Annotated in this window: 34 protein-coding genes (2 of these 34 only partly in view); 6 read left to right on the forward strand and 28 right to left on the reverse strand. The window is 43.0% G+C overall.

The features are described 5' to 3' along the window. The 4 genes from MHI55_RS18750 to MHI55_RS18765 form a co-directional block, all read left to right on the forward strand. Nucleotides 1-313: the 3' end of an MFS transporter gene (locus tag MHI55_RS18750; RefSeq protein ID WP_340386579.1), read on the forward strand. The gene continues 896 nt to the left of window position 1, outside the view; 313 of the gene's 1,209 nt are visible here — the last part of the coding sequence; the start codon falls outside the window, past its left edge; it ends in the stop codon at nucleotides 311-313. Between the two features lie 89 nt (nucleotides 314-402). Further along, nucleotides 403-1,641, forward strand: coding sequence for an aspartate aminotransferase family protein (locus MHI55_RS18755; protein WP_339186863.1), 1,239 nt, complete (start codon nucleotides 403-405; stop codon nucleotides 1,639-1,641). Nucleotides 1,642-1,917: 276 nt separating this feature from the next. After that, nucleotides 1,918-2,967 (forward strand): alcohol dehydrogenase catalytic domain-containing protein, encoded by a 1,050-nt coding sequence (locus MHI55_RS18760; RefSeq protein WP_340386580.1) that lies wholly within the window; start codon nucleotides 1,918-1,920, stop codon nucleotides 2,965-2,967. A 71-nt stretch (nucleotides 2,968-3,038) separates the two neighbouring features. Then, the gene (locus MHI55_RS18765; protein WP_076328496.1) at nucleotides 3,039-3,776 is read left to right on the forward strand and encodes an HAD family phosphatase; all 738 of its coding nucleotides are present in this window, start codon (nucleotides 3,039-3,041) and stop codon (nucleotides 3,774-3,776) included. Between the two features lie 143 nt (nucleotides 3,777-3,919). On the opposite strand, the gene MHI55_RS18770 is transcribed toward MHI55_RS18765, so the two are convergent. From MHI55_RS18770 to MHI55_RS18810, 9 genes are all read right to left on the reverse strand, one after another. Beyond that, on the reverse strand, nucleotides 3,920-4,102 hold the full coding sequence (locus tag MHI55_RS18770; RefSeq protein ID WP_036613510.1) for a YjfB family protein: 183 nt from the start codon (nucleotides 4,100-4,102) through the stop codon (nucleotides 3,920-3,922). A gap of 109 nt (nucleotides 4,103-4,211) precedes the next feature. Further along, nucleotides 4,212-4,610 carry a hypothetical protein gene (locus MHI55_RS18775; protein WP_339186861.1) on the reverse strand — a complete coding sequence of 133 codons (399 nt, stop codon included), beginning with the start codon at nucleotides 4,608-4,610 and terminating at the stop codon, nucleotides 4,212-4,214. A 528-nt stretch (nucleotides 4,611-5,138) separates the two neighbouring features. Continuing rightward, complete coding sequence (locus MHI55_RS18780) at nucleotides 5,139-14,960, reverse strand: amino acid adenylation domain-containing protein (protein WP_340386581.1); 9,822 nt, start codon at nucleotides 14,958-14,960, stop codon at nucleotides 5,139-5,141. Between the two features lie 35 nt (nucleotides 14,961-14,995). After that, the gene (locus MHI55_RS18785; protein WP_340386582.1) at nucleotides 14,996-26,944 is read right to left on the reverse strand and encodes an amino acid adenylation domain-containing protein; all 11,949 of its coding nucleotides are present in this window, start codon (nucleotides 26,942-26,944) and stop codon (nucleotides 14,996-14,998) included. Between the two features lie 272 nt (nucleotides 26,945-27,216). Continuing rightward, entirely contained in the window at nucleotides 27,217-28,422 is a 1,206-nt protein-coding gene (fabD, locus tag MHI55_RS18790; RefSeq protein ID WP_340386583.1) for an ACP S-malonyltransferase, read from the reverse strand. 364 nt (nucleotides 28,423-28,786) lie between these two features. After that, nucleotides 28,787-30,052 (reverse strand): YncE family protein, encoded by a 1,266-nt coding sequence (locus MHI55_RS18795; protein ID WP_339186858.1) that lies wholly within the window; start codon nucleotides 30,050-30,052, stop codon nucleotides 28,787-28,789. Between the two features lie 176 nt (nucleotides 30,053-30,228). Next, entirely contained in the window at nucleotides 30,229-31,086 is an 858-nt protein-coding gene (locus tag MHI55_RS18800; RefSeq protein ID WP_339186857.1) for a Cof-type HAD-IIB family hydrolase, read from the reverse strand. A 74-nt stretch (nucleotides 31,087-31,160) separates the two neighbouring features. Next, entirely contained in the window at nucleotides 31,161-31,619 is a 459-nt protein-coding gene (locus tag MHI55_RS18805) for an SMI1/KNR4 family protein (protein WP_339186856.1), read from the reverse strand. 57 nt (nucleotides 31,620-31,676) lie between these two features. Further along, the gene (locus MHI55_RS18810; RefSeq protein ID WP_340386584.1) at nucleotides 31,677-32,198 is read right to left on the reverse strand and encodes a GNAT family N-acetyltransferase; all 522 of its coding nucleotides are present in this window, start codon (nucleotides 32,196-32,198) and stop codon (nucleotides 31,677-31,679) included. A 221-nt stretch (nucleotides 32,199-32,419) separates the two neighbouring features. Here MHI55_RS18810 and MHI55_RS18815 point away from each other — a divergent pair, with 221 nt between their 5' ends. After that, on the forward strand, nucleotides 32,420-33,577 hold the full coding sequence (locus MHI55_RS18815; protein ID WP_339186854.1) for a S8 family peptidase: 1,158 nt from the start codon (nucleotides 32,420-32,422) through the stop codon (nucleotides 33,575-33,577). A gap of 123 nt (nucleotides 33,578-33,700) precedes the next feature. Here MHI55_RS18815 and MHI55_RS18820 read toward each other — a convergent pair whose 3' ends face one another. The 11 genes from MHI55_RS18820 to MHI55_RS18870 all read right to left on the reverse strand — a co-directional run bounded on the left by MHI55_RS18820 (nucleotide 33,701) and on the right by MHI55_RS18870 (nucleotide 47,599). Next, nucleotides 33,701-34,099, reverse strand: a complete 399-nt coding sequence (locus MHI55_RS18820; RefSeq protein ID WP_339177236.1) for a RidA family protein — start codon at nucleotides 34,097-34,099, stop codon at nucleotides 33,701-33,703. Between the two features lie 313 nt (nucleotides 34,100-34,412). Beyond that, nucleotides 34,413-35,855: a 6-phospho-beta-glucosidase gene (locus MHI55_RS18825; RefSeq protein WP_339186853.1), complete on the reverse strand. Its 1,443-nt coding sequence runs from the start codon at nucleotides 35,853-35,855 to the stop codon at nucleotides 34,413-34,415. A gap of 34 nt (nucleotides 35,856-35,889) precedes the next feature. Next, nucleotides 35,890-37,803 (reverse strand): beta-glucoside-specific PTS transporter subunit IIABC, encoded by a 1,914-nt coding sequence (locus MHI55_RS18830; RefSeq protein WP_127547573.1) that lies wholly within the window; start codon nucleotides 37,801-37,803, stop codon nucleotides 35,890-35,892. Nucleotides 37,804-38,248: 445 nt separating this feature from the next. After that, entirely contained in the window at nucleotides 38,249-40,186 is a 1,938-nt protein-coding gene (locus MHI55_RS18835) for a beta-glucoside-specific PTS transporter subunit IIABC (protein WP_339186852.1), read from the reverse strand. 167 nt (nucleotides 40,187-40,353) lie between these two features. Beyond that, on the reverse strand, nucleotides 40,354-41,193 hold the full coding sequence (locus MHI55_RS18840) for a PRD domain-containing protein (RefSeq protein ID WP_036613486.1): 840 nt from the start codon (nucleotides 41,191-41,193) through the stop codon (nucleotides 40,354-40,356). Between the two features lie 224 nt (nucleotides 41,194-41,417). Continuing rightward, nucleotides 41,418-41,723, reverse strand: coding sequence for a hypothetical protein (locus tag MHI55_RS18845; protein WP_339186851.1), 306 nt, complete (start codon nucleotides 41,721-41,723; stop codon nucleotides 41,418-41,420). 57 nt (nucleotides 41,724-41,780) lie between these two features. Then, entirely contained in the window at nucleotides 41,781-42,341 is a 561-nt protein-coding gene (locus MHI55_RS18850) for an AAA family ATPase (protein WP_340386585.1), read from the reverse strand. Nucleotides 42,342-42,507: 166 nt separating this feature from the next. Then, nucleotides 42,508-43,665 carry an acyltransferase gene (locus MHI55_RS18855; protein WP_340386586.1) on the reverse strand — a complete coding sequence of 386 codons (1,158 nt, stop codon included), beginning with the start codon at nucleotides 43,663-43,665 and terminating at the stop codon, nucleotides 42,508-42,510. Nucleotides 43,666-43,736: 71 nt separating this feature from the next. Then, on the reverse strand, nucleotides 43,737-44,276 hold the full coding sequence (locus MHI55_RS18860; RefSeq protein WP_340386588.1) for a GNAT family N-acetyltransferase: 540 nt from the start codon (nucleotides 44,274-44,276) through the stop codon (nucleotides 43,737-43,739). Then, a complete protein-coding gene (locus MHI55_RS18865; protein ID WP_340386590.1) occupies nucleotides 44,242-44,730 on the reverse strand; it encodes a putative immunity protein in 489 nt (162 codons plus the stop codon). Before MHI55_RS18865 ends, MHI55_RS18860 begins: the two co-directional genes overlap by 35 nt. 115 nt (nucleotides 44,731-44,845) lie before the next feature. Next, nucleotides 44,846-47,599 carry a family 78 glycoside hydrolase catalytic domain gene (locus MHI55_RS18870; RefSeq protein ID WP_340386592.1) on the reverse strand — a complete coding sequence of 918 codons (2,754 nt, stop codon included), beginning with the start codon at nucleotides 47,597-47,599 and terminating at the stop codon, nucleotides 44,846-44,848. Between the two features lie 101 nt (nucleotides 47,600-47,700). Between MHI55_RS18870 and MHI55_RS18875 the strand changes: the two genes are divergently transcribed. After that, nucleotides 47,701-48,570, forward strand: coding sequence for an AraC family transcriptional regulator (locus MHI55_RS18875; protein ID WP_340386594.1), 870 nt, complete (start codon nucleotides 47,701-47,703; stop codon nucleotides 48,568-48,570). A 24-nt stretch (nucleotides 48,571-48,594) separates the two neighbouring features. On the opposite strand, the gene MHI55_RS18880 is transcribed toward MHI55_RS18875, so the two are convergent. The 8 genes from MHI55_RS18880 to zwf form a co-directional block, all read right to left on the reverse strand. Then, nucleotides 48,595-49,161, reverse strand: coding sequence for a hypothetical protein (locus MHI55_RS18880; protein WP_253501119.1), 567 nt, complete (start codon nucleotides 49,159-49,161; stop codon nucleotides 48,595-48,597). A gap of 168 nt (nucleotides 49,162-49,329) precedes the next feature. Continuing rightward, nucleotides 49,330-50,793, reverse strand: coding sequence for a 6-phospho-beta-glucosidase (gene ascB / locus MHI55_RS18885; protein ID WP_150365525.1), 1,464 nt, complete (start codon nucleotides 50,791-50,793; stop codon nucleotides 49,330-49,332). Between the two features lie 49 nt (nucleotides 50,794-50,842). Continuing rightward, a complete protein-coding gene (locus tag MHI55_RS18890; protein ID WP_340386596.1) occupies nucleotides 50,843-52,762 on the reverse strand; it encodes a beta-glucoside-specific PTS transporter subunit IIABC in 1,920 nt (639 codons plus the stop codon). 132 nt (nucleotides 52,763-52,894) lie between these two features. Continuing rightward, nucleotides 52,895-53,749 (reverse strand): PRD domain-containing protein, encoded by an 855-nt coding sequence (locus tag MHI55_RS18895; RefSeq protein ID WP_036613466.1) that lies wholly within the window; start codon nucleotides 53,747-53,749, stop codon nucleotides 52,895-52,897. 336 nt (nucleotides 53,750-54,085) lie between these two features. Then, nucleotides 54,086-55,186 (reverse strand): metallophosphoesterase, encoded by a 1,101-nt coding sequence (locus tag MHI55_RS18900; RefSeq protein WP_340386598.1) that lies wholly within the window; start codon nucleotides 55,184-55,186, stop codon nucleotides 54,086-54,088. Between the two features lie 246 nt (nucleotides 55,187-55,432). Then, nucleotides 55,433-56,851 (reverse strand): NADP-dependent phosphogluconate dehydrogenase, encoded by a 1,419-nt coding sequence (gene gndA / locus MHI55_RS18905; protein WP_036613463.1) that lies wholly within the window; start codon nucleotides 56,849-56,851, stop codon nucleotides 55,433-55,435. Nucleotides 56,852-56,911: 60 nt separating this feature from the next. Next, entirely contained in the window at nucleotides 56,912-57,577 is a 666-nt protein-coding gene (gene fsa / locus MHI55_RS18910; protein WP_036613461.1) for a fructose-6-phosphate aldolase, read from the reverse strand. 36 nt (nucleotides 57,578-57,613) lie between these two features. After that, on the reverse strand, nucleotides 57,614-57,671 hold the final stretch of the coding sequence (gene zwf / locus MHI55_RS18915; RefSeq protein ID WP_036613459.1) for a glucose-6-phosphate dehydrogenase. 1,466 nt of this gene lie beyond the right edge of the window; the window shows 58 of its 1,524 coding nt (coding positions 1,467-1,524); the start codon falls outside the window, past its right edge; the stop codon is at nucleotides 57,614-57,616.

Below are 57,671 nucleotides of genomic sequence, written 5' to 3' on the forward strand. Positions count from 1 at the left end.
GTATATACTCATTTTCGGAACCGGTCTGTTCATGTCGGGGCTGTTCTGTATCGCACTGGTCTACGCAAATGTTCTGATTCCCGGTATGACCGAGCGGACAACCAGTATCCTAATCGCTTCGGGTGGTATTGGAGGTGCCATCTTGCAGTATTTGACTGGATGGAGTATGAGTACATGGCCTGTCGTGAATACAATCTGGATTTTGGCCGGATTCTGTCTGATCTTGCTGCTCACATTGATGGTCTCTCATCTATGGACTGTAAAAAATAATGCAGTACGTACTGCTCTCGCACAACATAGCAAGGAAATGTAAACATCGTTTCTTAAGGGAGGTGATGCCCGCATCATCCGGATTGTTGAGCTTCGTTCGAGCTAGTACACCATTATATTGGAGGAAATCGTATGCAAACTTTAACCAACAACCGCTTCATAGCCGGAAAAGGGATTAAGTTGATTGACGATTCAGGTGTTGAATACCTGGATGGCGTGTCGGGCACGTTCAATCTGTCACTAGGCTATAATCACCCACATGTTGTCAGCAAAATTCAGGAACAAGTCGGCAATCTGACGCATATGTCTTCCTCCTTCACCGAACCGTACGTAAATGAAGTACTTGATCACTTAATCGAATATGCTCCAAACGACATTAATGCCGGATGGATGCGGGATATCACTGGTTCAACTGCCAACGAATGTGCAACCAAAATTGCACAGAAGTATACCGAATCAACAGACATCATCAGCCTGTATCTATCCCATCATGGGCAGACCCAATTTGCCACCGGGATTTCGGGGAATGCCTTTAGGCGGAAACGCTTCCCCAATTCGGCTGTGGCTAATGCTGTCCATGTACCTGCCCCATACTGTTATCGCTGCCCATTCAAATCCTCAAATGGAGACTGCGACTATCAATGTGTTGAAGCTATATCTGATGCGATAGAATATGCAAGTTCCGGCTCAGTCGCCTGCATGATTATCGAACCCATTCTCGGGAATGGCGGCAATATCATCCCTCCCGCCGGATATTTCAAACGTCTGCGTAAACTGTGTGATGAGTACAATATTATTCTTATTGCCGACGAAGTACAGACAGGCATCGGTCGTACCGGAACCATGTTCGCTAGCGAACTGTTTGATATCCAGCCTGATATGATTACCCTTGCAAAAGGTCTTGGTGGGATCGGCGTACCTGTTGCTGCGGTACTAATGCAATCCCGGCTGAACGTGCTCGAAAAGCACGAACATTCCTTCACCTCAGGAAGCAATCTGATCTCCGTAACTGCTGCCAAATCCACCTTGGAAGTGGTATCCGAACCCGGGTTTCTGGATGCGGTGAAACGCAAAGGTGAAATTTTGGGTGAGTTGCTGCATGAATTGGCTATGAAATACCCAAGTATCGGTGAAGCTCGTGGTGTTGGGTTAATGTGGGGGTTGGAGATTGTAGGTGACGGTAATGAACCGGATACACTCAAAACCAATGCCATTGTTGACCGTGCTTTTACAGATGAGCATCTAATCTTGAGAAGTTCAAGATATGGATTTGGCAACGTTGTTAAGGTCCGGCCTTCCCTTACCACAACCGAAGACGAACTGGTTGAGATTGTAGAGCGGCTGGATTCAGTGCTCGCCAGCGTTAATTAAAACATTTCAATGCAACTGTTCGAAGTGGTCGTTTCGGTTACGAATCGTTCTTATGATCGCTGTTATCCACGGATTTTCTTGATTTCCCTTTCCCAAGGGAAAAATCCATTGATAGCATATGCTTCCGAAGCAGCTTTCTTTCAGAAAGCTTTGAGGCGAACGCTTCGCTTCTCCAGAATCGATTTCGTCCCCTTCACTACTTTCGTATCTTGTCAGAAACTGTTTTCAGATGAATCGCTATATTTATATTTTTTATAATTATAAGGAGGTTATATCATGCTTGCATTGGTATACAAATCGGCTTGGGATGTGGCGCTTGAGGAACGGCCTGTCCCGGAAATTACAAGAGATAATCAGGTGTTGGTTCGTATTCGGGCGACAGGTGTATGTGGTACCGATCTCGGTATTGTCAGCGGCAAATATCATGCAGTTCCTTCTGTCATTCTCGGTCATGAGTCTGCCGGGGAAGTCATTGATGTTGGCTCTGCGGTAACGACATTACAACCGGGCGACCGTGTTGTGATCGATCCTACCTACTATTGCGGACAGTGTGACCTGTGCAGAACAGGCAGACAAAATCATTGCACACACAAGTCTGTTACCGAGACAGGTGTGAGTGCTGACGGAACATTTACAGATTATTATGTGACCGAGGATCGTTTTTTGTACAAATTGAAGGATCATGTGAGCTATGAAGAAGCAACTTTGACGGAACCACTCAGCTGTATGCTGACCGGGATTAATCAGATTCATTTACTGCCGAATTTCAGAACAATCATCCTAGGTGCAGGCCCGATTGGCATCCTGTACAGCTACGCGCTCGCTTCCAAAGGAGTTACCGGCTGTCTGGTCGATATCTCCGAAGAACGCTTAGCCATTGCCGGTTCCATTGCACCTGATCGCTGGGAAGTTCATTCATCCTTCGAAAATGCCATAGAATCACTGTCACCCGCAACCCATCAGGTCGATATGATTGTGGATACAACGGGCGTTGTGGGCACACAAGTGCTATCCCAGCTCGCCAGCGGCGGTTACCTGATGCTGGTTGGTCTGAGAGATGGAAACACATCATTCAATCCCAAGGAAGTTGTGGACCGCAGTCTGAAAATTATTGGTTCCATCGATTCTCTGGGGACATTCGCTACCGCACATTATATGATTGAACAAGGGATTATTCCGGCAAAAAAAATCATCACCCACTCCTTCCCGTTGGAGGATTACGAAGAGGCATTCCGCACACTTGGCTGCGATATTCAGGGACGCACACTTCAAGCCTCTTCACATGCCATTAAAGTTGTGCTGCAATCCAGCAGTTCCAGTTTCTGAAGTGGAACGTTAACCATGAATGGATTACATTAGAGATATATGTATACACAATCCTGGAGGAGGAATACAACATGGCAGCGAACAAAGAATCTAACGGACTGGGAGCCCCCAATGATGACATCATTCAAGCGGTCATTTTTGACATGGATGGTGTACTGATTGACAGCGAACCGATTTATTTCGAGATTGAGCGTAGCTCTTTTACCCATTTTGGAGCAAGGGTGACTGATGAAGAACATCATAACTATGTAGGAGTTACGCTGGAATCCATGTGGCAACAAGTATTGGACAAACATCAGCTGACAGCTACGCTGGAAGAAATATTTGCTTATCATCAGCATAATGTGATGCAAACGATGCTCGCCCATCCCAATTTGACGGCAATGCCTTCCGTGGAACGCTGGTTACGCTGGCTACATGAGCAACACGTACCCATAGCCGTAGCTTCTTCCTCTCCACGTGCACTGATTGATTTGATCATGGACAAAACCGGACTTGGACAATACTTTGAGATTCGAATGACAGGTGAGGAAGTTACGAACGGCAAGCCGGCACCAGATATTTTCCTGACCACCGCTGAGATGATTGGTGCATCCCCTTCAAATTGTCTGGTGATCGAGGACTCTCGCAATGGTGTTCAGGCCGCCAAAAGTGCAGGCATGCGTTGCATCGGATATCGTAATCCGGGATCAGGCAATCAGGACTTGTCCAAAGCCGATCTTCAGATTTCCAGTTACGATGAGTTATGGACATTGAAGAATACACTGCCCTTTGAAGGCAGATTGCCAAGCTTGTCAAAGTTTCGCTGAGAAGATTGTAATAAAAAGATCATAATTTCGGAATGTATTTAGAAAAAAAACAACCCAAACGGCTTCAATTCATTCGAATTGGAGCTGTTTGGGTTTTGCTTGCTGCAATGGGTGTTACATAAGAACACATGCTGTAATTTCAACTAAACCGAAAGATCGAGACTTCTACCCAGATTGGGATGAGGAGCAGGCATTGACTTCAACATTTCCGCCATCTGCTGGCCTTGCTGCTGTGCCATGTCTTTTGTAATCGACATCACTTGCAAGCTTGCCGACTGCACTACTGAAGCTTGGCTCATCGCCATTGATAATGCTGCAATATCCATGTTCTGCACTCCTTTCGCTTTCTGATTACATAGATGTACTTATTATATATCGGTCAGAAGGGAGGAATTGTTAAAAGGTCGATCAAAATGTATACGGAATCCATTCCATTCATTCATACCCTCCCTCAGCTTCAGGCAATTCTTTATAGGCTTCTTTCGTTTCAACGATCTGTTGAATGAACTTCCGCAGTTTCAACAGCTGATCTGCCTCGCTTGTGACATCACAATGTTGATCCGACCACGTAAGAGACTTCATTTCTCCATCTATAGTAATTTTCCAGTTATCTTCATTATAAGGTATTTTCGAACAGTTTGAACCGGTAAAGACGACATCCTCCATCCCCATCACGTTCATCTCATACATCTTTTTATAGATGCTGCGCATCTCTTCTGTGGTTAAGGTAATATCTGCCGTGGCCGTTCCTTTATTAATGAGGTCCTTAACAACCTGATCCTCATAACTGTTTATTTCATTTTTGGTCACTTCACCATATCCAAAACGAACCATGAAATTAAAATCCCCAGGCATTTCTTGGGGCATAGAATTAGCGATAGGAGGCTGATTTGTTTTCCAACTGCAACCGCTGGTGATACACAATATTATGATGAAAATTATACATAATCGTTTCATCTCCACACCCCTTAAGTATGTTCTCCATACCTCCTAGACGGGAATAACCTCATTTTGTTGTTTAGCCGGGGGCTTATCCAAACAAACAGAGCAATAAAAAGGGGCGTCCCATAAGTCATGAGCATGACTGAGGACACCCCTTATTAAGGTTATTTTATTCTAATGAACCTGGCACACGCTATTCGCTCTGATTTGCACAGGTCTGTGGTGTAACGAATCACAGAGACGTTATTTCGTCGATTGGGTCGAATTTTCGGTTCTGACACCCTGGTATGATGAAATAACGTTACTGAGGTTCGTTAAAGTTTGCCGTTCACATCGAATCTACTTCTTAAGACGCGTCAGATTCGTTAGCGCTTTGAGTGAGGAGGAAACTCACTTTTGGATCGGCCCATTACTTGTGCATTAATAACTGTTCGACGTACTCAATGCAAGTTCGTTGATTTTAACTTCCGGGTTACTTACCACCTGTTGAATCATGGAAATAAAGTGTTTTTGAATCTGTTCAACGGTAGATGGGTCATACACATTGGCATTATACATCAATATGATCTTCATATTTTCATGAGGCTTGACGATCAAAGTAAAATCAAAACTATTATGTTCTGTACCCCCAACATTCATAATCTCAAGCGGTGATTCACCTTTCTGACCCAGACTCTCCATTCGGTTCTCTACCGGGAAGTTCTGATATACAACAACATGGTTAATCAGAGATTGTTTTTGCTTGGTCAGATTTTGAATATCATATAACGAATACGTATCATATGCATGTGACTCCACAGCTTGTGCCTGATTCCTTTTCATTAGAGATATAAATGACTCATCGACCTGAGCCTGGATACGAACAGGAATCGCATTAATAAATAATCCAATCATGCTTTCGATCCCAGGAATGACAGGTGGTCTGCCCGATACCACACTTCCGAATACAACATCGTTGCTTTCATTGTATTGCTGCAACAATACACCCCAGACCGTCTGCACTAACGTATGGAGAGTAACATGCTGCTGTTCCGCAATCTGTTTCATTTGCTCGATTAGTACATCATCCAAATAACAGTTTAACGTTCTGGAATCCTGTCTTTCATGTTTCGGTTTGATTTTTTCTCCAGGCAATTTCGTTTGTCCTTCATAACCCTTCAGGTAATGAGTCCAATACGTTATTGCACCTTGATGATCTTGCTGTTCCAGCCATTCAATGAATTGACTATAAGGTGTTAATAGAGTCAATTGAGGCTTTCTATTCTCCCGAATCGCAAAGTAATTCTCGAATATTTCCTTGCTTACCAGAGACATACACCAGCCGTCCATCAAAATATGGTGAAAACTCCATATGACGCGGTATTCCTCATGGTTTGTTCGTAAAACAGACATACGTATTAGCGAATCTCGTTGTAAGTCAAATCCTCTTGCCTTGTCCTGCTCGATATACTCGTCAACATACGATTTACGTTGCAGCTCACTTGTGCCAGCTACAACTTCATAGTTAAATTCAAATTTCTTCTCTTGATACACGATTTGAAGAGGGATGTCCACGAAATCACTGTAAAAATTAGTTCTTAATATCGCATGCCTTTGCATTAATTGATCCAAACTTTGCGCAAAAGAGGTAACATCCAAATCTCCACGCATATCAAACATGATTTGTACAAAGTAAGCGCCCGAAATCGGATTCCGTTCACTTTCGTACAACATTTCCTTCTGTAATGGTGTAAGTGGGTACACATTTTCAATTTGGCCGATGTGCCCAGTTTGTTCCACAATTTGATCCAATTGATCAATGGTTAATGACTTGCATGAAATATCACTTGGCGTCAGCTCGGTTTGTTCCTTCGTTACACAATGTTCAACGACTCTATTAAGACCTTCCTTATAGAGAAAAGCCAATTGCTCCATCGTTTCCCGGCGATATTGTTTTGAACTATAGTTAATGGACAGCGACAACCGACCCTCTGTAACGATGCCATTGATATTCAGCACAAAAGGTCTCTTGTTGTTTTCACTTACGGATGGCCCGCTGGAAAAAGGCGAGAATTTAATGCCATCTTGGCCCGAATCCTGATTCACCTGTCCCATATAGTTGAAACTAATTTCGGGATTTTTCGCTAACTTGAATCCTTCATTTCCATGTGACAAATACCTCGAAATCCCGTAACCAATGCCCTTGGTTGGAATCTGGCGCAGTCCTTCCTTGACGGCCTTAATCTTCCTTGATAAGTCAGCCCCGGACTCCATCGTAATCATAACGGGGTACATGCTCGTAAACCATCCCACTGTACGCGTAATGTCCAGCTCTGGCAGGATGTCTTCTCTACCATGCCCTTCCAGATTTACGAGGATTTCTCCCATGCCTGTCCAATCATGAACAGCCATTCCTAATGCGGTTAGCAATATATCATTAATTTCCGTATGGTACGCATGATGTGTTTGCTTTAATAATTGCTCGGTTTCCGCTGCGGTCCAATGAATGGTGATCGTTTCACTATCTTTGCCAATCGTCTCATCACAATCCATATCTTTTGGCAGCGGGCTTAGCTGGGCCTGCTCCACACGACTCCAGTATGGATTCTCTTGCTTCATCGCCGGGCTGTCTGCAAACGTAGACAATTGTTCTGCCCATTGTTTAAACGAGGTCGTTTTTTGAGGAAGCCGGATTTCTTCGCCTCTTAAGAACTGGTCTTGCCCTGTCTGAATATCTTCATATAAAATACGCCATGAAACCCCGTCTACCAACAAATGATGAATGGCAATAAGCAGGTGATCCCCTTCAGCACATTGGAACAACCCAAGTTTGATCAAAGGTCCGTGAGACAGATCCATACCACTCTGAATTTCTTTTGCTTTATTTTCAATGAACGATGCTGGATCTGCTTCAGTTTTGAGGTCAACGATTTCAAGGCTGTATAATCCATCTTCGTCTGCCCCTCGATTCCACGCTTCATATCCGCCCTCAGGCGCTTGTCGATAAAGGATGCGGAGAGCATCATGCTGTTTCACGATCTTATCCATGATGCTGTGAATGAAGCGGACATCAAACCCTTTTTCACGAAAGAACATCATTTCCTGATTGTAATGATGTGCGTCTACCATATTTTGATCAAAGAACCAGCGCTGAACAGGTGTCAGCATCACTTGTCCCGTAACTTCCCCTTGGTCAGAAATAGTGCTCACGGAAGTAACGTGTTCACTCAACTCCGCTACTGTCGGATAGGTGAAGAAATGCTTCATTTCCACTTTATACCCTGCTTGAAGCAGTCGTGAGGAAACTTGAATACATTTAATCGAATCGCCTCCGAGTTCAAAGAAATGATCTGATGTGCTAACCTTTTGAACACCAAGCACAGCTTCCCAGGCAACGACGATCGCTTGTTCTACAGCGTTCTGCGGCGCCATATACTCGGTCCCTTTTTGCATATGTTCTTGTGGAGATGGCAATGCCTTACGGTCAACCTTCCCATTGGAAGTTAACGGTATATGCTCTAATTGAACAAAATAAGACGGGATCATATAATCCGGAATTTCATGAGATAATGCCATTCTGATTTTCTTCGCTGTCAGTGAGCTGTCGCCTTTCCAATACGCACACAACTGCTTCGAACCATCCTTATGCTCACGGGCAATAACGACTGCTTCCTGAATGGAGTCTATTTGCAAGAGCGCAGTTTCCACTTCGCCAAGCTCAATTCGGTAACCGCGAATTTTCACTTGATGATCGATTCGTCCCAGATATTCAATATTTCCATCCGACAGCCATCTTGCGGCATCTCCTGTGCGATACATTTTCCCTTTTGTAATCCAGGGATGATCAACAAATTTCTCTGCGGTTAAATCAGGCCGGTTCAGATAACCTCTGGCAAGGCCCTCACCTGCTACAACTAATTCTCCCTGAACACCGATCGGTTGAATACGTTGATGTTTATCCAAAATATAGGTCTGCAACGTTGGGATTGGTTTTCCAATATTGCTCTTTCCAGCATGTATTTCAATGTCGGTTATTTCCTTATAAGTTACATGAACCGTTGTTTCGGTTATTCCATACATATTAATTAACTGGATAAATGGATATTTCAGCTTCCATTCCTTCAATAACACGGGATTGAGGGCTTCTCCTCCAAAAATCACTTTTCTTAATTTCAGATCTGCTGCATGACCTGCCAGTTCTTCCTGAAGAAGATGATAGAAATACGTTGGCGTTTGATTCAATATCGTCACTTGCTCGTTTTTTAACAATTGTAGAAATTGTTCCGGACTTTTTGCCGTCATTTGAGGTACGATAACCAGTTTTCCGCCATAGAGCAATGCCCCGTACATTTCCCATACCGAAAAATCAAAACAAAAGGAATGGAATAATGTCCATGTATCTGATGCATTAAAATCAAACAAATTTTTACTATTGAACAACAATCGCACCACATTTTTATGTTCAATACATGTCCCTTTTGGTTTTCCTGTCGTTCCTGAGGTATAAATTACATATGCCAGGCCTGTTGGTGTAGCAGTCATTCCCAAATTGGAATGATCTTCATGATAGGACTCAAGTAAATCCAGGCAAACGACCTCTCCTGCAAAAGAGATGCGTTCTTGCAAATGACTTTGCAATAATAATACATGTACACCCGAATCCTCAAGCATGTAGTTTATACGATCCTCCGGATATTCAGGATCAATCGGCACGTATGCGCCACCCGCTTTCAAAATCGCAAGGATTCCTACAACCATGTCTAGCGAACGATCAGCGATGATCCCGATTAACTGATCATTTTGAATGCCTTTAGCCTTCAACGTTCTTGCCAATTGGTTGGCTTTCTCGTTCAGCGTTTGATAGGTTAAATGTCGATCATCATATACAACCGCAACGTTTTCGGGAGTTCTTACTGCTTGTTCCTCAAACAGTCCATGAATTGTCTTGTCCATTGGATATTCAGCCATAGAATCATTAAACTGTTCCAAAATTTGTGTTTTCTCCTGTGTTGTGGTCAAGTCAATGTCATGGATCGGAATATTCGGATTGTTGACCACTTGCTCCAACATCTGAATCAAGTGACCTTGAATGCGTTCTACACTTGCCCGGTCATAGACATTAGCATTGTAATAGAACATACATTTCATGGATTGGCCTGGTTTGATAATCAGGTTAAAGTCATAATTTGTTTGTTCATCTGCTTCTACATTCGTAATCCGAAGAGCTGTCTCTTCCTCATCCCCAAACTGTTCCATAATGCCCTGTACAGGATAATTTTCGAATATCAGGATATGATCAATCAAATTTTGCTTTTGCGATGTTTCCGCTTGAATCTCGTATAACGGATACGTGTCATGTGGATGCGAAGCGACAGCTTGTTCCTGATTCCGCTTCATAACCGCTGTAAATGTCTCGTTACCTTGAGTCTGAACGCGTACAGGAATGGTATTGATGAATAAACCAATGATTCGCTCAACTCCAACAATCGCCGCAGGTCTGCCCGACACCACGCTTCCGAATACAACATCCTCACTGCCGTTATATATCTGTAGCAACATTCCCCAGGCTGTTTGCATAAACGTATTCAGCGTCACCTGATTCTGACTGGCCACTTGTGCGATTTGTCCGGTTAATTCCTGACTTAATGTACAAATCATATGCTCTGAATGATATTCATCACTCTTCGTAATCGAATGTTCTTTTGGCAAAGTGGTCTGCTCATCATAACCTTGCAGATAGTCACGCCAGTATTTCAGGGATTCTTCATGATCTTGGTTGTCCAGCCATTCAATATAGTGTTTGTATGGAATCGTACTCTTTGCCTCCAGTTTTCGTTGTTCCTGAATAGCAAAGTATCCATCAAACAACTCCTGGATTACAAGAGACAGGCACCAGCCATCCATCAAAATATGATGATAATTCCAAATGAAACGATAGGTTTGGTCATGCGTTTGCAAGATCGAAATACGCATTAACACATCCTGAGACAGGTCGAAACCTTTTATTTTATCTGCTCTTGTATATTCTGCCACGTATGCTTCACGATCTTTTTCATTCATCTCACGCAAATCTTCGTATGTTAGCCCATTCCGTTTATGACGGTATACCACTTGCAGGGGTCCATTCTTCCATTTGCTATGAAAATTTGTTCTGAGAATCGAATTACGCTGCATCAACTGATCCAGACTCTTCGTAAAAGCTTCCACGTCTAACGGACCATGAAGATCCAGTGTGGTTTGAAGGAAATACGCTTCAGACTTTGAATGAAGCAAATGATGAAAGAACATCCCATTTTGCATCGGTGACAAAGCATATATATCTTCGATTTCACCAATGTGTTTCGATTCTTGAACAAATCCTTCTAATTCTTCAATCGTAATCCCTTTTAATGTTAGATCACTTGGTGTACATTCCGGCTTTTCTTTTGTTACACAATGCATCACGATTTCTTGCAGATGATCTCTAAAATATGTTGCCACTCGCTCTATCGTTTCTTTTTGATATTGTGTGCGACTATACCGAAGTGACAACGTCAATTTGCCTTCTACAATTAAGGCATTCATATCGATAAGAACATTTCTTCTGTGATTGCCGCTTGCTGTTACTCCGCCTGGATAGGGAGAGATCTGCATCCCGCTATTCTGAAGATCCTGATCAAATTGTCCCAAATAGTTAAAACTAATTTCAGGATTCAAGGTAAAGGGCGTTTCTTGCTGATGTGCACTTAAATATCGTAAAATACCATAACCAATCCCTTTTTTAGGGATTTGACGAATCATTTCTTTGTTGGTTTTGATGAAAAGAGACATATTTGAACTTGCTTCCATATCAAGTACAACCGGATACTGGCTCGTAAACCATCCGATCGTTCGTGTAATATCGAGATCCGGTAAAATTTGTTCTCTTCCATGTCCCTCCAGATTGACCAGCACTTTATCCATGCCCGTCCATTGGTGAATAGACATGCCTAATGCATGGAGCAGCAAATCGCTAATCTCCGTTTTATACGCACGATTCGCTTGTTTTAATAATTGTTCCGTTTCTGCCGCTGACCATTCCATCGTGATTTCTTCGCTGTCTTTTTCCAGTGCATGATCCGCTTTAAAATCTGTAGGTAACGGCTTATAGGTTGCTTGTTCAATTTCATTCCAATAGGCTAGCTCTTGCGTTATCGCATCACTGTTCGCATACAACTGGAGCTGTTCTGCCCATAATTGGAAGGAAGCCGTTTTTTGCGGTAGTTGAATGGATTCTCCCTCACTTAATTGTTCATATCCTCTCGATAGGTCTTCGATCAAAATTCGCCATGAAACCCCGTCGATGACGAGATGATGAATAACGATGAGTAAATGATCTCCGTCTGCACATCGAAATAAGCCCAGCTTCATCAAGGGCCCACGTTCCAACGTAAACGTGCTTTGCATTTCATTTGCCTTCTTATCGATTTCTTGAGACGGATCTGCTAATGACTTGAAGTTCATCACTTCAAGTGTATATAAGGGTTCCCTTGCCAACCCTTCATTCCACGCTTCATACCTCTGCTCCGTATGGCGATATACCATACGAAGTGCATCATGATGCTCACTCAGTTTATCGAATACACCGCGAAGTGTGGCTTCGTGAAAACCTTCTTTCCGATACAACATCACGGACTGATTATAATGATGAGCGTCCACCTTGTATTGCTCAAAAAACCAATGCTGGATTGGAGTCAGCATCACTTTTCCAGTGATGATTCCCTGTTCTGACAGGGTACTTATGGGTTGAACATAGGGAATCAAGCTTGCTATGGTTGGATTTTTAAACAGATGATCCATCTGCACCTGGTAACCTGCTTGATATAACCTCGAAGAAACTTGAATGGATTTAATCGAATCTCCTCCAAGCTCGAAGAAATTATCCAAAATCCCGATGTTCTCTACCCCAAGTACCTCTTCCCAGATCGATACAAGTTGTTGTTCCACCATCGTTCGGGGTGCTTCGTACTCCATGCCCTTCAACATATGTTCTTTGGGAGCAGGCAAAGCTTTGCGATCGATTTTCCCGTTAGACGTGAGCGGCATCTGATCCAGCTGTACAAAATAGGACGGAATCATGTAGTTTGGCAACTGCTGGGACAGCGCCTCCCGCAGTTCCCCGATCGTGATTGCATCCTCTCCTACCAGGTACGCACATAATTGTTTGGTTCCCGTTTCATCTTCTCTGGCTATGACGATGGCCTCTTTTATCTGGGTACTATTTAGAAGAGCCGTCTCCACTTCACCAAGTTCAATCCGGTGTCCACGAATTTTCTCTTGATGATCTACCCTTCCTATATACTCTATGTTCCCATCGGGCAGCCATCTTGCGAAGTCACCTGTCTTGTACATTTTTGCTCCCGAAACAAATGGATCATCCACGAATTTCTCCGCAGTCAGATCTGGACGGTTCAAGTAACCTCTGGATAGCCCTGCTCCGGCTACACATAATTCTCCCTGAACTCCAATAGGCTGCAATTCATTCCGTTCTCCTAAAATGTAGACTCTATTGTTCGCAATAGGCTTCCCGATTGAGATATTTTGACCTGCCGACTTGATCGACAGAACTGTGGATACAACACTATTTTCAGTTGGACCGTATTCATTACACACTTCGATGCGTGGATTGATGCGCTGCAATTTGTGTATTAAGGCAGGAACAATCTTCTCTCCCGCAGCCACCACATTTTTCATGGATGCCCAATCTTCCGCGCTTACTTGTTCCAATAGCGTCATCAAGAAACTGGGTGGACTTTGGATGTGCGTGATTTGCTGTTTTTTGACCATCGTATTGATGGCTATAGCATCTTTACACTGTTGCTGGTTTAACAAATACACTGTGGAGCCAGATATCATCGGACCAAAGAAATGAGTAATAAATGAATCAAAAACGAATGGATTCAGCATTATTACCCGATCATCTCCGGTAAAATGATAAAAATCCGATTTCCATTGCAGGGAATTCACAATGCTGGCATGTTCAATCATTACGCCTTTGGGATGACCTGTTGTTCCAGACGTGTAGATCATGTATGCCAAATCACTGGAGATCGCTCCATCGTCCAAATTTAAATGATCATCATAATGATTTATTTCAGAATCCAGAATGACACATGTCCCTGCAAAATGTTCAGGTTCCTGTATATGACTTTGATGCAGCAACCAAGCCACTTTTGAATCCTCAAGGATGTAATGAATACGGTCTGCCGGATATTCCGGATCGATTGGGACATATGCCCCGCCAGCTTTTAGAATACCGAATAAACCTATGATCATCTCAAGTGAGCGCTCTGCCATAATGCCAACGAACTGACCCGCCTGCACCCCCTTAGCTTGAAGCAATCGGGCCAATTGGTTGGATTTTTGATTTAACTCTCTGTATGTTAACTGTCTATTCTCAAATACGACTGCCGGATGGTCCGGTGTTCGTTCCACCTGTTCTTCAAATAATTGATGCATCGTTTTGTTCTGTGGATACCCCACCCTTGTATCGTTAAAGTCATATAACAGCTTGTTTCGATGAAACTCTGATAACATATCAACTTGACTTAACTCCAGATCAGGCTGGTTTAGAACTACGGAAAACAATTGGTCAAGATGCTCTACAATTTGTACCATATAATCGCGATCATAACGATCATCATCATAAACTAATCTTAACTGAATGAAGTCGTTCTCGAGATCAAAGTGGAACATTGTCGCCGCTTTTACGTTATTTTCATCAAGGGCAGGATGAATTTCATTTAACGAAACCAAGGTATGAATTAGAGGTACATGGTTCGAATCATACTGAACATTTAAACGTTCAACCATTTTTCTGAAAGGGATTCGTTGATGCTGAACGGCTTCAGTTAAACTTGCCTTCACTTGATTAAATACGGATTTGAATGACATCACATGATTGATATTATTTTTTAAGATAAGAACCTTATTCGAGAGCGATAGATCATTGTTCTTTTCTTCCATCGTTGGTATACCAATAATCATCTTGGTTTCATTCGTGTATTTATATAACAGACACTGAACTCCCGTTAATAAGATCGTATATATCGCCATAGGAGCATTTCGCGACATGGACTTGATTTTATGTGAAACATCGGCTGACAAAGACTTATATATATCATTCTGGTGCTGCGTATCGTCTGGGTGTTTGGAGGTTGTCTTGCAATAAGGCAAATGAACAAGATGATCATCATCTTCAAATCGGCTTGCCCAATACGATTCCTGTTTCTTGAAAATAGACATACGGCACCCCGATCACATTTATATTTTTAGTTATTTTAGAAATCTACTTCAATTAGATCCGCCAGCGTATCCCCATCTATTAATTCTTCAACCAATTGAATCTTGTTGATTTCAATATGAGGGTCTTTGGCAATGGTTGTTAATATGACCAACAGATTTTGTGACATCGCTTCAATCGTTGTTTTCTCAAATAAAATCGTACTGTATTCAAAGGCCACTTCTAACTTGTGTTGCAATTCGGTAACATACAACGTTAAATCGAATTTGGATACTCTCGTGTTTGGTGCATAAGGCTTACAGGTTACTCCATCCATCTGAATCTCTGAAGCATCTGTATTCTGCAATACAAACATGGTGTCAAACAACGGATTCCGCCGAGCATCTTTGGTTATATTCACTTTCTCGATCAATTCCTCAAACGGATAATCCTGATTCTCATATGCGTTCAACATATTTTCTTTCACTTCCAGCAGATACTGCGTAAAAGTTTTATCCCCCGCAGGATAATTTCGAATAGCCAGTGTATTCACAAACATCCCCATAACCGGCTCAAGCTCAGCATGTGTCCTTCCTGCAATCGGCGTGCCCACGATGATATCTTCTTGTCCGCTGTATTTAGACAACAGAATGGTATAGGCTGCTAATAGAATCATATATAACGTTGTTCCTGTCAGAGCTTCCATGTTCCTTAAGCCTGGAAGGATGTCTTCCTCCAAAACAATGTCCAATACATCTCCCGCATAGCTTAGGGTTTCAGGTCTTTCATAGTCTGTTGGCAGATCCAATAGCGGGATACTTTCAGCAAACACAGTAAGCCAATACTTCTCCTGCTTTTTCATCCGCTCACTATGAAGTTGCATTTGCTGCCATTCAGCATAGTCCTTATACTGAATTCGAAGAGGAGATAGCTCCTCTCCCTTGTAGAACTGGCTAAGTTCAGTCATCAGAAGATGCACGGATAGTCCGTCTGCAATGATGTGGTGGAGATCTACCAGCAATACATGACGCTCCTGCTGAAGTTCAATAAGTCCCACCCTCATAAGAGGTGCTTGCCCGAGATCAAATGTGCGAACAAACTGTTCAATTCGATCTTCGATCTCTACTTCCGTTGACTCGATCAATTCAATTCCAAAGTTAACTTTAGGGTATACGATCTGTTTTGGTTCTCCGTGTATGACTTTGAATCCAGTCCGAAGCGATTCATGACGATGAATCAATTGTTGGAATGCTTCTTCCAATCTGGTCCGATCAAGCGATCCTTCCAACATAAACATACCTGACATGTTGTACATGAGTTCCTTGCCAGCTTTGATGCTCATAATGTACATTCTCATTTGCGCCGAAGAAATAGGATAATATTCTTTTTCCTCCACTTGAGGAATGGAAACTGATACTTCCTGTTCCATTTGTTCAATAGATTGAGCCATCTGTTCAATGGTCTGCCATTCAAAGACGTTTCTTACCGATATGTGGATATTCAGCTTTTGATTGATTTTGGCGGCCAGCTTGGTCGCACGTAAAGAGTTGCCTCCTACATCAAAAAAACTGTCTTTTACACTGATTTTTTTCACGGTAAGCACATCCTGCCAAATAGGCAACAACTGTTTTTCCACCCCAGTTCGGGGTTCTATATATTCACTTCCCGTTTGTATGTTCTCTTCTGGACTCGGAAGCGATTTGCGATCGATTTTCCCGTTCGCTGTGAGAGGCATGTGATCCAATTGTATAAAGTAAGCTGGAACCATGTAATTCGGCAACACTTTAGAGAGGCTTTGTTTTAACTCTCCCACCGTCAGCGTGGAATCCGCTGTAAAGTATGCACATAATGATTTGTCCCCGTGATCATCCTCATGTGCAACGACGATAACTTCTTTCACGCACTCTAGATCTAACAGCGTTGCTTCGACTTCTCCTACTTCGATCCGATATCCGCGAATCTTAATTTGGTGATCCATTCTTCCCAGATACTCGATATGCCCATCGGGAAGCCATCTCACCAAATCTCCCGTTTTGTACATTGTCGCTCCCTGGACAAACGGATCACGTACAAATTTTTCTGCTGTCAGCTCAGGTAAATTCAAGTATCCTCTACCAACCCCATCACCAGAGATACATAATTCCCCTACGACGCCTACAGGCTGAACTTTGCCATGTTTGTTCAATACATACAGGCGATTATTTCCTAATGTTCGACCAATCGGTAGGTGAGCTCGTTGATTCGCTGTATCCAGGTGTTCTGGAAGTACACGGTATGTCGCAACATCCACACAACATTCTGTTGGACCGTACACATTAATTATGGCTGGCGGCGTTATATGATTGAGAGCAAATAATGATGTGATATCATTTACACTTTGCTGAGAAAGAGCTTCACCGCCAATGAGCATATATTTTAGCGATATGCCTTGAACGTTTTTTGCCTTCGAAAGCAATTTCAGGTGCGCAGGTGTTCCGTCCGTCAAATCAATTTGGTGGTGCTGATAATAATTCATTAAATCTTGTCCATCCAGTACCGTGTCCTTGTCTACAATAAACAAGGCATGTCCTGACAGCAGTGCGCCAAAAATCTGCTTCACAGATGCGTCGAAATAGTAAGGCGCAAGTAAAGCGACATGCAAACCGCTAAGCTGATCATCTATAACTTGACTGTACAACGCTTTAACCAAGTGATGAACCTGACGATGTTCGATCATTACACCTTTTGGCATGCCTGTTGTGCCTGAAGTATAGATCATATAAGCCAACTGTTCGGAATTCCCCGCTGGTTCCAGATTCGACAGATTAGCTGCATAGGTTTCTTCATCGTTCAAATCAATCATTTTTCCATTAAACGATACCAACTGCTTCAAATGCTCCTGCGTGACTAACAACGTTGTCCCCGAATCATGCAGGATGTACCGGATACGCTCTTCAGGAGAATCCGGATCAATCGGTACATACGCCCCGCCTGCTTTTAGAATGCCAAAGATGCCAACGATCATATCAATCGAACGATCTGTCAGAATACCTACAAATTGATCCTGCTGCACTCCCTCAGCTCTAAGCGTATATGCCAACTGATTCGCCCGTTCATTCAATTGACGATACGTCCATCGCTCATTTCCAAAACTAACAGCCAATTGATCAGGTGTCCGTTCCACCTGTGCTTCGAATAACTCCTGTATGGTCTGATCCCGGGAATATTCTATGTTGGTATCATTAAAGTCATATAAAAGAACGTCCTGCTCATGTTCAGACAGCATTTGAATATCGGACAAGGCAATATCAGGTTCGATCACAATGTCTCTGAGGATGTTGAACAGATGTGTTTTCATTCTGTCGATGGTATCCCGTTCAAACAGCTCCGTCTTGTAATTAAAGTGCATTTCCAGACACTCGTTATCATCCTCAACGATGAACATCAGATCATACAACGATACACCGACATTTAATTCTCTAACTTTAAAGCTGCAATCCTGTTCTTGCCGTTGATTCAACGCGGTATTTAAGAAGATATACATCGTATTAAAAAGTGCTGTCCCAGTGGTATCCCGATGTGTGTTTAATTTCTCTACAAGATTGTCAAAAAGATAGTCCTGATTATCCAATGCATCCAGGGATTGTTTTTTAATTTCTTCGAGATAGGATCGAAACGACTTATTCCCCACCGGCTGTGAGCGAATCGCTACCGTCTGGATAAAGACACCTATCATATTCTCGACATCCGGATGGTTTCTTCCTGATGTTGGCGTGCCTACAATCATATCTTCTTGTGCTGTGTATTGATGAATCAGCACATTATACGCTGCCAATAACACCATAAACATCGTAGTTCCCGTTTGTTTCGCAAGCTTTTCCAGCGACTGCTTCAAATGCTGATCCAACACAAATGACAATCTTGAACCTGCCGAAGTCAAATGAGGTGTCCGAACAAAATCAGTAGGCAGATTAAGGTTCGGGAGTTCTCCTTTGAATTGATCCAGCCAATATTTTTCTTGCTGCTTATAAGACTCCCCCGCCAGAAATTCTTTCTGCCAAGCTGTAAAGTCTTTGTATTCAATCTCAATGTCCGACATGCTTCTTCCGTCATACACATCGATCAGTTCATTCGCAAGAATGCCAACGGAATATCCGTCCGATATAATATGATGCATCTCGATGAGAATCTCTGCATGATCATCGTTTACACGAATGAATTCGGCACGTATTAATGGCGCTTTGGAGCAATCAAATGGTTTGGCAAACGCCTTAACATGTTGTTCGAATGAAGCAGAACTTTCCTGAGATCGTTTCACTTCAAAATCAATCGTTGGAGCAATACGCTGGTAAAGCTCTCCATCCATCAGATGGAAACTGGTGCGAAAAGCTTCGTGACGGTGCACGATTTGTTCCAATGACGAAATCAATTTAGCTTCATCGATATTTCCTGTGACCGTAATATGGCCGCACATGTTCTGAAACACACTATTCGGCTCAAATTGATCCAAAAAGTAGATCCGCTGTTGTGCAGATGATGTCTCATAGAATTCCTTGACGTCCAATGCCTTAATCGGAATGAATGTTTCCTCGTTCTCGCCTGTAATCAGACTGGCCAGCTGCTTCAGACGTTGATTTTGGAAGAATTGAACGATTGAAATTTTGTGTTGAAACTGTTCATGTACCTTGGATAGCATTACTGTCGCCTTGAGCGAGTTACCTCCGAGATCAAAAAAGTGATCATGTCTCCCCACTTGATCGAGGGATAATACGTCCTCCCAGATCAAAGCCAGCTTTTTCTCCACGTCATTGACTGGAGACTCGAATATGGCTGCATGATTAACGTGAGGAAGACGCTCCGTAACAAACCGATTATATATTTCCTGTAATTGGTCCTGTTGCTCGGATGAGAACAACGTCAAAGACGAAATTTCAGCCTCTGGATGACTCACCATTTTTTGCAGCAAACCCTTAAATCCTTCAGACCACAATTTCATCATCTCAGGTCCAATAAGCTCGGTATTGTAATCAAAATCCAGGTACAATTCATGGCTAACATCCGTAATATTAAGAAATAAATCGTAAGAAATATGTTTGATCGGATACGACATGAATCCAGTCTTGATATTTTCAAATTGGAGATGATGAATCGTTCTGTCCATATTGAATAAAATCCGGGTATCCGGTGCAGGCATATGAGCAAGCTGTTCGGATACGAGGGTCAATGGAACATGCTGATGCTTCATGACTAGAGCCAGCGTTTCCTTGAGCTCAAGGACATGGTCTACAACGGATTGCTTCGTTAACAAGGCATGATGAACAGGCACAATGTTGACACAGTTGCCAATGAGCGCATTTTTTCGCATATGAGACTGACCCGCTGTAGGCACGCCGATGACAAGGTGAGACTGCCCTGTTAGTTGATGCAAATATAAATGAAACGCTGCAAACATCGTTACAAACAAACTGCTCTTATTATTGATGCTTAACGTTCGCAAAGACTCTGTTAATTGATGATCCAGCTTGATGGAATATCTTTCACCGTCATATCCCTTGGGCACATCATCGGACGGTGCCGTTGGAAGTGTAATGTTGGGATAGGATAAGGAAAATTGTTCTTTCCAGAACTGGACTCCTTCGGTAAATGAGCCTTTTTCATGTTCAAGTCGTTGCCAGCTTAAATACGCTCGGAATGGAGTGGCTTCAGGTAATTGAACCGGAACTCCTCGGACCAGAGCAGAATAGGTATGTTCCAACTCTTGAATGAATACTGCAATCGACCAGCCATCTACAACAATATGATGAAATGTCAGCACCATAAGGTATTGATCAGTTGCCTTTTTAAGCAAGGTGATTCTAAATAGAGGTTCCCCAGACTGTAAATCGAAGGCTTCATTTGCATCGGCAGATAACCAATTGGAAATTTCCCGTTCTTGATCCTCACCCGCATATGCTGAGAAATCCAACCATGTACATCGAAGTTCCATTTCGGATATGATTTGTTGTGTTTCACGATCGGCATGAATGACTGTTCTCAGAGCTTCATGACGCTGTGCGATTTGATTCACGGCCTGATCCAGTGTGGAAGGTTTTATTCCACCTGTCATTTTTAAAATAACACTCTGATTTAATGCAGCATTCGCATTTTCCCCATGTAATGAAGTTAACAATAATTGTTTTTGCTCTAAAGAGAGCGGATATTCCGAAACAGGCGATTCACCAGGGATAAACCCCCACTCGCGTAGTTCATGGATCGTCTCTTTCACGATTCTGATTATCGTATCCATGTCACCCATGGAATGCACAGTTGATATAAAACAGTTACGGCCTTCCCAAATATATAAACCTTTATAAATTAAATGGTAGAAGAATAATTCCATATCTCCAAATGATATAAATCGAAATAAAGATTCATAGTTCACCATTTGCATCGGTACATTCGCTGTTTTGAAAAACGCATTTAATTCTTTTACAAGATAATCTGTTTTTTCATTTAATTCCTTATATAAAGTTTCTGCTTCAGATTGAAGATACTGTAATACCGTTAACATCACTCTCATCGTAAGAGGGTGTGTACAGAAGGTTCCACCCACAAACGTTTTCTTATCTGCGTCGGAAGGGTAAGAACTATCACCAAAGTTCCAGGTTCCACCATCTACCGGATTCATAAATTCAGCTTTACCCGCGACTATGCCAATAGGCAGCCCGCCACCGACCACTTTCCCATACGTAACCAAATCTGCTTGAACCCCAAACCAATCTTGTGCCCCACCCAGACCAATTCTGAATCCAGTGATGACCTCATCGAAAATAAGTGCAATGCCAAACTGTTTCGTGATCTCTCTAAGTTCCCGTAAGAATTGTGTTGGCTGCATATCAGGTCTTCGACTTTGCACCGGCTCTACAAGCACAGCAGCCAATTCATCACCCAGGTTCTGAATCATATCCAGTGATTGCGGATGGTTATAATTAAGAATAATCAAATCATCCATTGAGCTTTGTACAATACCAGGAGCCATAGGCAGCGCAGACGATAAAGCATCCCCAGGATTTGCTACACCCAACACGCCGTCATGTGTACCGTGGTAAGATCCTGAAAATAATACAACTTTGGAACGCCCTGTTGCTGCCCTCGCTAAACGAAGTGCCACCATAACAGCTTCTGTTCCTGAATTATAAAATGCGACACGCTCTACACCCGTTAGCTCGGAAATTTTAGCTGCGACATCTCCTGCCAAGTCTGACATAGGGCCCAATGGAGGCAATTGTTCCTGGAGGCTGTCTGCTATTACATTTTGAATAAAAGCGGGATTATGACCAAATAGATTTACACCAAATCCCATCGTCAGATCCAAATACTCGTTCCCATCCAGATCCCATAACTTAGCTCCCTCTGCACGTGTTGAAATAATCGGATACACCATTTCCTTCCAATACGAGCGAAATCCGGACACATTGCGATTATTCGCATGAACCAAACGTGTTTGGTCTGTTTTTAATTTGGAGCCTTTGGTTCTTGCGGTATACTTTGTTACAAATTGTTCAATATACTGGTTCTGAAGCGCTGAGAATCCACTCTCTTCATGAATTTTCAACGATTGATACGGTATAAAAGGTTTTTTTTCTTCCTTCGATTCCGAATCCGGTTGGATCTTTTTGGGTTCGTTGGTTTTATTGATTTCATTCATTACCGGTGAAGCTTGAACTTTTGGGGTTTCATGATGTTTGGTTTCATGATGTTTCATCTCCAAAAGAGGCGATTGAACAGCATTCATTTGCTCGCCTAACAGCACATTCAAACTTTTTAATTGAGATTCCATGAGCTGAATGGCAGACATCACAATTTGTTCCGACACATTCCCTGATGATTTTGCCGTGTTTATATTGTTCACAGATGCCAGATTTCGTTGTTCAGTATGCTCCTGAACTGTTTGATTGTTTATATTTTCAGATACATCATGATGCTTTATATTCTCTGACACATATTTAACTAAGGAATTAATATTCGTAAGGGTTTCAAAAAACATTTCCATCGGGATATCCAAACGGAACAGCTCTGAGATCTCCTTCTGAATTTGCACAAGAATGATGGAATCCAATCCCATTTGGAGAAAATGAGCTTGATGATCCAGCTCTTCCAACTTCAGACCAGATGCACGACTGATGCTTGTTTTAATCTTTAATTCAATATCGTTTGTATTCATCTCCATTTGAACCTCATTCCTCTCTGACCTATGTTCCGCTGGTATCGTATGTTTGACTTCAATCCAACACCGCTTCTGCTCAAATGGATATAGAGGCAATGGAATTTTCCGAATGACTTCATGATTATAAAACCTTTCCCAATCAATCACTGCCCCCAGTGTAAATAACTGACCGAGTTCATTTAAAGATTCTGCCTTTCCCCGAGCATAAAGATGATCGCTAACAAGCGTTTTGTCTTTTTTGGCATAACCAAAATAAACATATGGCAGTTTACCTTCTCCGCTTGCAATTCGTTTCAATTTTTCATGTAATTCTTGTGTACTCGTGACTATGATGGCAAGCCGATAATCCAGATTAGCCCTTCCCGTACTGGCTGTATAACAGATTTGTTGAATGGAAACATCCGTGTGATCGGTTAGATATTCATGATACGTTCTGACCAATTCATCCAGCGCCCGTTCCGTGGCAGCAGACAGAACAAATAGATTAGGCTCTTGGGACATTCTTTTATCTACGGTTGGGGAAGGAACATATTCTTCGAGAACCACATGTGCATTGGTACCACTGAAACCAAAAGAACTAACCCCGCATCGTAATGGACCCTCTTTTTCACCAAAAGCCATTAATTCCTGATTCACATAAAAAGGTGAAGCTTCAAACTTAAGCAGGGGATTAGGCTTGTCAAAGTGAACCAATGGCGGAATCTTTCTATGTTGAAACATAAGAATAGATTTAATTAATCCAGCGATCCCCGCCGCTTCAAAACCATGTCCAATGTTAGCTTTGGCAGATCCGATTGCACAAAATTGTTTCCGATCCGTATATTTCTCAAAAGCTTTACGCAAAGCATTGAACTCAACCGGATCACCTAATTTTGTCCCTGTTCCATGTGCTTCAATAAAGTTAAGCGTATCAGGAGAAATGTCGGCTTCTTTCCATGCCTGTTCGATCACATTGGTCTGTGATTCCGGGTTAGGTGCTGTGATTCCTACCGTCTTGCCATCCTGATTAATCGCACTTCCCTTAATCACACCATAGATATGATCCCCGTCCTTAATCGCTTGCTGCATTGGCTTCAACATGACCGACCCAACACCTTCGCCAAATCCCGTGCCGTTGGCATCTTCGCTAAACGTTCTCGTCAATGCATCTGGAGATTCCATATCCAGTCCGATACTTATCGGTAATAATGCCGTTCGAATGCCTCCTGCGATTGCCATTTCACAGTCTCCGGCGAGCAATCCTTTACATGCCATGTGAACAGCAACAAGTGAAGAGGAACAAGCGGTATCAATCGTTAAGGCCGGGCCTTTTAAATTCAAGAAATATGCAATTCTGCTCGCCAGTACAGATGGTAAATTTCCAATGATATAATTTTTGAGTTCTGCGGGGTAACTCGCCGTCACGAGCCGTTCGTAATCATACCCAACTTTGGAATACCCCACGTACACGCCCACATTTCTTCCATTGATTCCTTCCCCTGCATACCCAGCATCTTCAATCGTATGCCATGCCGTTTGCAAGAACATCCTTTGATTCGGGTCCATAAATTGTGCAGTTTTTGGAGTTATGCCAAAGAAAGAATAGTCGAATTGATCAATTTGATCCAAGTAACCACCCTTGATCCATTGAACTTCGCTCATTCCACTTCGCATGGATTGTATATAATCCGCTGCGTCTTTTATCCGACTTTCCGGGTAGTCCCGAATGTTATGCGTTCCATTTTCCAAAACACGCCAAAAATCGCTTGCATTTGATGCACCAGGGAGATTCAAAGACATACCGATAATAGCAATATCTTTGGATGGCGTATGATCCTCTTGAGTTTTGTTGACTTGCATGGTCTCGCTGTAGCCTCTAGCCAGATATGCTGCCAATTCAGTTATCGAGGGATAGGTAAAGAGGTCCGTAACAGCAAGCTCTTCTCCGTATTTTTGTTCTATACGTTCAGCGATTTGGGCCAGCTGTAATGAAGTTGCACCCATATCAAAATAGCTATCCTCAAGGTCAACCTTTTTCCCAACCAGCACTTCAGAAAATAGTGAAGTTAATTCACGTTCTATGACTCGAACCGAAACAGCAGCCTTTTCTTTTGCCTTGTCATTGTCATTCTTGATCCAGTCATGGATGAATGCAGATTCTGTTGAGAATTTGCCTGCTTCATACTGCTTGGCTAACTGATACCGCTGGATTTTCCCACTTGTTGTTTTGGGTAATTTCTTGATGGGCAGTACCTCTTTGACACTCCATCCCCCATGTTTATATAGATGTCTTTTGATTTCTTTAACAAGCGGCAGGAAGTGTTCGATCTTTTTTTTGTACACGACAAACACAATTATTTCTTCACTTTGACTATTCGAATCATACACACCACAAGCAGCAACTCTTCCGAGTTCAACATCATCTAATTGTATGGCGACACGTTCAATGTCATGGGGATATACATTTTTACCATTGATAAAGATAATGTCTTTTTCCCGCCCTGTTACAACCAGTTTTCCGTTCATGATGAAACCCAGATCTCCTGTATTCACCCATCCGTCGTGCGTTAATAACTTCTCCGTTGCTAGTGAATTATTATAATAACCTTGGGTGACGTTATCCCCCTTGATTTGAATTTTTCCAATAACCAAATCGGGAACACTGTTCATTTCCTCATCGCAAATTCTAACATGGCAATAATCAATTGCTTCGCCAACGGCAACAAATGATGCCACATGTTCAGCATGTTTCTCGACTTCGATGACACGCTCCCCTAAGTTCAGATGATCCCGGTGAACGTACACCGCAGTAAATTCTTCTTCTACCTTGGGAAAGGAGACGGCAACAGAGGCCTCTGCTAATCCATATACGGTAAACATGGCTGTTTTCTTTAAGTGATATGCTGACAATACATTTAGGAATTCATCACACACTTCGGGTAATATAGGTTCCGCCCCATTATAAATGACTCTGACAGATGACAGATCCCATCCCTCCGCTTTGTCTTCGCGAAAGAAATTCAGGAAGTATTTATAACCAAAGTTAGGAGAAGACAGTATGGTTGCTTTGTGTTCATTTACTTTTTTCATCCATAGAATCGGTTTGCGAATAAATAATTCCGTTGGGAGCAAGTACTGATGAATTCCTGCCACGAGGGGTACGAGATGAAATCCAATCAAACCCATATCATGGGTAAGGGGCATCCAGGAGAGAAAACTATCGTTTGAACTAATTTGTGTGCCATTAATAGCAGCACAAGTATTATAAATCAGGTTTCGATGGGTGAGCATGACGCCTTTGGGATCACCAGTTGATCCAGAAGAAAATTGAATAAATGCCAAGTCATCAGACTGAGGTTCAACTATATTATTAATAGATTCATAATGATATATGGTATCTTGGATCAGATCCGTTCTGACTTCTAATTGATGATGGAAATCAAGCATGTCATGTTCCAAAACAAATCTCTTCATTTTATCCAGCACCTTCTCAGATGCAATCATGAAAGGGTTATTTAGCAAATTCCAAATACGGCATACTTTCAAGTTTTGTTCTTCATCTTCACCAATACTTACAGGGATAGGGATCATTCCACCGAGTATACAAGCCCAGAATGCGACTAAAAACCGTTTGTTTTCTTGAATCTGAAAAATAATCTCTTGTTTAGGTTTAATTCCGATGGCTTGTAGATAACCTAAATACCCTTGTGCCTCAGTAAATAATTGATGATAAGATATAAAAGTTTCACGTTTGTCCGCATCGATAAAACGAATACCGCGGTCGGTTATTTTACCTTTGTCGCGGATAATATCCACTAGTGTTTGAAACTGATTAGTATACATATCTCTCCTCCAAATGAATCATCTCTAACATGCTTATCTAATTATTTACACATATTTCAAGCAAAATTTTACCATAGAAATATATGTAAAATCAATCAGTTTATTGTTACTATATGGTAAAAAATAGAGATTGATTTATGGGTTATTGACATATTTATTACCAAATATCTGAAGCTTCAACAAGTTCAGATGCATTAAAGGACAAAAAGACTACCTTATAAAAAGGCAGTCTGTTGCTGTAATATAGATCTTGCAAAAGCACAGATCGAGTACTAGATTGCATCAATCAACGCGGTTCCATCCAATGGAATATTTTTTGCTATAATAATGGAATGACATACCTGTAGAGCATCATTTATCTCTTCTTCACTAAGTTCATATTCATTGTTGTTTACTTGTTCCTTTGCCCGTTGTAATTGGTGAAACAATGGCTCAACCGTTTGGGTATAGGATATTGAATCTGTATTATAATTCCTTGAAATGAGTGCGGTTACTATTAGTTCTGATAACAACTTTTTACGAATCGTTAACCGCTTATCTTTCCTTTCTTGTGTATTTGTAAGCATTAGTAAATCAGAAGGCTGACTTAGCGAGTACGGTACAATACGCTTCGTTATTTTACTCATAAGACTAACTAACACATGTTTAGAACCCAACTCTATAACTTCAGTAACCCCATTTGCAACCAGATAGAGCATAGACTCTGACCATCTTACAGGCATCGTCATCTGCATGGTTAAATAATCCACGACAGATCGATCAGACTCATAGGGTGCTGCTGTAACGTTGGAAATAACCGGGTATTTTGCATGGGCATATTGATATTGATCCAATTCAACTTTGAATTGTTCTGCTGCGGTTTGCATCATGGGAGAATGATAGGGACCACTTACATTGATATAAGAATGTTTCGTTCCGAGGGTTTCTGTCCTTTTAATAATTTCTTGTATAGAGTGCCAATGTCCCGAAATGACAAACTGCTGGTCAGCGTTCACACAAGCCACACAAGCAGGGCGCTCGATCGTGGAAACTTGTTCACATATGTTTTGAATTGTATCTAAATGAATACCTGAAATGGCGGCCATGGTACCTTTCTGATCCGGGTCTGCATTGTGCATAATGATACCCCGTTGTCTTACCAGTTTAATGGCGTCATGAAATGATAGAACACCTGCGCAGACCAGAGCCGAATATTCTCCCAAACTATGCCCAGCCAAATAAGCGGGTTCCATCCCTATTTCTTGCATATACACCTGATATGCTATGACACTAACAGTCAAAAGTGCAGGCTGAGCGTTCATCGTCATTGTCAAATCAGCCATGCTACCTTCAAAACATAACTTTCTCAAATCGAAAGAAATGGCATCACTGGCTTCTTCAAATAACTTCTTAGCCACATCGAAGTTATTCCAAAAGTCTCTACCCATCCCAACCATCTGAGAACCTTGCCCAGGAAACAACAGAGCTACATTACTCATCCAGCATCCTCCATGTATCAACTTTATATTTCATGCACTTCGACAAACGAAAACCAATAAATTCCTTGTTTGCAAAATTTATATTAAACTTTCATTAGGAGTTATGCAATAACAAAGTCAAAAGGAGGGGCATCTATTTCGATTAACGGAAAAAAATTCGTCATTCTTTTTGGGCTCCTTAATGCAAATAGACACCCCCATTGAGGAGATGCCTGTTCCATTCTGATCTGATCATTCAAGACTCGCGATTCTCCTTACCTGGAATCCTAACTTGGCATACAGAATTTTCTTTATTCATGGTGATCAGCTGCTCCATTAAGTCTGATGCCGTTATAACTTCTTTCATCCGAACCCCCTCACCTTTCTACGGATTTACACCTACTGCGAACGGACGTGCCCCCACCGGAATAGTAGCAATCACCGTATTTGTTTCGCCATCGATCACAGAAATGGTATTGTCATCTTGATTGCTTATATAAACTCGATTAGTTAACGGATTGGCGCCCGCTCCGTTTGGATTATTCCCGACCGGAACAGTAGTAATCACGGTATTTGTTAATCCACTAATTACTGAAACATTATCCGTGTCTCGATTGGGTACGTAAATGGCATTTGTGGAGGTATTAACCGCTACTTCAGCTGGCGTAACGCCGACTGGAATGGTATCAATGACGGAATTCGTCAATCCATCAATAACGGAAACCGTATTACTGGTAAAATTCGATACATAAATACGGTTGGTGGCTGGATTGACACCTATACGGAATGGATTGACCTGAACGGGGATTGTAGCAATCACTGTATTGGTTACTCCATCGATTACAGAGACAGTATCAGAATTAAAATTAACTGCATAGATCCGATTGGTTAAGGAATTGACGCCTATACCCGTTAAAAAATTGAGTCCAGGAATAGTGATCGCATCAATCACCGTGTTGGTTAATCCATCAATAACGGTTACATCTTCAGTTGTATCCAATGAATTAAAATTTGCCGTATAAACGGCATTGGTTGCTATATTGACCCCTACGTCCCCTGACTCATTCCCAACCGGAATAGAAGCAATTACCGCGTTGGTTACACCATTAATGACGGAAATGGTATTACTGCTTCTGTTTGCGACATATATACGACTCGTTAATGGATTGACATCAATCCCTGCAGGATTCGTCCCCACAGGAATGGTAGTAATGACCGTATTCGTATCACCATTAATGACGGAAACATCGTTACTATTAAAATTGGCTACATATATGCGGTTGACTGACGTATTATCCCCCTCTATTTCTAGTTCGGAAGAAACTAATCGATGTGCAGCAACAAGCTGGCCGTTTTCATTTTTGCCCCACACGGAAATCTCTGTCTGCTCTATAGCTACACCTTCAACTGTAAAGACAAATTCAAATGCATCAAGATTGGCAAAATAAGTTCTTGTCACTACCTGATCCGGATCAATTGAAATCTGCTCGCTGACATATAAAGTCCTCGTAGAGGTCAGATTATACCCTTGTATCAAAACAACGGATCCATCCAGAGAATTCCTGTTATCAATTTTAACGGTAACTTGTTGTGTTGGCCGTACATCACTGACGGCATTATTCTCGATAGGTCCGGTTGATAGAATGGCCATTTCGATTCTCTCCTTCACTTAGATGTTATGGTTTGATTAGAATCCTTTTGTAAAAATATAAATTGATCTGTTTTAAACCAAAAAAAGACCCTGCAATAATATATGCAGGGTCTAAAATAAGGTTTGGGACAAAGGGTGTACGTATTAACTGTTTTCCAGATTGCCTCATTTCTTTATCAAGTGATCAATCCATACTTCACAAAACTATGATACAATCCATCTTCCTCGACTGTTCCAGTAATATCATTTGCAATGGCTTTCAGTCCAGGCTTCGCATTACCCATGGCAATTCCGATGTTACAAAATTCCAACATCTCTGCATCATTCATGCCATCACCGATGGCAAATGTATCTTCTTGGGACATGCCCAGATGCTTCAGCAAATCGGCGATTGCAATGGCTTTGTGAATGCCAGGGATCATCAGTTCACCACTTCCTTCACCAAAGATTGGCACGGTGCACTGAATGACTTCGAATTTCCCTTCAAACTCTTGCTTGATCCGCTCAAACGGGATGGCTGAGCTCTCCAAGAAACATACTTTGTTCACATCATCCTTATACAGGTCGGCCTCTCCATACGTTAATCCGGCAATAAACGGGTGCGGTTTCAGCTCCTTCTTCTCTCTGGCTACAGGGTCATTCTCCACATCGCCATAGATACGGCGTTCCAGGTGAGGTTGAAGATTGCTACTCGCATACAATGCCGAATTGGATTCAAGGTAGAAGTCAATGCCGTTTTCATTGAAAAAATCGACCATATGTCGAACATCTTCCGCTGTTACCCTTTTGTGATATAACACGTCCTTGCCAAACTCCACATAACCCCCACCTGCACCAATCAGACCATCGAATCCGACATCCCAGATGGAATCATAAATTTCTGCTTTGGATCGGCCTGTACATAAATAGAGCAGATGTCCGTTCTCTCTGGCCTGTTTACAAGCCTTCTGTGCTGACAACGGAATGTTTCCATCATCGTCGACCAATGTGCCATCAATATCAATAAAAACAATTTTTCGCTTCGTTTCGTTCATCTGCCTAGCCCCCATCATGTATGTTGTCTATGTCTATCCGAGCGAGTGCCGACAGGCATTTTCCTTTTACAAAATTACCTATTCCGTGATGTTCGCTGATCGATCAACTTCTCCAAAAATTCGGCAAAAGAATCCGCGTATACTTCAGGTTCCCCATTAAAGTAATCCAAACGCATCACTTTGTACTCTCCAAGGTGATCTGCCGTCCGCGTGTCAAAATAGTAATATTCATCTTCGTCCGGTACAAACAGTTCCAGCTTCCCTTCCTTCTTCGCGTCTTCGTCGGCAAGTCGGTATCTATACAAAATATCAGTGTCCGCATACTCTCGGTGTTCTGGAGGCGATATGGTCAGAATTCCGGTTCCACTTAACATCGCTATACCATAATTCAGAAGCCACCAGCGATAGGACGGAGGTAACGGAAAGCCCAACTCCTGTTCAATTTCGGTAATCCAGCTCTCTTGAACTTGATGATTCGGGAACCAGCGTATAACCTCGGTATGCTCCAGTTTCTCAATCAGACTTGAATACATGGATAGATCTCCCCCATTACCATCATAAAGTCATTTTCCTTCAATAAACTCCAATGGTTACTTACATGCCAACTTGTCCATATGTACGGTTTGCCAGTCATCATCCTGCTCAGCAATAACCGTAAACCCTTGGCGTTTCCAAAAATCTACGGCTCCTGGCAAGAAGCGATGTGTATGCAAATACAGCGTCGTATAGTGCATATCCTTTACCACGCTCTCCAGTTCGTTCATCAACATCGAGCCAATGCCAAACCTACGATACGCGGGATCTACATAACATTTTACTATTTCGGCAGCCAATCGAACTGCATATCGACCTTCCACAGCTTCGATACGTCCATCATATGGTAATATCCCAATAGAACCGACGATGCTCGCATCCTCCATCATTGCAACAAGAAAGATCGAACCATCGGAGCCCAGATAATGTTCTCTGAACTGCTCGAAGTCTACAGGCAATTTTGTATGATCCATCATCGGAAACACTTCTCTGCGTACACGCATGGCAAAATCAATGGCATCATGAATTTGGTGTGCCTGGACTGGTGTGACTGTCGGTATACTCTGAAGTTGTGTCAATAAAACCACATTCCTTATCCTCTGTATTTAGGAGTTACCTCTCGGCCCTGCCTTAAATCTTGTTCATGCCAAAGCGGCTCTCTTCATATCATCTTACCGAATTTATCCCTTCCTATCAATCTATCTACACTACTATCCAAATTGCAAGAGTGCCCGCGCAGTCTGATAGAGTTCGCATACGATAAGGCGTGTCACAAATCATATTGGAGGGATAAACGCTCATGTGGTTATGGTTAGGTGTTTTTGCTTTCATTTTGCTAGTAATCGGGTTCGTGTATCGTTACCTGGACCAACTTGCCGAGAGCAAGTTTCATCCTCACGCTCCCAAGCAGCTCTTAGTCAAATTCAAGGAAGGTACAACCGAGGATGAGATGCACACCCTTCACAAAAAAGGGAGATGTAAAGTCGCTGAGACCTATGAAGATTTAGGCTGGTACCGTGTGGAATCCCGCAAAAAAATGCACAGAATGCTGAAACATTACAAAGATCATGAGCTTATTGAACATGCAGAGCCGAATTACCTCGTTGAGGCTTCTTTCACTCCCAATGACCCTTTCTTTCCTTATCAGTATAACCTGTCCAAAATCAATGCACCCGCTGCATGGGATATTACTCAGAGTAACAGCTCTGTCAAAATCGCCATTATCGATACCGGTGTACAGCTAAACCATCCAGAATTGGCCTCCAAGCTCCTCCCCGGTTATGATTATGTTGATTATGATAACATTCCTGAGGACGGGAACGGTCACGGCACCCATGTAGCCGGGATCGCTGCCTCCGTTACCAACAATGGTGTGGGCATCGCAGGCGCTGCACCGCTCGCATCCATCATTCCGCTCCGGGTACTGGATAACACCGGGCAAGGAACGATAGGTAATGTAGGTAACGGGCTTGTCTTTGCTGCCAATAACGGTGTTCAGGTTGTTAACCTGAGCCTTGGTGGGCCGATGGGAAATGCTTTCCTTCAAGCTGCCGTACAGTATGCTTGGGATCGAGGAGCTGTGATTATTGCCGCAGCCGGTAATGATAACACTTCATTCCCAATCGTACCCGCATCGTATCCCAATGTGATTGCTGTCGCTTCAACCAACCCTTCCGATCTCAAATCCAATTTCTCCAACTATGGTTCCTGGGTGGATATGGCTGCACCGGGTGATACCATTCTATCCACATACCTGGGTGGTTCCTATGCCTACCTTAGCGGGACATCCATGGCTGCCCCTCATGTGGCTGGAGTGGCTGCACTTCTCGCTGCACAAGGGAAAACAAATGCTCAGATTCGGGACGCGCTGTGTTTCGCTTCTGATCCAGTATCAGGCTCCGGGATCTACTGGACATATGGTCGACTGAATGCTTATCAGAGCTTGCAGGGGCCATAATACACCCACCTACTATCGCTCATGATTGCACACAGGGCATATCCTTTCCATTTTTCACAAATAAAAAACGAAGGGGCATCTGTAAGTAAGATGCTCCTTCGTTTGGTTAAAAAGTATTCGATGTTACACTTTTGCTGCCCAAAGCTCTATTTCAATTTTAATCTCTGGGAGACCTAACGCCGTAATATATCCAATCGTCATTGCAGGGTAATCCGTACTAAATAATTGTCCCCACTCGGCATATAAGAAATCCCAATCGATTTCCTCGGTTGCCCATACGTTCACTTTGATAATATGTTCAGCATCTAAGCGCTCAGATTCGAGCACTGTTTTAATATTATTAAATGTATTAGTGACTTGCTCATTCAGACTCTCTGGAAAGAGTCCATTATGATCTGCTCCAATTTGACCCGAAGTCACAAATAACTCTGCATTCCTCGGGATTCTTGTAATATGCGTGTACTGACCTACAGGAGCTGGCATATTTGCTGGATTTTTTCTAGTAATTTTGTCAATATTCATTTGGATTACCTCATCATTCTTAAGATTTTCTGCGTTATTTCCTAGTTTTCTTCCGATTTTGGGCAGACTTCACCCTTGGAATAGATTCTAGAAAAAGACAGCAGTGGAGTATCCATATCCCGAAGATATAAACGCAAGTGATTTTTTCTTCATGAGTGGATGCTCCTCCCTTCTTAAGTGACAAGATTCTCTTCATTTCTTTATTATATCTGAAAGCCACATTAAGGGTCAAATTCATCCCCTCATAGACAAAGAGCAATCCCGTAATAACGAGACTGCTCTTTGTTTATTCTATAGCGTTGGACCCCTTGTATCAGAAATATTGTGCGCCATTACTCGCAATGACATCTTGGTACCAGTGAAAACTCTTCTTTTTCACTCTGCGAAGTGTGCCCGTGCCATCATTATTTCGGTCTACATAGATATAGCCATAACGTTTCTTCATCTCTCCGGTACCCGCACTGACCAGGTCAATCGGTCCCCAGCTTGTGTAACCTATGAGCTCTACACCGTCTTGAATCGCTTCAGCCATTTCGGCAAAATGACTATTCAAATATTCGATGCGATAGTCATCTTCAACGGAGTCATTATCTAACAACACATCGGTTGCACCAAGTCCATTTTCTACGATAAACAAAGGTTTGCCATAGCGGTCATGCAGTTGATTAAGCGTAATTCGAAGCCCCTTAGGATCAATGGTCCACCCCCACTCGGAAGCTTGCAGATAAGGGTTCTTCACCGAACCAAATACATTGCCTTCTGTCGAATCTTTCAAAATCTCAGGGTCTGTACTGGTGCACCGGCTTGCATAATAGCTAAAACCGATATAATCGACCGTGTTCTGCATCAAGATCTCTGCGTCTTCCGGTTGCATGTCAATCCAAATGTCATTTTCCCTGAAAAATCTTTTCGTATAACCTGGATATGCTCCCTTCGACTGCACGTCGATAAAGAAGAATGACTCGCGATCTTTCTCCATGGCTTTCCATACATCATCCGGATTAGAGCTGTATGGATACACCATTCCAGCGGCTAACATACATCCAATCTGTGCATCCGGAATGATCTCATGACAAGCCTTAACAGCAAGTGCACTCGCTACCAATTCATGATGTGCTGCCTGATACAGAACCTGATCTTTGTTTTCACCATCCTGAAGGACAATTCCCGCTCCAATATACGGAAGATGCAGCAACATGTTGATCTCGTTAAACGTCATCCAGTATTTCACTTTATTCTTATATCGATTGAATAGCGTCGTCGCATATTTCTCAAAGAAACCAATCATCTTGCGGTTCTTCCACCCGCCGTAAGATTCGACCAGATGTACAGGTACATCGAAATGGCAGATCGTCACGACAGGTTCAATGTTGTATTTTAATAACTCATCAAAGACATCATCATAAAATTGCAAGCCTGCTTCGTTTGGCTCCGCTTCATCGCCATTAGGGAAAATCCGTGCCCAGGCTATGGAAAGCCTGAGGCACTTAAATCCCATTTCTGCAAATAACGCAATATCTTCCTTATATCGATGATAGAAGTCAATGGCTTCATGTGAAGGATAGAATTCCCCTGTTTTTGGTTCATATGAATCCAGGTTACCCAGAGCAATATTCCATCGATTAGCACCAATCGGAATCAGATCTACCGTTGTTAAACCTTTGCCACCTTCCAGATAAGCACCTTCCAATTGATTCGCTGCGGTTGCTCCTCCCCAGAGAAAATTCTCCGGGAAGGCTGTAAACTTTTCATTCATTGAGTAGTTCCTCCTTAACCATCCTTAGTTTCAATTAGCTTAATACCGTGATCAATTTATCTTTCTCATGAACGGATGCATCTTTTGTTCCTACAACGTCCAGATAATTTGAAGTATTAGTGACAATGATCGGTGTAACCGTCTCATATCCTGCATCCTTAATCGCTTGCAGATCAAACTCAACAATCAGGTCACCTGCGTTAACACGGTCTCCATCTTTCACATGGGTTGTAAAATGTTGACCTTTCAGTTTGACCGTATCCTGTCCAATATGGATCAGCATCTCTACACCATCATCGCTTACAAGACCAATGGCGTGTTTGGTACGATATACGGTTTGAACGACACCTGTGATTGGAGATACCACTCTACCACTGGTTGGACGAATTGCAATCCCTTTACCCATGTGCTCTCCTGCAAACGTTACGTCATTAATTTCGTTCAGTGCAACAACTTCACCAGCCATTGGGCTTACAATTTCGTATCTGCTGTTCGGATTTGGATCAAGTACTGGTGCAGGTGCAGCTACTTTTTCCACCGGATCTTTGAATCCAACCACATACGTCAATACGAAACCAAGAACGAATGCAATCAATGAAGCAACTATAGCCATGTAGAACGCGAAGTCTAATCCTGTTTCTTTATTAATAAAAGTTGGATAACCGAATACGCCAAGTCCGCCAATCATGTATATCTTCGAACCTGCATAACCGAGAATACCGCCTCCGATCCCCCCAGCAATACAACTCATAATAAAAGGTTTTTTCAATGGAAGCGTAACACCATAGATCGCAGGCTCTGTTACTCCAAATATACCGGAGATAAATGCTGGTACACTGAGTGTTTTTATTTTCGTATTTTTTGTTTTGAGTAATACGGCAAGTACAGCACCGATTTGAGCAAAAGAAGCAGCAAATGACATTGCGATAACCGGATCAGCGCCTGACGTACTAAGATTCAATAATGCAACTGGAACCAGTCCCCAGTGAAGTCCGAATAATACAAACACTTGCCATAGTCCACCGATAATCAATCCTGTAACAATAGGACTTAATTCATAAATATTAGTAGCTCCCGCGCCAATCAATTGTCCTGCCCATGTGGAGATTGGACCAATGACCAAAAAAGTCGCTGGAACAATTACAAGCAAGGTGAAAAAGGGAACAAGGAATGTGCTTACCACTTTCGGAATAACGTTCTTGAAGAATCTTTCTAGTTTTACAGCAACAAATGTCGCTATAATGATTGGGATAACCGATGAAGCGTAGTCCATCAAGATAACCGGCATACCCAGGAACGTAATGTGGATAGGTGATTCAAACAATGTACCTGTAAACAAGGTGTACAGTGGATCTCCTGCCTTAAGACCGCCCAATGTCGGATAAACAAGAGATGCACCTATCGCCATACCCAGAAACGGTGAACCGCCAAACTTCTTGATTGCAGTGTAACCCAGGAAGATCGGGAAGAAGTAGAACAGACAGTCCCCCGTTGCTTTCAATAATTGATACGTTCCGGAATCCTGAGTTATCCAGCCAAAGGCTACAAACATCTCGTTAAAACCTTTGATCATACCTGTGGCGGCCAGCAAACCGAGTAGTGGTGTGAACACACCGGAGATCATGTCGATAAATCGGCTGAACAACCCTACTTTTTTGCCTGAGTTGTCCGTTTCCTCTTCCACTTGTCCTTCACTTGGGAAATTCCCTGCTTTAACAACTGCTTTATATACATCCGGCACTTCGTTGCCGATAACAACTTGATATTGTCCACCACTTTGCATGACGGTAATAACACCTGGCAGATTTTTAAGTTCTTCCGTTTTGGCTACGCTTTCATTTTTCAGTTTAAACCGCAGTCTTGTTACGCAATGGAATACACTGTTTACGTTCTCGCGACCACCTACACGTGACAGAATGTCCTTAGCTAATTGATCGTAGTTGCTCATTGTAATTCTCCCTCTCTAAGTAGACTCCCCATGGCTTTTGAAACAAATAAAACCTGAACCACTGAACATACACAACATACCGGATCGTCCGGAAATCAGTCGTGTTATTCAGCAATTCAGGTTTTGCCCTTAACGGTTGCAACCCTGTAAGGCTGTACACATTGGTATTTAGTTATTTAGATAACGAAAGTAAGTTACATTCCATATCCTCTGAACTGAGGATGGCCGGCATTGCCTGATTGAACAGTTACAATCCGATTAATGTATGCGCTTACTTCTTGAACTCATCATAGTACATCTGAACTACGTTTGCAACACTTATTTTTATTAATTTCACAAATACATTGGAGTGACCGAAAATGAAAAAAAGAGACCACTTCGAAAACATCAAAGTGGTCTCTATATAGCTAATGTTCAGATTAATAAAATACGCACTAAAGCAGAATTAACCTATAACCGTAACCAATTTATCCTTTTCTTGCACTTCACGACTTGTTGTAGCAACTACGTCCAAATAATCAGCCGTATTCGTTACAATAATCGGTGTTACGGTCTCATAACCCGCCTCAATAATGGCCTGCAGATCAAATTCAACGATCAGATCGCCAACACTCACACGATCTCCATCTTTCACATGTGCAGTGAAATGTTGACCTTTGAGCTGTACCGTATCCTGACCGATATGGATCAGAATCTCTACACCTTGATCATCTACAAGTCCAATTGCATGTTTGGTACGGTAAATCGTCTGTACCACACCATTAATCGGGGATACAACTCTCCCACTGGTTGGGCGAATAGCAATCCCTTTACCCATATGTTCACCAGCAAATGTAGCATCATTAATTTCTTGCAAAGGAACCACCTCACCCGTCATCGGGCTGGCAATTTCGTAGCGATTGTTTGGATTAGGCTCAAGTGCAGCCTTCTCTTCTTTTACTGGCTCTGGAGCCTGTTTGGCAGCCTCTGGATTAGCAGGATCTTTGAATCCTACAAAATAAACGAGAACAAAGCCTAGTACAAAAGCAATGATAGTGGCAATCATGGCCATCCAGAATTCATAGTTGATTCCCTCTGTGGGACTAATCAGCGCTGGAACACCAAAGATTCCTGAAGCAAATACAAACATTTTGGAGCCAGCGAAGCCAATAATACCACCAGCGGTTGCAGAAGCAATACAACTCATAATAAATGGTTTCTTCAGTGGCAAAGTAAGACCATAAATAGCAGGCTCAGTTACACCAAAAATCCCGGACACAAAGGCAGGAACACCCAGTGATTTGAGTTTGGTATTTTTCGTTTTAAGCATAACGCCAAGAACGGCACCAATCTGAGCAAAGGAAGCAGCAAACATCATTGCCAGAATCGGATCTGCTTTCAGTGTGGACAGATTGAGTAACATAATTGGTACGATACCCCAGTGTAACCCGAAGATCACCAATACTTGCCACAATCCACCAACAACAATACCGGTTACCAACGGACTCAAGTCATAGATGCCCGATACCCCGGCACCAATCAGCTGACTTGCCCATGTCGCAATTGGACCAATCAAGAGGAATGTTACAGGGACAACAATCAGAATCGTAAAGAATGGCGTGAGGAACGTTCTCACAACAGAAGGAATGATCTTTTTGAAGAACGCTTCTACCTTTGCTCCAAAATAAGTAGCAATAATAATCGGAATGACGGATGAGGAATAACTCATCAAGATAACGGGAATACCCAGGAACGTGATATGAATCGGTGATTCAAACAATGTGCCTGCAAACAGCGTATAGAGCGGTTCCCCACCACTAAGACCGGATAAGGTCGGATATACAAGTGATGCTCCGATGGCCATCCCGAGGAATGGAGATCCACCGAATTTTTTCATAGCTGTGTAACCCAGGAAGATTGGGAAGAAGTAGAACAGGCAGTCTCCTGCAGCATTCAACAATTGATATGTTCCTGAAGACGGGTCCAACCATTCGAGAGAAGTAAACATGGACAGGAAACCTTTGATCATCCCTGTTGCAGCTAGCAATCCGAGAATTGGTGTAAAGACACCTGAGATCAAGTCGATAAACTGACCCAAGAGACTCTCTTTTTTACCGGATGATTCTGAATCATCACTTGAGACCGGTTCATCCGCATTCATATTACCCACCTGTAACAAGGCTTTATAAACATCAGACACTTCGTTACCCACAACGACCTGGTATTGCCCCCCGCTTTGCATTACCGTTATGATTCCAGGCAGATTTTTGAGTTCGTCTGTTTTGGCATTATTGTCATTTTTTAATTTGAAACGAAGTCTGGTCGCACAGTGCACCACGCTGTTAATGTTCTGTTTTCCACCAACGCCAGACAGAATGTCTCTGGCTAATTGCTCGTGTTTCATGAAGTCTTTTCTTCCTTTCTGGCTAGACACGGATTCAAAGCATATTGGAGAGAATAAAAAAACCTGAACATCTGAATGTATGGAACACCCGGTTAACGGTATGTTCAGTCATTCAAGCGTTCAGGTTTTGCCCTAGTGGTTGCAACCCTGCAAGCTGATCTATGGGATTATTCAGAAGTTGCATTCACAACTCTCTCAATATGAATCGTTAAGTACATCAATTCTTCGTCAGTTAGTTGATACGTGTAGTTGCTTTCAATGAATTTCTTGATTTTCTCCGAGCACTTGTGCGCTGCTGGATACTTTTTCTGAATCATCAGGAACAATTCATCATCGTTGTTGCTCTTGTAATGTTTTCCCTTCACCAAACGTTGGGCGAAAAACTTCAAATGTGTCACAAAGCGATAAAATGTCAGTGAGTTCTCATCAAAATCAATCTTGAAATGATACTTAATGATTGTCAAGATTTCCTGCATGACCTGGGTCATACTCTTGATGTTGGGCATTTCCTCGTTCAAAGCTGCATTGACAAAGTGAAGTGCCATAAAACCGGCTTCGTCCTCGGGCAAGATCACACCAAACTGATCACAGATCATATTGAGCGCTTCCATTCCGACTTCATATTCCTCTTTGTATAACTGCTTTGTCTCCCAGATTAACCCGTTGCGTATGGGCAGATTCTTGCGATACCGCTCAATGGCAAAGTGAATATGGTCTGTGAGATGTAAGTAAATGCTCTCATTTAATTTCTTGCCAAGTTTTAGCTTGGCATAAGCGATGATTTCCTCGGATACTTTCATGTATTCCAGAGGAATGCTTGAGATTAATGCCTTGAAGTTTTCCTGAATATCTTCATTCTGTAAAGTAAATATCTTGTCGATATGCTGCTCGGAAACCATATCACCCGCCCGCTTCTGATAAGCAATCCCCCGGCCAATGATAATAACTTCCTGTTCGTCATTCATTGCAACTACAGCATTATTGTTCAGCACCTTCTCGATTTTCACTTTATCACTCCAATATACAGAAAAAGACAAACCAATCCCTTTTCTCAAGGTATACGGCTTTGCCTGATTCAACAGTTACAACCCGATATGTTGTACGCGCTTCCCTCATATTATTACAAATTTCTACACAGTGCAACAAAAAGTTAATATCGAATTAGCATGACTCCTGATCTAGGTAAATATACTCACAGGAGTGAGCAAATCAAGAATTATTTTACAGGAATTCACGGTTTATTGTTTTTGCTTTCTTTCTCCAGTTCCGCTTCAATTCTTCGATTAATCATGTTCATTTCTTCTGAATCCAAACGATCAACTTGAGTGTATTCTTTATCCAACTCGTACTCTTTTGCCTCATTATTGTTCATTAGGCCCAGATGATTCTTGATATCCCGGATATCTTCACGCATATGCATCGTCTGGCGGTATTGGTCTACAACAAGCGCAAAAATAATGCCCCCGGCCAAAATCGGACCGAATGGGATCAGATAACATAGAACAAGTCCTATGAGCAAAAATAAAACAAAGTACATGATGTAATGCCCCTTTCATATAAAATATCTACTCTGCTAAGATAAACGTTTCATAGATTACAAATTAAATCGTTCCTGAATTAACTTTGCCACTTCATCCGGACTCTTGTGTGTGTTATCAATCCTTATGTAGTGCTCATGCTTGATTTCTCCCGGTTCCGAATTCAATCGATAATGCTTCATCGTATCTAGCAAATCTCGCTCAGACCACGCAATGTCACGCTTGGTTGGTTTATGTAACAGACGATGCGGACTTTTATTGCGCTCTAGTCTTTCCGATGCATCGGCCTCCAGTTCCACATAACAGACCTGTCCTCCATTAGATTCGAATAACTCGCTGATTTGACGAATGTACTCTCCGTCTTGCTTCAGGTCAAAAGCCCATACAAATGTAAAAATCAGACCCGGTAGGTCACTCTTCGCCACTTCTTCAAAAATCTCCTGACGGAATAGATTAACCAGTCTTTTGCCTTGTGGTGTACCATAGCTGAAATAAGGAGACACCAATTCAATGGTCATATGGTTATGAAACAATTTAAGCTTTGTTATCTTCTCCAGTTCTTGCCCAACCGTCATTTTGCCCACAGCCTGCGGACCAAAAATAATCACCAATTTCATTTGATCACTCCTGACAAGGTGGTGTTCATTCCATTAATTCAATTTTATGGACATTAAACTCTATAATACCTTCATTAGGGCAAATAAAAAAGAGGTTTCAAGTGATTCCCTCAACGCGTGGAGGGCTTGAAATCTCTTATCTTAAATTACATATGTTTATTTATACTTACCGTCCGATCAGTACCCATCCCCACTTCATCCGGCGCAAACCCATCGCACAGATCCATGAGATCAGGAGCGCCACAATATAAGAAAGTATGATGCCCACGCTGAAGTGCCGAGCCAGGTCATCTGTGAATTCACGTCTCCAGAAGAGCAGTACGAGTGGATGCATTAAAAATACACCGAACGCAACTGTACCCAAGGAGTCCAGAATACGCGTAGCTTTTCGAACCTCGGTATGTTTTCCTGTGCCCATTCGTTCACTGAAGATCAACAGGAGCAAGCAGGCTGACAAGGTAAACAGATTACGGAACAGGAACAGCACGGTATAGGTTATAACCGGGTATGCAGCAAAAGCGGTTTTGATATAAGCATTACCATATATAAAAATGGCACCTCCACCTAACAACGCAGCTATGAGCACATGACGGTGAGTATACAGTTTGTTCAATGCCCACTCAAAGTTCAACCCAACCCATGCGCCAAATCCAATCACGATCAGATAACTGGGTAACAAACTTCCTGTCCGTTCGAAGTGAAACTGCAAATGTAGAGCATAGAAGATCGCTTGGCCAGCAATAAAGAATAATGGCAAATAACGATTAAACAAACGATGGCGTGTAAGGGACAGAAGCCACGGAAAAACGATATAGAATTGAAGAATAATCAGAAAAAAGTACAAGTGCGTATGAGCGGTTCCCATCACTAATTGTTTGGCAAATTGAACACCATGGGTCAAAGGTTCTTTGCCCGCAAGCAACTGTTTAATGGCAAAGTAGATAAGGGACCACACCAAATAAGGTACAAATACATTTAATAAACGCTTCTTATAAAAAGCGAGCATCCAACCCTTCTCATTCACCTTGGAGCTGTAGTTGTAGAACAAGACCAGGGATGACAGGAACAGAAACGCTGGAACGGCAAATTGCAAAAACGTGTTCCAGAAGTAATACACATCATGATCTAATGTATGCTTGGGGTAATGCGCAACTGCTGTTGAAGTTGCATGAATAGCTACCACTGCCATGATGGCAAAAGCACGAAAGAGATCCAGATACTCAATTCGCCGGGGCCGATTAACCGGTTGATTCATAAAGATAACCTCACTTGTGCCTGATATGGGATGATAGTTTCCGGCCGCAATCCAGATTCTATGCTTCATTTTAATCAGCACACGAGGGTAATACAATCATAATCCATATTATTTTCGTTTTATTTCATCATTATTCTGCATTATTCGACATTCTCTATCCAGAATCGTTCAACAACGTTGCCATTGGACTCCACATAGTCTTCATCCCGAATGCCACCATTTCGAAGGATAACCCTTCTGGAAGGCTCATTAACCGCATCACATACGACCAATACTTTGGAAATTCCAAGCTCTCTCGTTTTCTCCAAAGAAAGCCTGAGAATTTCGGAACCATAGCCATTGTGCCGCTCTCCTGGACGAATACCATATCCAATATGTCCTCCACTGTTGAACAATTTATCATTAAGCTCATGCCTTATATTCACAGCACCCACGATTTGTTGACTCTCCGTGACCAGCCAATATGTACTGTCTTTGACCCAGCCCTCCGGGATGTCGATCCCTTGTTCATTACGCTGCAAAAATGCCAACATCTCATCGAACGCATAAGGATCTTTGGAAATGACCCAAGGAACCATCAATTCTCCACTTCTGACCCAGTCTTCATAAAATGCCAAATACGCATCCTTATAGGCTTTTGATGGTTTAATTAATCTCACGTGTTCTTTCCCCATGATCATTACATCCTCCCAACAGATATTGATATTGCCACGTTCTCTCTTCCAAGACACGACGTTCTTGTTCTTCCATCAAAGAGTCATAAAAGATAGCTTTCACTGCATAGGTTGCGGCATGTACCGCATGGCCTTTGACATGGGCCGTTGCAGCTGCGTGTCCCGCCGCACGAGATGCAGCAGAGGCAGCGACATGATCGACTTCCCGTGCAGCAGCATGAGCTGCAAAAGCCGCCTTTCGTGCATCAACCATGGCAATCTCTCCACGGATCCAACCTCTTCCTGCATCAATGGCATCATGGGCGCGGAGATCCTCCGTCTTCTTCTCAAATATATACAAGACACGTGCCGCACACTCCGCAGCCCAACAGGCCAATGTATGGTGATCCTGTTGCTTAGCCAAATTCTCTATTTCACTACGTAAAGGTGCATCTTTGAATGCAGGTTTTGCCATGGTCATGGTCATGCTCCTTTCATTGTTCAAAAACTACAAAATTACTCTCAGATAAGTTCGAAAAAGGACCTGCGTGTGTGCAGATCCTCTTCAAGTGTACCTCTTACCGCTTATTCTATCATTATACGAGCTCTGTCAATGTAGCCTCCTGAACATCCCGATCCTTTTTCGCATCCGTGTCTTTGTACGTAAATTGGTAGCTTCCAGATCCAAGTGTGACTTCAACATCGTCTCCAATGTTTTGAATATCCTGAACTCCACTTATCTGATCCAACGGTTTCCCTTGTTCCAGAACGATCTGTGCACCTGTTCCAGGAAGACGTACCGTACCTCTCGTGTTGGCGGGAATATGCACCTGTATCTCCATTTCACCATCCGCCAGCCGGTGCCAGCTTGAAGCAACTTGACCATACATCGTCTCCAGACTCGCTTCCACCCAATCCAGTCCAGGTCCGGGTTGCGGCTCGATATGCACCATTCGGAATCCTGGCTGATGTTCATCGGACCGAATGCCAGCAACATAACGATACAACCATTCTCCAATCGCACCGTACGCATAGTGGTTAAATGAGTTCATATCAGCACTCCAGAGACTGCCATCCTCTTTGATCCCATCCCAATGTTCCCAGACAGTCGTTGCGCCTTGAGTCACCTGATATAACCAGGACGGATAATCCTCTTGAAAAAGTAATGTATATGCCAGGTCGTGAAGACCTGCATCACTCAATACCGGATTTAGATAAGGTGTGCCCACAAAACCTGTAGTAAGATGATTGCCCGCCTCTTTCACGAGTTTTGCCAATTGTCCAACAGCACGAGTTCGAGCAGTGGCGTCCAGCAGGTCAAATTGAAGCGCAAGAACATGCGCTGTTTGCGTTGGAACAGCAATTTTCCCAGCTGGAGTCACGAATTCATTTCGAAACGCATGAACAATGTTTGTATGCAACTGCTTGTAATATTCAGCATCGTCTGTCTTTCCAAGTGCCTCAGCTGCCTTTTGAGTTAACGAAACCGAATAGGCATAGAATGCTGTTGCCACATAATCCGTGTCCGTTGCGCCGACATAACTATCTGGCTTGGAGTCCAGCCCCAACCAATCGCCAAAGTGGAATCCCGTGTTCCACAGGTACGGATTGTCACCCTGCACGTGAATGTATTCAACCCACCGCTTCATACTCTCATATTGTTCGGCCAGTAATCTGGCATCCCCATACATCTCATAGATGGTCCAAGGACAGATGACTGCTGCATCACCCCAAGCGGCGGAGGAATGACTGGTGTCTCCCCACCCTTCTGAGGTGGAACTTCTCAGATCCGGAATGAAGAATGGAATACCGCCATCTTCTCCCTGATCCGCTTCCAGATCCCGCAGCCATTTGGTGAAGAAGGGAGCCGTATTCATCAGGTAGGAGGACGTTCGGACAAACATCTGTGCATCCCCGGTCCATCCGAGCCGTTCATCCCTCTGTGGACAGTCTGTCGGCACATCAAGGAAATTCCCCTTTTGCCCCCATAATATATTGTGATGCAGTTGGTTTACCAGCGGACTGGAGCATGAGAACTGACCTGTTTGCTCCATATTCGAGTGCAGCACTATTCCGGTGAATTCATCCAGACGAACGTGTTCCGGAAAGCCAACCAGCTTCACATAGCGGAACCCTTGGAACGTAAAATGTGGTTCAAATGATTCCACGCCATCCCCCTTGCACGTGTAGCGAATACACTGCTTGGCGGCGCGAAGATTATCGGTGTAAAAGTTGCCTTCATGATCCAATATCTCAGCATGGTGCAGCTCAACCGTCTGACCCGCCTCACCTTTAATGCTGAATCTCACCCATCCCACCATATTCTGCCCCATGTCTACTACACGATCTCCCTGTGGGGTTGTTAACAAAGCGATTGGCTGTAGCTGTTCTACTTGGGTGACGGGTACATTCTCCTGCGCAACGATGATATCTTTCGGATGCTCCAGTACGTTCACGGGTGACCAATTCGTCTGAGATGAATCCGACCAATCGGACTCCATTCGTGCATCATACGTCTCCCCCATATAGATGTCCGACATACGAATGGCACTTGGAGCAGCCGTCCAATCCCCGTTGGATAAAATACATTCCTCTGATCCATCTGCGTATTTCATATGCAATTCCAGCAGCAATGCGGAAGTCGAACCGAATATCTCCCGTTCTTTGTTCCAGCCGAGATACCCTCGGTACCAGCCATCACCCAGATAAGCGCCTAATATGTTCTGCCCATCCTGAAGTAGATGAGTTACATCATAGGTTTGATATTGTAATCGCTTACGATAAGAGGTCCAACCAGGTGTAAAATAATCTTCTCCTACTCTTGTGTTGTTCATATGCAACTCGTATAATCCAAGTGCTGTCACATATATTCTGGCAGAAGTAACAGGTTGTTTCACATTAAACTGCTTGCGCATACGTGGGCATGACGTATCTCCATCATCTGATGGTTGAGCTGTGATCCATTCTGCTTGCCACTTGTTATGACTATCCATAAGTCCCATCTCGAAATAAGCCGTTTCGGACCAGCCCGAATCACTTCCTGCATCATCCCATGCCTGAATTCGGTAGTAGTATCGCGTTTGCGGGGAAGGCTGAAACTGGTTTAACTCCACATGTATGGATTGATCCGTACTTATCTCGCCAGAATCCCATGCAATTCCATCAAAATCTTCTGACAGGGACAGCTGGATCTGGTATGCAGATTGCATGCAATTTCGACGATCAGACTGTAACTGCCAGCTTAATCTCGGTGATTTGACATCAAGGCCTATCGGATTGATTCTATACTCACAGCGAAGGTGACTAACGTTGAACATTAGCAGATCGTCCTTTCCATCTTGGCTTCCCATTCGGGGTTACGATATAATTATATCGATCCTGTTGCCCTAAATACCCGGTAATCAGGACTATTTCATCCGGTGATTCAGCCATCTGTGCGAGGAGGTTGCTTGTGAATTCATCTGTACAACTCATGAAAAGTGAATACTTCCTGCATAATCATCTGCAACTTTTTGTCAATCGTTGCTCTGAAGATTTTGTGCTTCCTTTTCACGCACATGATTTTATTGAGTATAGCTATGTTGCCGAAGGAAAGGGCTTTCATCATATCGGTGAAGATATCATTCCGGTGACAAAGGGGATGCTGTTTGTTATTCCTGTCGGCGTTCCTCATGTCTTTCGTCCTGTAAGCACCAACGTAACCGAGCATCCGTTAATTCTATATAATTGCTTATTTAATGCTGAATTGATCCACACGCTGACAGCAATCATTCAGGAAAAAGAAATCATTCAACATCTGATGGATCTGGCACAAAATCAGGTTCCTTATATATCCGTTGTGGATCACAACGACCGGATTGAAGAGCTAATGGTGAAGCTGTACCGTGAATCCTCCGTTCCGGGAATCGGTTCGTCTACCATGTTATACACCTTGGTAAGCCAGTTGGTATTGATGACCTACAGACAACTTTATCAAAAGGAACATGATGAAGAGAATCATTCCACCGGTTTTGATTACATTCTTCATTATCTCAAACAACACCTAAGCAATCGTATTCGGATGTCTGATCTGGTCCGTGTATCGGGCTGGAGCGAGAAGCAAATTGGACGAATGTTTCTTCGGCATACTGGACAGACCTTTAGTAGCCACCTGCAACACCTGCGTATACAAAAAAGCTGTGAACTTCTTAAGAGTTCACAGCACAAAGTCAGCCTGATTGCAGAGCTGGTTGGATATCGGGATATGGATTCATTCTATGCTGCATTCAAAAAAATAACAGGCGAAACACCTCTCGCCTATCGCAAAAAATCCAGAGCATAGCACTCTGGACAATAAGATTTACTTTCAGACACCAACAACTTGTAACACTTCATCTATGTAAGCCTTGGCCTCTTTCCATGAAGACATCAACGGAAAGTTGTATTGCTCACGCTCCTGTATATTCCACGGATGTGGGATACAGATGACCTTTTTGCCGTCCTCATGCGCGGGGATCAGGTTATGTGCTCCATCATCAATAAGCAGATCGAAACCGAGCAAGTTTTTTCTTTTGCATGTAATAAACTGTTCTGCGGTTATAAAAGGCATATGCTGCTGGAGCCAGTTCCACTTCTCAACAACTGTTCTTGGTTCTGCTGCCGTTACAACAATGACATCATAAGCATCGTTCAGCTTTCGCATCTCATCTACAACATATTCGTCGTATAACTCCAATTCCTCGAACAGACCCGGCCGACCATAAAATACATCATGCGTGCTCTCTGGATGACGCAAATGGGATGTATCCCAATGAATCATATCCTCATAGCGCAACGGATGGGTCGGGAAGTTGAGGTTGTTGTGATATATAGCCCGCTTGACCAGATGACATATCGTGTCATCCATATCTACAGCAATAATAGGCTTCTTCATGGTTATCCCTCCCCCAATACGATCACAGTATACCATCCAGAATGTTATGTAGTCATCTTTTTTACCTTAAAATGCCAATAGCGTTGATGAGAATTCTACCTGATTATATTAAAAAGGCGCCCCGGCGCCGTAATACCAGCTACGCCCGGGGTGCCTATATAGGTTAATCTATTCCAAGTTCTCACCATTTGAGGCGATGACTTTTTGGTACCAGCCAAAGCTCTTTTTCTTATAACGATTCAATGTGCCTTGTCCGTTATCATCCTGATCCACGTAGATCACGCCATAACGCTTGGACATTTCCGAAGTGGATGCACTGATGATATCAATCGCTCCCCAGTTGGTATATCCCATCAGGTCCACACCATCCATAACGGCTTCTTTCATTTGTGTAATATGTTTTCTCAGATAATCAATCCGGTAATCATCGTTGATGGAACCGTCTGCTTCAACCGTATCTTTCGCACCAAGGCCATTCTCCACCACAAACAGTGGCAATTGATAACGGTCATACAGCTCTTTCAGTGCAACGCGCAGACCGATCGGATCAAGCTGCCAGCCCCATTCCGTACGCTCCAGGTTCGGGTTCTTGATCGTACTGTACAGGTTGCCTCCAGTTACTCCATATTCCTCTGGGTTCACTGCGGACACCAAGGATGTGTAATAACTGAACGAGATGAAATCAACCGTGTGCTCACGCAGGATCTGCTCATCTCCTGGTTCCATGGCAATCGTAATCCCGTTCTCTGCCCAGTACCGAGCCATAAACGTTGGATAACTACCACGAACTTGTACATCTGTATGCAGCAGGTTCAACTGATTATCGATCTGTGCTTGCAGCACATCCTCTGGCTTCGATGTCGCCGGGTAATGAATCATACGCGCAAGCATACATCCGATCTGGAAGTTCGGGTTAATTTGACGTGCTTTCTCTGTCACCAGGCTGCTGGCTACAAATTGATGATGAAGTGCCTGATAAGAAGCCTGCATCGTGTTTTCAACCCGGTCTTCAATAATACCGCCGCCTGTGAACGGTTCAATAATGGTTGTGTTAATCTCATTAAACGTCAACCAGTATTTAACCTTGTCCTTGTATCGGGTCATCACCGTTTCCGCATATCTCACAAAATGTCCAATCACTTCGCGACCAGCCCAGCCGTTATATTTCAGGACAAGTGCCATAGGCATCTCATAATGCGAGAGGGTTACAAGTGGTTCGATATCGTATTTACGGAGTTCATCGAACACTTCGTCATAGAAGCGCAGTCCCTCTTCATTCGGCTCGGCATCATAACCATTCGGAAAAATACGCGGCCAGTTAATGGACAGACGGAATGTCTTGAAGCCTAGCTCAGCGAACAGCGCAATATCCTCTTTGAAACGGTGGTAAAAATCAATCCCGTAACGCTTCGGATAACCTTCTGCACTGTGATGTGCCATTGCTTTCTCAACCGTTGCACTGGTAACATGCATCAGTTCTCTAAGGTTGGTGTAATCCTTTTTCTCAAAATAAGGAACCATGTCGGCTGTCGACCATCCTTTGCCGCCAGCGTCGAATCCACCTTCAGCCTGGTTGGCGGCAATAGCGCCGCCCCATAGAAAACCTTCCGGGAACCCTTGTCGATTAATCATTCGAATCTCTCCTTCTTTTGTTGATGTTGTTAGTCCTAAGACGGACAGTTTAGATCTCAGCTTTCAAGACGTCTTCACCCATCGTGATTTCGCCCAATTTCACAGGTAGAACATGCTTGTAATCAGCCGTATTGGTAACAACCATAGCAGTTGTGATGTCGTATTCTTTTGCAATCTCGGCCAGTTCAAACGTAAGCAATTTGTCTCCAGCCTGTACACGTGCTCCTGTAGCAACATGTGCATCAAAATACTGTCCACGCAGCTTCACCGTGTTAATTCCAACATGAATCAACAATTCCATTCCGTTATCACTGCGGACAACGATCGCATGTTTTGTTTTGAACACATTCATGATGGTACCTGTCACTGGAGAAACCAATTCACCCACCGTTGGAACAAATGCCACACCTTTACCCATCAATTCATCACCAAATGTTGGATCGTTGACTTCTTTGAGCGGGATGGATTTACCTGTCATCGGTGCAACAGCTACTGCATCACTCGTTGGTGTTGGATCACCCATGTCATCTACATTTACGGTTGCAGCATCGTTGGAAACAGCTTTCGCTTGTGCTGTAGAAGCACCCGGTGAGAATTGAGCCAACGCCTCTGCGTCTCCTTCTTCTTCCTTGATACCAAATATCGTAGACATGATTGCACCCACGATAAAGGCCAAAATCATACCCCCAAAGGAATACCAGAAGGTTTGTCCGATCAGGGAAGGAAGTCCCGGGAGACCACCGTTACCCGCAAGCACATACGCTTTCGCGCCAAAAGCAAGGGCGAATCCGCCACCCACTGCACTACCAATCATGGCTGCGGCAAATGGTTTTTTGTATTTCATATTTACGCCGTACATAGCCGGCTCCGTTACACCCATGAGTGCGGTGAAGCTCGTTGACAATGCCACGGTTTTGAGTTTTTTATCTTTTGCCCGGAAGAATACGCCGAGTGTTGCACCAGCCTGACCCATATTGGAGATAAAGGTCAATGGCAAGAATTTATCAAAGCCCAGTGTAGCGATATTACTCAGGATGATCGGCACAAGTGCATAGTGCATTCCTGTCATAATAATGAGCGCCATCGCGCCGCCAAGAACAATACCTGCAATCAATCCGCCTTCATTCAGCAGCCAGTTGATACCGCCAGACAATCCGCTACCTACAAATGTACCCAATGGACCGATCGCAATCAGCGTTACCGGAACCATAACAAGTAAGGTAATCAGCGGCACAAGCAGCAGCTTGAGTGCAGCAGGGATAACGCGGTCAACCCATTTCTCAACATAGGACATCAACCATACTGCAAGAAGAATCGGGATAACCGATGAAGCATAACTTACTGCTGTAACCGGGATTCCCAAAAATCCAACCGATTCACCGCTAGATAACAATGCTGTCATGTCTGGATACATGAGTGCCGTACCTAGTGCAATCGCAACAAACGGGTTACTGCCGAATTTACGAGCAGCGCTGACTGCAATCAGTAAAGGCAGGTAGTGGAATACGCCGTCACCAATGGCTGAAAGAATACGATACGTATCCGTTCCAGCAGACATCCAACCTACGGATACAAATAGTGCAAGTAATCCTTTGAGCATACCTGCCGCAGTAATCGCTGGAAGCATTGGAGCAAAGACACCTGCAATTGTTTCAAAAATTTTCAGCACGACATTTTGTTTTTTATCCGACTTTGGCTCTTTATTTTCTGTAGTTTGCTGGATTGCCGGATTTTCCTTCACCATGGCATCGAACACTTTTGCTACATCATTACCGATAATGACTTGGAATTGGTCGCCCGAAATATTCGTTCCCATGACCTTGTCCAGTTTCTTGAGTGAGCCGTTATCAACTTTCTCGTTGTCTTTCAGATCAAAGCGCAAACGTGTGACGCAGTGATAAACTGAGTTAATATTGTTTGTTCCCCCAACGGCTTTAATGATTTCCTGCGCCGTTTCCTGATGTTTCATGATGTTTTCCTCCTCATTTTTCCAATAAAAAATACCCGAACGAATCTAGCGCATATGGATGGCGCCATCTCATTCGGGTATTGCCTGATTGAACAGTAACAAGCCCATAGGATATCCAGTTGTAATTTGATTCTATTGCGTGGACTTCTCGTCCCGCTTGGTTTTCATCAAACGTTCCAGATGGAGCGTTAGATATAACTGCTCAGAGTGAGTCATGTCATACTGATAGTTCTTATGGATAAAAGTCTCGATCTTGCCAATACATTTGAATGTCTCCGGATAGTTTTTCCGAACCACTTCATATAAATACTCCTCAGCATCATCATGTGAAGAATGTGTAATGACACGCTGACAGAAATATTTCAAATGGGTGATGAAGCGGAAATAATTGACGCTATCTTCATCCAATTCGACGTTGAAGTGATATTTGATGATATTCATGATCTCCTGCAACAGCTGCATCAGATGGGTGACATCGTTCATGGAATCATTGACTTCCGCATTGATGAAATGTAAGGCAATATTACAGATTTCATCTTTGGGAAACTCAATATCCAGCCTTTCCTTCAGCAAGGTCAGTGCTTCTCTGGCCACATCATACTCCGCCTTATAGAAGTGCTGAACTTCCCAAGAAAGTGGATTACGAGTAATCATTCCTTTTTCCAAGCGTTGAACAGCAAAATGAATGTGATCAGATAACGAGACATAGATCCCGTCACTGATGGTTTTGTTCAATTGCGTTCGTGCCAGTGTCACAATATCATCTGTTGCCTGCAGAATCTCAATCGGCACTTCAGCTACAATGGATTTGAATTTCTCATAAATCGATGCATCCTGAAGACGAAATACCTTCTCAATCCGCTCTTCATCAATCTCATCGCCTGCTTTGAACTTAAATCCGATACCCCGGCCGAGGATCAGTAGTTCCTGATTTTTGTCATCCACGGTACTGACAATATTGTTATTAAATATCTGTTTAATAATCATTATGGACCCACCTGGTTTTTTTTGAGGAATAAAAAAGGGCAAAACCAAAACAGAAATAATAAAATCATTTCCATAGTGGTTTTGCCCGCATTACCGGTAACAAGCCTCGGATATAATTTATCATAACCTGAAAACGGTGTCAACCCAAAAATACTACTATTGCTATTCCACTTCATTCCCTTACATGAGTCTTTTCCCTAAGCTTCCACGTTTAAGGGTGCATATGCTTTAGTATTCACATTTTGGAGCAGATTCAAACGAAATCAACCAATAAGCATCACTTGATCACTTGCTTCGAACAAAAAAGACCCTTCTCTCGAAGGGCCCACCGTACTATTACTGGAATGTAACATTAATCTGTACAATCTCCGAACGACTGCTTGTGCGAATCGGAGGTCCCCAGAATCCAAATCCTGAGGTTACGATGGAGTGCATAGAGCCCTTTTGCAGATAACCCCAATCGTTCTCATAAATGGCCTGTGTGATGAACTGAGCCGGTGCAATCTGACCACGATGAGTGTGACCAGATACGACCAGATCTACATTATTCTGCTCCGCAATATCCAGATCATACGGCTGATGATCCATCATAAGTACCGGTTGGGTCAAATCAGTGCCTTGCATTAAAGTAGCGACTTCTGCCCGATCCTTCTCTGTTCGGTCTTTCCGTCCAATTAGGGTGATCTTGTCATCCAGGACAATCTTGTCATCGTACAGAACTTGCATGTTGCTCTTCTCCAGCGCAGCAATCAGATCTTCAATCGGACCATCGAACTTATCGTGATTCCCGAGTGAAGCATAGACGCCGTATGGGGCCTGAATATCACTGATAATATCGGCAATTCCGCTATTGCGGTACATATCCAGATTGTCATCAATAATATCTCCAGGATACAGCACCAGATCCGGCTTCAGTGCATTAATTTCCTCCACCATGCGTTTGGCATGTGCAGGGCCAGACAGAAGTCCGAAGTGCATATCGGCAGCCATGACAATGTTGAGCTTGTCTACACCTTCTACTTTTTTATCAATCTGGATATTATATGTTCTGACTACCGGGCTGTAAGCGTTAAAGATTCCATAACCCATTGTGGACACTAACAGCACCAGCGTAACAACTCCCGCCCATTTCTGTGTGTGATGTCTTGGAATACGGGTTAATCTAAGCAACCACATCGTGAGGTGAACGACGGGCAGGATCAACAATAACAACGAGAAGATTGCCAGCCAGTAAGAACCGATAATACCGAGGAACGAGATGCTTCCAAATACCCGTGCCAAAATGAAGGAAACGGCAAGGAATACAAGCGCTATAATATAGAACCATCGAAATCTGGCGGACACAACTGGTTTCATCCAACTCCAACCGCTCCAACCTATGTAGAACACTAATAAACCGTATACGACCAAAAACAATATACCTGCTAATACAAACATGCCCGGTCTAACCTCCACGTCATTAAGTTGTATTCTGAATTTTCATTACGGATATAGGTCCGTCTGAACAAGTATAACGTAGTTGAAGGGTCAGATCATCTGTTTGCCAAACTCAGATTCGTACATTTTATTACAATTTGATGATATTCAAATTCGAACCATTAACGAGAAAAAGCATTCCCGCTGCCGCCCTGAATAATTAAATTCAAGGACAACTGCAGGAATGCTATATTTTCGAAATTAAAATTACTCGTTAGTGTCCATCCACTGGAAGTGGAATGAACCTTCTTTGTCAACACGTTTGAATGTGTGAGCACCGAAGTAGTCACGTTGAGCTTGCAGCAAGTTTGCTGGCAAACGCTCTGTACGGTAGCTGTCGTAGTAAGACAGTGCGCTGGAGAATCCAGGTACTGGAATACCTTGTTTTACAGCAGCCGCTATAACTTCACGCCATGCACCTTGATAAGATTCAACGATGTTTTGGAAGTAAGGATCCAAGAGCAGGTTTTTGAGTTCTGCATCTTTGTCATATGCTTCTTTAATGTTTTGCAAGAACTGCGAACGGATGATGCAACCACCACGGAAGATCATGGCAATGTTACCGTATTTCAGATCCCAGCCGTATTCATCGGAAGCTGCACGCATTTGTGCAAATCCTTGTGCATAGGATACGATTTTACTTGCAAACAATGCTTTACGCACGTTCTCGATGAACGCTTTTTTGTCGCCAGAGAATGCTTCAGTTGCTGGTCCATTCAGGATTTTGCTAGCTGCTACACGCTCGTCCTTCATGGCAGACAGGAAACGGGAGAATACGGATTCCGTAATCATGGACAATGGAACGCCGAGATCCAGCGCACTTTGGCTTGTCCATTTACCTGTTCCTTTTTGTCCAGCCGCATCCAGAATAACGTCAACCATTGGTTTTCCTGTTTCTGGATCATATTTGGAGAAGATATCTGCCGTGATTTCGATCAGGTAACTGTCCAGCTCCCCTTGATTCCACTCGGTGAAGATCTCATGCAACTCTTCAACGGAAACGTTCAATACGGATTTGAGCAAGTGATAAGCTTCACCAATCAACTGCATATCTCCGTACTCGATACCGTTATGCACCATTTTCACATAGTGTCCGGCACCGTCTGGTCCGATATATGTGCTGCAAGCGTCATCGCCAACTTTGGCAGAGATCGCTGTCAGGATCGGTTCTACCAACTGATAAGCACTTTCTTGACCGCCTGGCATGATTGCCGGGCCTTTCAGTGCGCCTTCTTCACCACCGGATACACCTGCTCCGATGAAGCGGAAACCTTTTTCTTCCAGTTCTTTACTGCGACGTTGTGTGTCAGGGAAGTAAGCATTACCTCCATCGATAATAATGTCGCCTTGATCCAGATGAGGAAGCAGTTGCTCGATCGTTGCATCTGTTGCTTTACCTGCTTGTACCATGATCAGAATTTTACGCGGAGACTCCAGGGATTCCACGAATTCTTCAATGGTGAACGCACCTGTCAGGTTTTTACCTTCTGCTTCTTTCAGAAGATCGTTCGTTTTCTCCGGGGAACGGTTAAATACCGCTACCGAGAAACCTTTGCTTTCAATATTCAAAGCCAGGTTTTTACCCATTACTGCCAATCCAATAACACCAATCTGTTGTTTACTCATTATGTCCTCCCAATACTCCATTATTTATATAGTAAGTTGAAACGAATGAATGGTTATAGATTATTGTACTGTTTTTTTCCAGTCCGCTGCAAATTTGTCCATACCTTGATCTGTCAGCGGGTGTTTGGAGATCTGTTCAATGACGGAGAATGGAACAGTAGCAATATGTGCTCCAGCCATCGCTACACGTGTAACGTGATCCGGATGTCTTACAGAAGCCGCAATAATCTGTGCATCCAGGTTATGTGTACGGAACAATTCAGCAATTTTGGTAACCAATTGTACGCCATCTTCTGAGATATCATCAAGACGTCCCAGGAATGGGGATACATATGTCGCACCAGCACGAGCAGCCAGAAGCGCCTGGTTCACCGTGAAGATCAACGTTACGTTGGTTTTCACGCCTTTTTTGGTCAGGTAACGGCAAGCTTCAAGTCCTGCAAGTGTCATTGGCAATTTGATCGTAATGTTTTTGTCGCTGTTGTTAATTTTGATCAATTCGTCTGCTTGCGCGATCATTTCTTCAGCAGTAAGGGCATCTGGTGTCACTTCCGCAGAAACGGACTCCACTTCAGGTACCAAACGCAAGATTTCTTCAATACGATCTTCGAATTTCACGCCTTCTTTGGCTACCAAAGATGGGTTTGTTGTTACACCAGACAATACGCCGATTTTGTATGCTTTTTGGATATCTTCCACGTTAGCTGTATCGATAAAAAATTTCATGATTAAATTACCTCCAGATATATTTTTTATTTTGGTTTAGAGATTTGCATTAACCGCCAAGGGTATGCTATTTGTAACTACAGACTCCTGATCC

The organism is Paenibacillus sp. FSL E2-0151 (genome assembly GCF_037993015.1).
Lineage (GTDB): Bacteria > Bacillota > Bacilli > Paenibacillales > Paenibacillaceae > Paenibacillus > Paenibacillus amylolyticus.

What these genes read in the sequence shown, in the direction of transcription:
- MHI55_RS18820 (WP_339177236.1), bottom strand. Translation starts at nt 34,099, where the DNA reads ATGAATATTGACAAAATTACTAGAAAAAATCCAGCAAATATGCCAGCT.
- MHI55_RS18755 (WP_339186863.1), top strand. Translation starts at nt 403, where the DNA reads ATGCAAACTTTAACCAACAACCGCTTCATAGCCGGAAAAGGGATTAAG.
- fabD (WP_340386583.1), bottom strand. Translation starts at nt 28,422, where the DNA reads ATGAGTAATGTAGCTCTGTTGTTTCCTGGGCAAGGTTCTCAGATGGTT.
- MHI55_RS18880 (WP_253501119.1), bottom strand. Translation starts at nt 49,161, where the DNA reads ATGAAGAAGCCTATTATTGCTGTAGATATGGATGACACGATATGTCAT.
- MHI55_RS18895 (WP_036613466.1), bottom strand. Translation starts at nt 53,749, where the DNA reads ATGATTATTAAACAGATATTTAATAACAATATTGTCAGTACCGTGGAT.
- MHI55_RS18830 (WP_127547573.1), bottom strand. Translation starts at nt 37,803, where the DNA reads ATGAGCAACTACGATCAATTAGCTAAGGACATTCTGTCACGTGTAGGT.
- MHI55_RS18815 (WP_339186854.1), top strand. Translation starts at nt 32,420, where the DNA reads ATGTGGTTATGGTTAGGTGTTTTTGCTTTCATTTTGCTAGTAATCGGG.
- MHI55_RS18760 (WP_340386580.1), top strand. Translation starts at nt 1,918, where the DNA reads ATGCTTGCATTGGTATACAAATCGGCTTGGGATGTGGCGCTTGAGGAA.
- gndA (WP_036613463.1), bottom strand. Translation starts at nt 56,851, where the DNA reads ATGAGTAAACAACAGATTGGTGTTATTGGATTGGCAGTAATGGGTAAA.
- MHI55_RS18825 (WP_339186853.1), bottom strand. Translation starts at nt 35,855, where the DNA reads ATGAATGAAAAGTTTACAGCCTTCCCGGAGAATTTTCTCTGGGGAGGA.
- MHI55_RS18900 (WP_340386598.1), bottom strand. Translation starts at nt 55,186, where the DNA reads ATGTTTGTATTAGCAGGTATATTGTTTTTGGTCGTATACGGTTTATTA.
- MHI55_RS18870 (WP_340386592.1), bottom strand. Translation starts at nt 47,599, where the DNA reads ATGGGAAGCCAAGATGGAAAGGACGATCTGCTAATGTTCAACGTTAGT.
- MHI55_RS18890 (WP_340386596.1), bottom strand. Translation starts at nt 52,762, where the DNA reads ATGAAACATCAGGAAACGGCGCAGGAAATCATTAAAGCCGTTGGGGGA.
- MHI55_RS18770 (WP_036613510.1), bottom strand. Translation starts at nt 4,102, where the DNA reads ATGGATATTGCAGCATTATCAATGGCGATGAGCCAAGCTTCAGTAGTG.
- MHI55_RS18805 (WP_339186856.1), bottom strand. Translation starts at nt 31,619, where the DNA reads ATGTATTCAAGTCTGATTGAGAAACTGGAGCATACCGAGGTTATACGC.
- fsa (WP_036613461.1), bottom strand. Translation starts at nt 57,577, where the DNA reads ATGAAATTTTTTATCGATACAGCTAACGTGGAAGATATCCAAAAAGCA.
- MHI55_RS18845 (WP_339186851.1), bottom strand. Translation starts at nt 41,723, where the DNA reads ATGTACTTTGTTTTATTTTTGCTCATAGGACTTGTTCTATGTTATCTG.
- ascB (WP_150365525.1), bottom strand. Translation starts at nt 50,793, where the DNA reads ATGATTAATCGACAAGGGTTCCCGGAAGGTTTTCTATGGGGCGGCGCT.
- MHI55_RS18855 (WP_340386586.1), bottom strand. Translation starts at nt 43,665, where the DNA reads ATGAAGCATAGAATCTGGATTGCGGCCGGAAACTATCATCCCATATCA.
- MHI55_RS18865 (WP_340386590.1), bottom strand. Translation starts at nt 44,730, where the DNA reads ATGACCATGGCAAAACCTGCATTCAAAGATGCACCTTTACGTAGTGAA.
- MHI55_RS18850 (WP_340386585.1), bottom strand. Translation starts at nt 42,341, where the DNA reads ATGAAATTGGTGATTATTTTTGGTCCGCAGGCTGTGGGCAAAATGACG.
- MHI55_RS18800 (WP_339186857.1), bottom strand. Translation starts at nt 31,086, where the DNA reads ATGAACGAAACGAAGCGAAAAATTGTTTTTATTGATATTGATGGCACA.
- MHI55_RS18860 (WP_340386588.1), bottom strand. Translation starts at nt 44,276, where the DNA reads ATGATCATGGGGAAAGAACACGTGAGATTAATTAAACCATCAAAAGCC.
- MHI55_RS18780 (WP_340386581.1), bottom strand. Translation starts at nt 14,960, where the DNA reads ATGTCTATTTTCAAGAAACAGGAATCGTATTGGGCAAGCCGATTTGAA.
- MHI55_RS18785 (WP_340386582.1), bottom strand. Translation starts at nt 26,944, where the DNA reads ATGTATACTAATCAGTTTCAAACACTAGTGGATATTATCCGCGACAAA.
- MHI55_RS18795 (WP_339186858.1), bottom strand. Translation starts at nt 30,052, where the DNA reads ATGGCCATTCTATCAACCGGACCTATCGAGAATAATGCCGTCAGTGAT.
- MHI55_RS18765 (WP_076328496.1), top strand. Translation starts at nt 3,039, where the DNA reads ATGGCAGCGAACAAAGAATCTAACGGACTGGGAGCCCCCAATGATGAC.
- MHI55_RS18835 (WP_339186852.1), bottom strand. Translation starts at nt 40,186, where the DNA reads ATGAAACACGAGCAATTAGCCAGAGACATTCTGTCTGGCGTTGGTGGA.
- MHI55_RS18775 (WP_339186861.1), bottom strand. Translation starts at nt 4,610, where the DNA reads ATGGTTCGTTTTGGATATGGTGAAGTGACCAAAAATGAAATAAACAGT.